Source organism: Frigoribacterium sp. PhB116, assembly GCF_004364285.1.
In the GTDB taxonomy this organism is placed as follows: domain Bacteria; phylum Actinomycetota; class Actinomycetes; order Actinomycetales; family Microbacteriaceae; genus Frigoribacterium.
The window spans coordinates 735029-792331 of the sequence record NZ_SOBE01000002.1 but is presented as its reverse complement, the minus strand read 5'-3'; the positions used below and the strand labels follow the sequence as shown (position 1 = coordinate 792331).

Sequence of the window (57303 nt, the reverse complement as noted above, 5' to 3'; positions counted from 1 at the left end):
GAGGCCCTGCGCCCAGACCCGCCAGGCGAGCTCGATGCCCTCGTGGGCGTAGAAGTAAGGCTCGCCCCAGCCCCCGCAGGCGTCGAAGACCCGGCGAGGCATCACCGTGGCGCCCTCCCAGACCGAGAAGACGTCGCTCGGCTCCGCAGGGTCGCCCTTGCGCAGCCGCGGGATCCAGCGGCGGGGCGAGGTGGCCCCGGAGGCGTCGACGACCCGGGGCTGGACGAGCCCCACGTCGCCCTCGCGCCGCATCAGCTCGATCGCGTCGGCGAGGAACGTCGGGGAGGGGATGCTCGCGTCGTCGTCGAGGAAGAACACCCACTCGCCCGACACGCGCTCGGCGCCGCGGTTGCGACCTGCGGGGATGCCGACGTTCTCGGGGAGCGTCAGGACCGACACGCCCTCGGGCACGGGGCCGGGGCCCCCGCCGTTCCCGACGCACACGACGTCGACCTCGACGCCGACCTGCGCGAGGACGCTCTCGAGGCCGCGGCGCAGGTCGTCAGGCCGGCGGCCCTGGGTCAGGCTGACGACCCCGACCCGAGGTGTCGACCGAGCCGCCTCGCCGCTCAGGAGCGGACCCTCTTCGACGCCATGATGGCCACGAAGTGGCCCACGAGGGCGACCACGGACAACGGCAGCAACAGCGACACGAGCACGCGGTCCGCCAGGGGCTCGCCGACGACCAGCCCCACGAGGGCGGCGACGAAGGCGAGCATCGTCAGCTCGACGGAGTGGTAGAGCCGGTGGAACGGGACGAAGCGGGCGGCGGAGCGGAGCCGTGACAGGAGGCGCCCGCTGGGGACGGTCGCGCCGCCGCGCTTGTCCTCGAGGCGCGTCAGGCCGGCGTTGGCCCGGGCCACGTGCACCATGTCGTTGAGGGCCTTGTTGAGGACGATGACGAGCGCGAGCGCCGTGCCGAGCGTCGTCCAGAGCCAGTCGGCGGGCACGTCGAACGGCCAGCCGGCCGCCCGGACCCCGAGCGCCAGGGGGATGAGGGCCTCGGTCGAGTAGTGCCCGACCTTGTCGAGGAACACCCCGGCCGGCGAGCTCGTCCCCCGCCACCGGGCGACCTCGCCGTCGCAGCAGTCGACCAGCATCTGCAGCTGGCCGAGGACGAGGGCGAGCATCGCGCCGCCGATCCCGGGCACGAGCAGCGCTGCGGCGGTGGCCCACCCCGTGAGGATCATGAGCCCGGTGACGCCGTTCGCGGTGACGCTCGTCTTGAGCAGCCACCACGTGAGGTAGGGCGAGACGTCGCGCAGGTAGAGCGAGGCCGTCCAGTGCTCGGCGTTGGCACGGCTGCGGACCTCGGGCGGCTGAGCCACCCGTCGCAGCTCGGCGATGGACGTGGGACGCGTGGGCAGCGCGGTCATGGCGTGAGGCTATCTTCCCGTGTGCGCGGTGATGTTCCCCGTCAGGTCGAGGAACCCCGCCACGAAGCCGAGCCCCCAGCCGAAGTGGATGGAAGGCAAGACTACGAGAAACCACAGCCGCGTGCGGAGACCGTCGCCCCGGGCCACGAGGACGGCGGCCAGCACCACGAAGGCGGCGTAGAGACCCGGCACGACGAGCCCGAGCAGTGCCCAGGCCGCCGCCGTCCCCGTCAGCGCGCCGACGAGGCCCACCAGCCCGGCCAGCACGCCCAGGGCGACGCCCACCACCATCGCGGGCGGCACGAGGTAGCGGAGCGTGTTGGCCTTGGGGAACCGCCGCGCGAGCTCGCCCCGCCACAGCCCCGTGGCGACGAACTGCCGGGCGAGCTTGCGGAGGCTGGGTCGCGGACGGTACGTCACCACGAGCTCGGGCGTGAACCAGACGGTGCCCCCGGTGGCGCGGAGGCGGCGGTTGAGCTCCCAGTCCTGGCCGCGCTTGACGCCTTCGTCGAACAGCCCGACCTCGAGGAGGCGGTGGCGCAGGAACACGCCCAGGTAGGCCGTCTCGGTCGGCCCCTCCGCACCTCCGACGTGGTGGGGGGTGCCGCCGAGCCCGACCCGGCTGCCGTACGCGCGGGCCACGGCCTTCTCGAAGGGGGTGCGCCCCTCGGCCAGCATGATGCCGCCGACGTTGTCGGCGCCGCTGCGGCGCAGCGCGTCGACGGCCAGCCGCGTGTAGTCGCGCGGGAGCACCGAGTGCGCGTCGACCCGCACCGTGATCGGGTGGACGCTGGCGCGGATGGCCACGTTCAGGCCCGCCGGCGTGGAGCCGACCGGGTTGGGCAGCGTGCGGATGCGGGGGTCGGCGGCCGACATCGCCGCGACGACCTCGTTGGTGCCGTCGACGCTCGGACCGAGGGCCAGGAGGACCTCGAACGGCCCCTCGTAGTCCTGGTCGACGAGGCTCTCGACCGCGGCGCGGATCTCGCGCTCCTCGTTGAGCACGGGCATGACGTAGGACACGCCGGGCGCCGAGCTGTCGGGGAAGGTCATGGAGGGGCCTCGGGATGCGGCGCTGACGCGCTGGCGGACGAGACCGGAGCCCCGCGGAGATCCCGCCGAGCCTACCAAGGCCGCAGGGCGGGCCGGGGCAACAGGTGCCCCGGTCCGCCCTGAGGAGGAGCCGTGTCGTCCCCGAGGTCAGCTCGTGAGCGTGTCCAGGGTCACCTGGGCGGTGGCCTCCGCGCCGTCCCGCACGTACGTCAGCTCGGCCGTGGCGCCCCCGGCGAGGAACCGGACCTGGGCGGTCAGGTCGGTGCGGCTCGTGACCGCGATGCCGTTGAACTCGGTGACCACGTCGCCGGCCCGCAGGCCCGCCTCCTGGGCCGCGCCTCCCTGGCTGATCTCGACGATGAGCGCTCCGACACGGTCGGCGCCCTGCGCCGTGGCCGCGTCGTCGACGCTTGCGCCGAGGAGGCCGTGGGTGGCGCTGCCGTTCGCGATGATCTCCTTCGAGACCCGCTGCACGAGGGCGGAGGGGATGGAGAAGCCCACGCCGATGCTGCCCGAGGACGAGCCGGAGCTGGCGATCGCCACGTTGAGGCCGATCAGGTCGCCCTCGGCGTCGAGCAGCGCGCCGCCCGAGTTGCCGGGGTTGATCGACGCGTCGGTCTGGATGACCGGCAGCGAGATCACGCTGCTCGCCTGGTTCTGGGTGCTCCCGTCGCCGTTGTTGAACGAGAACGGCCCCTGGCCGTTGTTGTCGCCCTGGTCGCCCTGGTCGCTGCCGTCGCTCGGCGCGGCCGAGGACTGGACGGTGATGCTGCGGTTCAGGGTCGACACGATGCCGTCGGTCACGGTGTTCGAGAGGCCCAGGGGCGCACCGATGGCCACGGCGGTGTCGCCCACGTTGAGCTTGGACGAGTCGGCGAAGGTGATGGGCTTGAGGCCCGTGGCGTCGACCTTGAGGACGGCGAGGTCGACGGTGGGGTCGAGGCCGACGACCTCTGCGGGCAGGATGTTGCCGTCGCTGAGGGTGACGGTCACCGTGCCCGAGGCACTCGCGCCGTCGAGGGTGACGACGTGCGTGTTGGTGACGATGTAGCCGTCGTCGGACACGATGACGCCGGACCCTGTGCCGCCCGACGATCCGCTCGCGACGTTGATGGTGACGACGGACGGCGTGGCCTTGGCCGCGACGGCCGTGATGGCCGTGGCGTCGTCGTAGTCGTTGACCGTGAGCTCACGGGACGGGCCGCTCGAGGCGGTCGTGCCGCCGCGTCCGTCGGCGACCACTCCTCCCACGACCCCGCCGAGCGCGCCGCCCGCGATCAGGCCGACGGCGAGGGCGGCCGCGAGGACGCCCTTGCCGCGGCGCTTCGTCGTCGTCGAGGAGGGAGGCGCCCAGGAGGCGGCACCCTGGGGAGCTCCGCCCGTGGCGGGCCGCCCGAAGGCGTCCGTCTGCTGCGACGACGCCTGCGCGTACTGCGACCCCTGCGGCGCCTGCTGGTACGACGAGGGCTGCTGGTACGAGGCGGGTTGCTGGTAGGAACCAGGCTGCTGGTACGACGCAGGCTGCTGGTGGGCCGCGGGCTGCTGGTACGAGGCGGGCTGCTGGTAGGACGCGGGCTGCTGGTACGACGCCGGCTGCTGCTGGGCTGCAGGCTGCTGGTACGACGCCGGCTGCTGGTGGGCTGCAGGCTGCTGGTACGACGCCGGCTGTTGGTAGGACCCAGGCTGCTGCGGCGCGGCAGGGCGCCCGTCGGCCGAACCGGCGCGCGCGGCCGCCTCGTCAGCGAGGGATCCCGGCGTGCTGCCCGGCAGGGGCGGTGCGCCGAACGTCACCGGGGGCTCCTGCCCGCGCGGGGCGGTGGCGGCCGTCTCGGGAAGGCCTGCGGTGTCCGGTCGGTCGGCCCGCGCCTCCTCGGCGGGGCCCCCGGTCGTCGGCGCCTCGTTCGTCGCGTCGGCGTCGTGGTCGTGGTGGGGACCGACGTGGTCGTCCGCGCCTCGGGGGGTCTCGTTCATGAGGGTGTGCTCCTTCCAAGCCCTGACAGCCTGGTCGCGCAAGCTGTGCAGCGCATAAGACCCGCCTGGGAGCGGGCTGCGGTCAGCTTATGCGTCCGCCGGTGAGGGTCGGCCTGCCCCCGCTGAGGCGCCCGGTCGTGCGGGTACCGTGACAGCACCATGACTGCACCTGCCCCCTGGGAACGCGCCGCGCGCGGCGCGATGCTGCTCGACGGTGCCGGCCGCGCCGCGCCCACCGTCTTCGCCGAGATGTCCGCGCTGGCGGCCCGCACCGGGGCGATCAACCTCGGCCAGGGGTTCCCCGACGAGGACGGCCCTCGGGTCGTGCTCGACGCCGCCCACGCCGCCCTCGACGCCGGCCTGAACCAGTACCCGCCCGGTCGCGGCAGGCCCGAGCTGCTCGAGGCCGTCGCCGAGCACCAGCGGCGTTTCTACGGCATCGAGCTCGACCCGGGACGCGAGGTGCTCGTCACGGCCGGCGCCACCGAGGCACTGGCCGCGACGGTCCTCGCCCTCGTCGACGACGGTGACGAGGTCGTCACCCTCGAGCCGTTCTACGACGCCTACGGAGCCGTGATCGGCCTCGCCGGCGGGGTGCACCGCACCGTCCCGATGCGCGGGGCCGAGTTCTCGGTGGACCACGCCGAGCTGCGCGCGGCGTTCTCCGACCGCACGGCCCTCGTGATCGTGAACGACCCGCACAACCCGACGGGGACGGTGCTCGACGCGGCGACGAGGCAGCTCGTGGTCGACCTGGCGCGCCGCCACGACGCCGTCCTCGTCACCGACGAGGTCTACGAGCACCTGCTCTTCGACGGTGCCGCACACGTGCCGCTCTCGATCCTGCCGGGCGCCGCGGAGCGCACCCTGAGCATCTCCAGCGGCGGGAAGACCTTCAGCACGACGGGCTGGAAGATCGGCTGGCTCACCGGCCCCGAGCACCTCGTGTCGAAGGTGGTGACGGTGAAGCAGTACCTCACGTTCGTGAACGGCTCGGTCTTCCAGCCCGCGATCGCCGTGGGGCTGGGCCTGCCGGACGAGTGGTTCGCAGGGCTCGCCGCCGGCCTGCAGCGCAAGAGGGACGTGCTCGCCGACGGCCTCGCCGCAGCCGGCTTCTCGGTCGCGCCGTCCCGCGGCGGCTACTTCGTCGTCGCCGACGCCGCCCCGCTCGGCTTCCCGGACGCCGCCGACCTCTGCCGGCGACTGCCCGAGCTCGCCGGCGTCGTCGGCGTCCCCGTCAGCGCCTTCTGCCACGAGGAGGCGGCGGTCGAGCACGCGTCGCGCATCCGGTTCGCGTTCTGCAAGCGCACGGAGGTGCTCGAGCAGGCGGCCCGTCAGCTGGCGGCCCTGCGCGTCTGAGGGGCGGGCAGGGCGCCTCCTCGACTCACGGGGTCTCGCCGGCCGCACCGGCCGCGTGGCGCGCGCCGGCCGTGTCGCTGCGTGCCGTGGCGCGCTCGGCCAGCACGGCGCCGGCCTCCGCGAGCCACCGCTGCGGCTCCGCCCGCGAGGCGGCGGCTCCCCCGGCCAGGACGGACGTGTCGACGACGTCCACGAACCCGGCCGGGTCCGCTGCCACCTGGCCGGCCACCAGGGCGACCGGCACGTCGAGGGCACGAGCCGAGGAGGCGACCCACGAGACGAGCTTGCCGCCCGCCGTCTGCTCGTCGAACCGCCCCTCCCCGGTGACGACGAGGTCGGCCTCGGCGACCAGGCGGTCGAGCCCCACGGCCTCGGCCACGGCCTCGGCGCCGGAGACGACGGTCGCGCCCCAGACGAGGAGCCCGAAGCCCGCCCCGCCCGCGGCCCCGGCGCCCGGCGTCGACGGATCGGCGTCGACCAGCACGGCGAAGCCCTCGAGCGCGCGCTCGAGGGCCAGGACGTCGTCGGGCCCGGCGCCCTTCTGTGGACCGAACACGGCAGCAGCGCCGCACGGCCCCAGCAACGGCGCCGTCACGTCGGACCAGATCTCGACCCCGCCCGCGGGCAGGGGCCGGAGACCGGACAGGTCGACCCGCACGGTCGCGGCCAGCCCGTGCGACCCGTCGACGACGGGCTCGCCCAGGGAGTCGAGGAGGCGCGCGCCGAGCTCCGTGAGGAGCCCGGCTCCCCCGTCGGTCGACGCGCTGCCGCCCAGCCCGACGACGAGGCGCCGCGCACCTGCGTCGAGCGCGTCGGCGAGCACCCGGCCGAGGCCGCGCGTGTGGGCGTCGTGGGGCGCGGGCGCCGACATGAGCCCGAGGCCGCTCGACGACGCGAGCTCGGCCACGGCCGTGCCGTCGGGGAGCATCAGCCAGGACGCGGTGACAGCCCGCCCGTCGGGGCCGGGCACGACGACCTCGTGACGCGTGCAGGTCGGGAGCGCGGACTCGAGGGCATCGAGGGTGCCCTCCCCGCCGTCGGCCAGGGGCAGCTCGGTCACGTGGTCACCCGACCGCACGGAGCGCCACCCCTCGGCGACGGAGGCGGCCACGGCGGCGGCGCCCGCGGTCCCCTTGAAGGAGTCGGGCGCGACGACGACGGCGAGGCCTGGCACAGGGACATGCTGGCACACCGGGCGCCAGGCACGGGAGAGTCGGACGTCGGGAACGACAGAAGCCCTGATCGAGTGATCAGGGCTTCTGTCGTGATGCTGCGTTGGTTGCGGGGGCAGGATTTGAACCTACGACCTCTGGGTTATGAGCCCAGCGAGCTACCGAACTGCTCCACCCCGCGGCACGAGAAGAAACTTATCACGGCATCTGACGCTCCACAAATCGAGGCCGCGCGAGGTGCTGTCGGGCGAGCCTGGTCATCCGCAGAGCGCCTGCGAAGACGGCGACGGCCGCCCCTCGACGAGTCGAGGGGCGGCCGTCGCCGTCAGGTCAGGACGTCACTGGCCGCTGGCGGCCACCGCGTCCTCGAGGGCCGTCTGGAGGCGCTGGTCGGCCTCCGCCGCCGCCACCAGGTCGTTCGACGCGTACGCCGCCGCACGGTCGTCCAGCGCGGACTGAGCGTCGGCCAGGGCCGCGTCCAGCGCCGAGTTGCCCGTGTCGGTGCCCGCGTCCGGAGCCGGCGTCGCCGTGCCCGGGTCGGTGGTCCCCGAGTCGGTGCCCGTGTCGCCGCCGGTGTCCGTCGACGTGCCGTCGTCCGTCTCGGGCACGGCGTCGTCTCCGGCCACCGCCCCGGAGTTGCCGCCGAACAGCGAGTCGAGCGCGCCGTTCAGGGTGTCCTCGAAGGCGATCTTCTCGCCGAACGAGACCAGCACCTTCTGCAGCACCGGGTACGACGTCTCGGAGTTCGACTTCACGTAGATCGGCTGGACGTAGAGCAGGCCCCCGCCGACGGGGAGCGTGAGCAGGTTGCCCCGCACGACGCTCGTGTCGCCTCGGGTGAGGAGCGCCAGCTGGTTCGCGACCGCCGTGTCGGTGTTGAAGTTGTTCTGCACCTGTCCGGGGCCGGGCACCGTGTCGGTCTTCGGCAAGGTCAGCAGCGAGAGCTTCCCGTAGTTCTCCGAGATCTCCCCCGGCGTCGAGCCGGCGTCCGCGTTGGCCGCCAGGTACCCGGTCAGCACGTTCCTCGCGTTCTCGCCCGACTGCTGCGGGATGTACGTCGAGTAGATGGAGAAGGCCGGGTCCTGGTCGGGCAGCTGGAGCGTCAGGTAGTACGGCGGCTGCAGCGGCGGGCTGGCCGCGTTGCTCGTCGGCTCGTTGGGCGTGACCCACGCGTCGTCGCTCGAGTAGAACGAGTCCGCGTCGGTGACGTGGTACGTGCCGAGGATGGCGCGCTGCACCTTGAACATGTCCTGCGGGTAGCGGACGTGCTGCATGAGCTCGACGCTCATGTCGCTGAGCGGGCTGACCGTCGACGGGAAGATCTTCTCCCAGGTCTTGAGGATCGGGTCCTCGGTGTCCCAGGCGTAGAGGTCGACCGATCCGTCGTAGGCGTCGACCGTCGCCTTGACCGAGTTGCGGATGTAGTTGATCTCGTTCGACGCGTAGACGGGACGCTCGGTGTAGGTGTCGGCGATCGCGTCGGACAGGGCCTGCGGCTTCGAGTACGGGTACTCGCGCGTCGTCGTGTAGGCGTCGACGATCCACTTCACCTTGCCGTCGACCACGGCCGGGTAGGGCGCGCTGTCGATGGTCAGGTACGGAGCCACCTTCTGCACCCGCTGCGCCGGGTCGCGGTCGTAGAGGATCTGCGAGCCGTCGTTGACGGCGTCGGACAGGAAGACCTGCTCGGACTGGAACTTGATGGCGTAGATGAGCTTCTTGAAGGCGCTGTCGAGCTTGGGCCCGCCGTCGCCGCTGAAGGTCGTCGTCTGGTTCGTGCCGTTGTCGTTGCTGCCCGAGGGGTAGTCGAGCTCGATGTCGTCGCCTCCCTCGCCGCCGACGATCGAGTAGGCGGGCGACTCCTGGCCGAAGTAGATCCGCGGCTCGTACTCGTCCGCGTCGCCGAGCGCGCCGTTGACGGGGATGCCCGACTCGAGGAACACGGGCTGGCCGTCGGCCGAGCGCTGGTTGCCGTAGGCCGCGACGACGCCGTAGCCGTGGGTGTAGACGAACGTCGTGTTGTAGGGCGTGGCCGAGCTGCCGAGCTGGTCGGTGTTGAGCTCGCGCACGGCGATCACCGTGTCCTGCGTCGCTCCGTCGATCGTGTAGCGGTCGACGGAGAGCTGCTCGGGGAAGCTGTAGTACTGGCGGTACTGCTGCAGCTGGGCGAAGGCGTCGGTCACGAGGGCCGGGTCGATGATGCGGATGTTCGCGGTCGTGACCGCGTCGCCGGCCAGGGCGCCCGCCTCGGCGTCGGACACGGCGTCGTACGGCTGCTCCTCGACGTCGGAGACGCCGTACGCGTCCCGGGTGGCCTGGATGTTGCGGTCGATGTACGTCGACTCGACGGTGCGCTCGCTGGGCTCGACCTGGAAGCGCTGGACGATCCACGGGTAGATGCCGCCGACGATGATGCTGATGATGATCAACGCGGCGGTGCCGATGACCGAGAGGCGCCAGCGGCCGATGATCGCGGTCACGATGAACAGCACGGCGACGACCGCCGCGGCGAGCGCGAGGATCTGCTTGCCGGGGATGCCGGCCGCGACGTCGGTGTAGGTGGCACCCGTGATGAGCTTGTTGGTGCCGTCGGAGAGCGTGGCGTACTGGTCGAGCCACAGGCTGACGCCCTGGAGCAGCAGGTAGACGGCGGCGGTCACGGCCAGCTGGATCCGCGCGACCCGCGAGATGCGGACGTCGCGGCCCGAGAAGCGGAGCGCTCCGTACAGGTAGCTCGTGGCGACCGCGGCGATGCCGCTGATCAACACGACCGCCGACGCGAAGCCGACGACGCCCTGGTAGAAGGGCAGCTCGAACACGTAGAAGCCCACGTCGAGGCCGAACTGCGGGTCGGTCTGGCCGAAGGGCGTGCGGTTGAGCCACTGGAGGGTCGTCTGCCAGTTGGTGGACGTGGCGATGCCGGCGAACAGGCCGAGGACCACGGGGACGCCGAAGACGACGACACGGCGCAGCGGCTCGATGACCTGCTGGTAGCGGTCGAGCTGCGAGTTGAGCTTGGCGTAGACGGGCCGGAACCGGAACGCGACCTCGATGCTCACCCACACCGGCACGGCCATGGCCACGAAGCCGACGAAGAACATCGCCGCCCCGGCCAGCCACTGGGTCGTCAGCACGTTGGCGAAGCCCAGCTGGTCGTACCAGAGGTAGTCCGTCAGCAGCGACGAGAAGATGAAGAAGGCGATGACCAGGGCGGCGAGGACCGCCACCGTCACCAGGACGGGCAATCGGGGCGAGCGTCGTACGGGTCGCGACGATGCAGGTGACGTCAAGTGGTTGCTCCTGGATCAGGGGACGTGGACGGCCATCCTACGGGGGCCGCTCCTGAACAGGCTGCGAGCCCGCCCATCGTCCTCGACGCGTCCATGAGGGAGCTGGACGCGCCCCTCGCGCCTACTGCGCCGAGCAGGTGGGCAGGGCCCCGGTGTCGCCCCCGTCGGCCACGGTCTCGAGCGCCGTGACGGCGTCGTCGAGGGTGGCGACCGAGTAGACGTCGAGCCCGTCGGGCACGTGGCCGACGACCTCGTCGCAGTTCGAGCTCGGCGCGAGGAACACGGTGGCGCCGGCGTCGCGCGCGCCGTAGAGCTTCTGGCGGATGCCGCCGATCGGGCCGACCGTGCCGGACGCGGTGATCGTGCCCGTGCCCGCGACCCGCTCGCCGCCGTTGAGCTCGCCGGGCGTCGTCTTGTCGATGATGCCGAGGGCGAACATCATGCCGGCGCTGGGGCCGCCCACCTTGTCGAGGCGCAGGGTGACGTCGAAGGGGAACGTGTAGTCGACGCTGACGCCGACCCCCAGCAAGGAGGTGCCCTGCACCTCCTGGGGCGTGATCCGCTCGGTCTCGCGCTGGCCCGACCGCTCGACCACCACCTCCGCCGGGGACGTCGCCCCGTTGTCGGCCACGATCGAGCGCAGGGCGTCGACGTCGCCGTTCGTCGTCAGGTCCTGGCCGTTGACGCTCACGAGCACGTCGCCCTCCTCGAGCACGCCCTCGGACGGGCCGCCGGGCGAGACCTGGCTCACCGAGACCGTGCTGGGGACCTGGTACCCCTCGTGCACCAGGGCGGCCGCGACGGCGGACTTCTGGGAGTTCTGCATGTCGACGGCGTTCTGCTCGTCGACCTGCTCGTTCGAGACGCCGGAGGGGTAGATCGCCTCGACCGGCACGACGGCGCGGCTCGGGGAGAACCAGGAGCCGACGACCTCGATCCAGCTCGGGCGGACGGACTCGTTGCCCTGGACGCTCACGGTGAGGAGGTCGAGGGAACCCGCAGTGGGGTAGGTCTCCGCACCGTCGACGGTGATCAGCGGGGCGTCCTCGCCCTCGTACTCGGCGGTGCCCAGGGTGTCGAAGACGGGGCCGGGCTGCTCGATCAGGTACGGCGACGGGATGAAGGTGAGGGCGAGGCCGGAGACGAGGGCGACGCCGAGGAGGGACCAGCCGAGACGGCCGGAGCGGCGACCGGCCGTGGCGGCTCGGGTCGGGGGCGTGAACAAGGCCACGGGTGTTCCTCTCGCTGTTCGCCACGGGCGCAGCGAAGGACCCTGGGGCATCGGCCGGGATCCAGGCTGTTCCTGGGGCCACGAGCTAGCGTAGCCACCATGACCGATGATCCGCAGCGCGAGCCTGAGGACGAGTTCCGCGACATGCTCCGCCAGTTCCTGTCCGGCGACTCCGAGATCGATCCGTCGCAGCTCGCGGGTGCCGCGGGGCTGCCGAACGACCCGGCCTTCGTGGCCCAGCTGATGAGCCAACTGCAGTCCGCGGTGGCCCGCAGCGGCGACGGCATCGACTGGTCGGTCGCCACCGACCAGGCCGCCTCGGTGGGCACGCAGTCCGCCGTCGCGACCAGCCCGGCCGACGAGCGGGCCCTCGAGCAGGCGTTCCACGTCGCGGCCCTCTGGCTCGACGACGTCACCTTCGTCTCCGAGCTCACGGTCGCGCCTCGCCTCCTCACGCGCGCCGAGTGGGCACGGCTCTCGATGCCGGTGTGGACCCAGCTCGCCGAGCCGGTCGCCGAGTCCATCGCCGACTCCCTCACGAACGTCCTCCGCGAGCAGGCCCCGGAAGAGATGCAGCAGCTGCTCGCCGGTGCCAGCCAGGTGATGCGGAGCGTCGGCGGCACGCTGTTCGCGATGCAGCTCGGCCAGGTCGTGGGCCAGCTCTCGACCGAGGTCGTCTCCGGCGGCGACGTCGGCATCCCCCTCCTCGACGACCAGCAGGCCGCGCTCGTGCCGCAGAACGTCGCCGCCTTCGGCGAGGGCCTCGACATCGAGACCGACCAGGTGCAGCTCTACCTCGCTGTGCGGGAGCTCGCCCACGCCCGGCTGTTCCGGCACGCTCGGTGGCTCCGCCTGCACCTCATCTCGTCCATCCGCGAGTTCGCCCAGGGCATCCGCATCGACACGGCCCGGCTCGAGGAGCTGGCGGTCGACTTCGACCCCTCCGACCCGGGCGAGCTGCGCGACGCGCTGGCGAGCGGCGCGCTGATTCCGCCGAAGACCGACGAGCAGCTCGCCGCGCTCGGCCGGCTCGAGACGACCCTCGCCCTGATCGAGGGCTGGGTCGACGTGGTCACCGCCCAGGCCACCGCGCGCCTCCCCCGCTCCGCCGCCATCGCCGAGACGGTGCGCCGTCGCCGAGCCGCGGGCGGGCCGGCCGAGTCCGCGTTCTCCACGCTCGTGGGACTCGAGCTGCGGCCCCGCCGACTGCGAGAGGCCGCGGCCATGTGGTCGGCCGTCTCGGAGGCGGTGGGCGCCGAGCAGCGCGACGCTCTCTGGTCGCACCCCGACATCGTGCCCACCAGCGCGGACGTCGACGACCCGCAGGCGCTGATCGCCCGGCTCACGTCGAGCGAGCCGGCCTTCGACGACGTCGACCAGGCCATCGAGGACCTGCTGAACGACACGAGCGACGACCGTCCCCGCGAGGCGGAGGACGGCTCGGCCGACGAGCCCGGCTCCTCCCCCGCCCTCTGAGGACCACGGCAGCCCCAGAGCTCCTGTGGACAACCCCGCGGGGCCGGACGGCGTGGTCCAGTCTCGTCAGGTGCCCCGTTCCTCGCCGCTCCGCCTCCCTGCCCGTGCTCCCGTCGTCTGGCGTGATCCGTCGTCGCTCCAGATCGGGGTGGAGCACGTGCACGCTGTCGTCTACCGCGTCACGGCGGGGCAGGCGGAGTTCCTGGCCGCCGTCTCGGCCGGCCTCGGGGCCGGCGGCATCTCGGCGGTGGTGGTCCAGGTGGGCTGCGACAGGTCCGAGGCCCTCGACCTCGTGAGGCGGCTCGGGCCCGTCCTCCTCCCCGGCCCCTCGGCACAGCTCGCCCTCACGCCCCGCCCGGTCGTCCGGCTCGCGGGGCGCGGCGCGCTGGCCGACGAGGTGGGGCGCCTGCTCGAGTCCTGCGGCCTCGGCGTGCTCCTCGAGGACGGCGAGTCGGCCGCCTCGGCCGCCTCGACGCCGGGTCGGGGTCGGGTCGACGGGGCGCGGCAGCACGTCGGCGTCGTCGTCGGCGGCCTCGCCCTCGACCCCGTCGTCGTGTCCGAGTGGCTGCGCCGGGACGTGCCGCACGTCCTCGTGCGCGTCGGCGACCGCTCGGTCCGCGTCGGTCCGGTCGTGGTCCCCGGGGTCACGGCCTGTGCGCGGTGCCTGCACCTCCACGACGGCGACCGCGACCGTGCGTGGCCGGCCGTCGCGGGGCAGCTGGCCGCGCTCCCCGTCGCCGCGCCTCCCCTGCTCGTCCTGCGGGACGCCGCGGTCCGGACCGTCCGTCGCGTCCTCGCGGCGACGACGTCCCTGGCCGGAGGCGACGGCGGCGGCCGCGTCGGCGGTTCCGACCCGGCGGAGGTCGTCCGCATCGACCTCGACACCTACGAGGTCAGCTCGTCGGTCGTGCGGCCCCATCCCGACTGCGGGTGCGGAGCTCCTCCAGGAACCGGCTCGGTCGACGCTCGCCGCCCCGGCCCTGGCCGGTCGGCGCCCACGAGAGACGCAGTCGCTCCCGCGCCCGGGTGATGCCGACGTAGAGCAGGCGTCGTTCCTCGTCGATCGCCTCGAGTCCCTGGGCGTAGCTGATCGGCACCAGACCCTCGCTGAGGCCGATCAGGTAGACGCTCCGCCACTCGAGGCCCTTGGCCGAGTGCAGCGTGGCGAGGGTGACCGCGGCCATCGTCGGCTCGTGCTGCCCGGCCTGCCTCGCCAGCAGCTCCTCGACGAACTGCACCAGGGTCGTCCCCTCCGGCGAGGCCTCGGCGAGGCCCATCAGGGCGTTCAGCGACTCCCAGCGGTCGCGGAGGGCGCCTCGCTGCTCCGGCGCCTCCTGCGTCCAGCCGAGGGAGCGCAACACGTCGCTGACCGTCTTGAAGAGGGGCTCGCCGATGATGCTGACCGATGCTCCCTTGAGCATCATCACCGCCTCCTTGACCTCGCGGAGGTCGAAGAACCGAGTGGCCCCGTGGATCCGCGTCGAGACTCCCACGTCGGCCAGGGCGCGCTCGAGGGCCGCGGCCTGCACGTTGACCCGGTAGAGCACCGCGATCTCCTCCGGCGCGACCCCGCTGCGGATCTCGTCGGCGATCGTCTGCGCGACGCCGCGGGCCTCGGCCATGTCAGTCGGGTACTGGACGACGGGCGGCACCGGCCCCGTCGACTCGACCGCGGGGTGGAGGTGCAGCGCGCCGGGCCGGCCCCGCATCAGCTGGTTCGCCGTGTCGACGATCTGGCGCGACGACCGGTAGTTCTGCTCAAGCCGGACCACGGTCGCGTCGTCGTAGCGCGAGCCGAAGCCCAGGAGGTAGTCGGCCGACGCCCCGGCGAACGAGTAGATCGTCTGGCTCGCGTCGCCCACGACGCAGAGGTCGTTGCGGTCGCCGAGCCAGAGCTCGAGCAGCTCCTGCTGCAGCGGGGAGACGTCCTGGTACTCGTCGACGACGAAGAAGCGGTACTGCTCACGGACCTGCTGCGCGACGCGGGGCTCGAGCTGCATCATGCCAACGGTCGCCAGGAGGACGTCCTCGAAGTCGAGCTGCCGGCGCTCGTCCTTGATGTCCTCGTAGGCACGGTGCAGGTCGACGGCCTTCTCGACGGTGAGCGCCTGCGGCAGGTTCCGCGAGTGCGCCTTCACGGCGTACTGCTCCACCGTCAGCCGCGACACCTTGCGCCACTCGATCTCGCCCGCCGTGTCGCGCAGGGACGCCGTGTCCAGCTTCAGGCCCACGCGCTCGGCCGCATGGGCCAGGAGCTTCCCCTTGCTGTCGATCAGCCGCGGCATCTGCCCGCCCATCGTCTGGGGCCAGAAGTACGACAGCTGCGACAGGGCCGAGGCGTGGAATGTACGAGCCGAGACCCCGCCCGCCCCGAGCTGGCGGAGGCGCCCCCGGAGCTCGGCCGCGGCACGCGACGTGAACGTGAGGGCCATCACGCGCCCGGGCGCGTAGACGCCCGTGGCGACCCCGTAGGCGATGCGGTGGGTGATCGCCCTGGTCTTGCCCGTACCGGCCCCCGCCAGCAGGCAGACGGGGCCGAGCAGTCGCCTGGCCGCCTCGCGCTGCTGCTCGTCGAGGCCCGCGATCAGCGACGCGGCATCGCTCACTGGTCGAGCTCGGCGCCGAACCAGTCCTCGATGATGGCGCGTGCGATGGAGGTGCGGCCGGGCAGGAGGACCTCGCCGAGCGAGGCGGCCAGCTCGTCGCGGCTGAACCAGCGCAGGTCGAGGATCTCGGCGCCGTCGGGCTCGAGGGTGCCCGGGTCGTCGACGTCGACGCGCGCCGTGAAGCCGAGCATGAGGCTGGCGGGGAACGGCCAGGGCTGCGACCCCACGTACCGCGGGTCGACGACCTTGACGCCGCTCTCCTCGAAGATCTCGCGCTGGACCGCGTGCTCGAGGGACTCGCCCGGCTCGACGAAGCCCGCCAACAGCGACCAGCGGTTGGACTCCCACAGGGCGTTCGAACCGAGCAGGAGGCGGTCCTCGGCGTCCGTGACGCCCACGATGATCGCCGGGTCGGTCCGGGGGAAGACCTCGTGGCCGTCGTCGGCGTCGCGACCGACCCACCCGGCCTTGTCGCGGACGAGGGGACGGCCGGTGCGGGGCGAGAACCGGTGCGAGTCGTGCCAGTTCGCGAGCGCCACGGCCTCCACGGCCAGGCCGGCGTCCCGGTCGCTCAGCCGGGTGCCGAACATGCGGACGCTGCCCCAGTCGTCGTCGGTCGCCGACAGCCGGGCCGAGGCCTCGTCGCCGAGCAGGGCCGCGACCAGGGGCGTGCCCACGGGCTCGGCCGCGTCGGGGTCGAGCGACCGGCCGAGGTAGAGGTAACCGGCCGCCTCGGGGACCTCGCTCGGAGGCAGGAGGGCGAGACGGTCGCCGCCCGCCATCAGCAGGCGGGTGCCCCACACGGGGAGCACGCGCGTGCTCGACTCGGCGAGGAGCTCGGGGATCGCGTCGGGTCTCTCTCGCGTGAGGTAGTCACGGTCGACCTGGTGTCGGGCGAGGGGCAGCCGGGACGTGAGCGGCGAGGACATCGGACGACCAATCATCGCGAGTTGACAGCGTGGCGAACGGCGGAGCACCGGACACTGCGGCCTACCCTGAGGGCATGGCCAGATCTCACCTCACTCTAGCCGCGTTGGCCACGGCCGCCGTCGCCGACCTCGACGTGCGCACGACCTCCCCGCACGGCTCCTCGACCGGCGACGTCGACTCCGCGCTGCTCTCGACGGGGGCCGGTGACGAGCTCATCGTGCGCGTCCCCCGGTCGCAGCGTGCCGAGGCACAGCAGTCCGCCGACCTGGTCGCCCTCCGTGCCCTCAGCGCGGGCGTCCGCGGGCGTCTGCCCTTCGCCGTCCCGTCCTACCGGGGCCAGGCCCCCGTCGGCCGTACCCGCGGGATCGTCTACGACTTCATCGCGGGCACGCACCTCCGCACGGCCCAGGTGACCGGCGGCTCCGGCCTGCCCACGGCCCTCGGCCGAGGCGTGGCCGCGATCCACGCCCTGCCGACCAGCTTCGTCACCGACGCGGGGCTCACGAGCCACACGCCGTTCGAGGCGATGCGCTCCACGGCCTCGCTCGTCGACCGCGCCGCCTCCACCCGGCTGTTGCCCGCCGCACTGCTCGAGCGGTGGGAGGCGGCGATCCAGGACCACGTGCTGTGGCAGTTCCAGCCCACCGTCGTCAACGGCTCCCTCGACGCGGCGTCCTTCCTCGTCCTGGACGGCGCCGTCACCGGGGTGCTGGGATGGCACGACCTGCAGGTCGGCGACCCTGCCCGCGATCTCGCCTGGCTGCTCGGCGCTGGCCCCGAGGCCGTCGACTCCGCCTTCTCGGCCTACAACGACGCCCGGGGCACGAGCGACCACCAGCTCCGACGCCGCGCGACCCTCTACCGCGAGCTCGACACGGCGAAGTGGCTGCTGCACGGCACCGCCACGAAGAACACCGCCGTCGTCGACGACGCCGTCGGCATGATGGCCGCCCTGGTCGACCGGCTGCAGTCTCCCGACGGGGTGTCGATCTCGTCGGACTCGACGGCCGCGCTCGACCTCGACGGCGTCGAGGAGCTGCTCTCGACCACCGAGCGCCGGCACGGCTGAGGCCCGCTCGGGCTGACGGTCGGACCGGCGGAGACCCGGTCGGCCTGACCCTCGGCTCGACCGAGCTGCCCGTGGCGCCTGTGCCTGGGCCTGGGCCTCGGCCTGGGCCTGGGCCTGGGCGGCGGGCTACTCGACCTGGCCCCCTGCCTCCACCACGTCCCAGAGGGCCGTCAGCTCGTCCCTGTCCGCGATGTGCCGGGGCTCGACCACGACGTCGTCCGCCACGAAGTAGAAGGCCGCGTCGATGTCGTCCGCCGGCACGCCGCGGAACGCGGAGTACGCCTCGCGGTAGAGGGCGAGCTGCAGCTGCCGCAGCTCGAGGTCTGCGTCGTCCGTCGGGGCTCGACCGGTCTTCCAGTCGACCACCTGGAGGCGCCCCTCCCGCTCGAAGACGGCGTCGATCTTGCAGATGACCGTCCGCCGCCCGAGCGGCAGGTGGACCTCCAGCTCGACCTCGACCGGCTCGAGCCGTGCCCAGGGAGACCCCTCGAAGGTGGCCTGGAGCTCGACGAGACGGCGCGCGTCGTCGGGATCGACGAGTCCGTTCCCGCCTCGCTCCTCGTCGTCGTCGAGGTCGAGCTCGAGACCCCACGCGTCGAGCAGCTCGGCGCGGCCGGTCGGCCGGTAGCGCTGCTCGACCCACTCGTGGAACAGGGTGCCGAGGCGCGTCGCCCGGTAAGGGCGCTCCGGCAGCGGACGTCGCAGGGACGAGGCGACGCCGGAGGGGTCGCTCACGTAGTCCTTGAAGCGGGACGCCGGGATGCGCTGCGGCAGGTCGATGCTGCCGGCCCGCCGACGGACGGCCTCTCGCTCGAGCAGGAGCAGGTCGATGTCGTCGGCCCACGGCCCCACGTCCTCTCGCCGCCGGGCCGCCGCGTCGACCACCTCGCCGGTGCCGTCCTCCGTCGACTCGCGAGCTCGGAGGGTGCGCCCGACCCGCACGGCGGCGCGCTCGACCCGTGCGCGCCTCGGGCCCAGCGGGTCGACGGGCCAGACCAGCTCGCGCGACGACTGGGCGAGAGGGTCGGACTCGTCGTCGGGCTCGACCGGCACCGCCTCGGCCGGGACGAGGCCCGCCTCCACCAGCTCGGCCAGGTACCTGCTCGGCTGCCGCGGCTTCACGGTCGACGACCAGAACGACCCGCTGAGCAGCAGGGCCTCCTTCGCTCGGGTGAACGCGACGTACGCGAGGCGCCTCTCCTCGGAGAGGTGCCGACGCCGGAGGTCGTCCTTGAAGGCCGCGAGTCGCTGGTCGAACTCCTTCTGGTCGTCGACGGAGCGCCAGGCGAGGTCCGGCAGCTCGGCGGCGTCGCCGCGGAACTCGTAGGGCAGCTCGCCGAAGCCGAGCCAGCCGACGCCCTCGCGCGACGTGCCGGGCAGCTCGCCCTCGACGAGGCGGGGGACGGCGACGAGGTCCCACTCGAGGCCCTTGGAGCCGTGCACGGTGAGCAGTTGGACGGTGCCGGGCTCGCCGTCGTCCGACCTCGGCCCCATGTCGTCACGCCGCTCGGCCGCGGCCAGCCAGGAGAGGAAGCCGCCGAGGGCGGCGTTCTCGTCCGCCGCGACGTAGCCTGTCAGCTCGTCCTCGAAGGCCTGCAGCCACGCGCCACCGTGGCCCTGCCCCGTGGCGGCCGCGACCTCGACGTCGAGCAGCATCTCCTGCTGCACCAGCGTCACGAGGTCGACCAGGTCGAGGCCCGTGCGCCCGCGCAGGAACGCCAGCTGCGAGCCCAGCCGCCGCATCCGGGCGAGGCCCTCGTCGCTCAGCCCGCGCAGTTGTCCGTGCCCGTCGGGCGCCGTGGCCACGAAGTCGAGCGCGTCGACCAGGGAGCCGTGCTCGCCCACGGCGACGGACGCGCGGAACCCCGCGGCGACCTCGTCGCCCAGCACCTGCTGCGCGTGGTCGTGGGCGAACAGCCAGGAGGCGACGGACCGGAGCGCCGCGACGTCGTGCAGGCCGATCCGCCAGCGCGCACCCGTCATGAGCCGGATGAGCTCGGACCCGGCCGAGGGGTCGTGGAGCACCCGGAGGCAGGACACCAGGTCGACGACCTCGGGACGCTGCAGGAGCCCGCCGACGCCGAGGACCCGGTAGGGCACCCCGCGCTCGGCGAGCGCCTCGACGAAGGCGGGCATCGTCTTCTTTGACCGGAACAGCAGCGCCGCCGTGCGCGGCGACGGGACGCCGTCGACGACGGGCGGGTCGGCGAGCTCGCGGGCGAACCAGGCCGCGACCTGGTCCGCCTCGGCCGGCAGGGTCTGCTCGAAGAGCGTCTCGACCCGGCCGTCGGGGGCCGTGGGCCGGGCTCGCAGCTCGCCGACCGGCACCTCGGACGCCGCCGCCAGCTCGGCCACCACCACGTTGGCGGCGTCGAGCACGCCTCGGGAGTTGCGCCAGCTCGTCGACAGGCTGTAGACGGCGTCGGACTCGGCCCCGAAGTCGACGGGGAACCGGCCGAGGTTCGCCGCGGAGGCACCCCGGAAACCGTAGATGGACTGGTGCGGGTCGCCGACCGCCATCACGCCCGTGGTGGCGAACAGGCGCGACAGCAGGCGCGTCTGCACGACGCTCGTGTCCTGGTACTCGTCGAGGAGCACGACGCGGAAGCGCGCGCGCATCGCGTCGACGACCTCGGGGGCCGTGTCGCAGACGTCGAGGGCGAGCGCCACCTGGTCGGAGTACTCGACGAGGCCCCGACGCGCCTTCTCGTCGGCGAACTGCTCGGCGAGCGCCACGAGCGGCGGCAGCGCCGACACCGCGGCGACCGCGTCGGTGACCGACCTGTAGGCCGACCCCTTGGTCGAGGGCAGGCCCGCGAGATCGAGGAACCGGTCGCTGAGACGGAGCACGTCGTCGCCGTCGGCCACGTTCTCGCTGAGGGCGTGGCTCAGCCGGAGCACCGCCTCGGTCAAGGAGTCGACGCTGCGTCCGAGCCCGGCGAGGCGCTCGTCGCGGCTCGCGACGACCAGCGACCGGGCCAGCTGCCAGGCCGAGGCCTCGCCGAGCACCTGCGACTCGGGCTCGCGCCCCACGCGGAGCGCGTCGTCGCGGAACACCCCGTTGGCGAAGGCGTTGTACGTCGACACGGTGGGGACGTCGAACGGGTCGGGGTCGTCGCCCAGCAGCCCCGCCTCGCCGAGCTGGCGGATGCGCTTCTCGATGCGTTCGCCCAGCTCGCCGGCGGCCTTGCGCGTGAAGGTCAGGCCGAGCACCTGCGAGACCTCGACGTGGCCGTTGGCGAGCAGCCAGACGACCCTGTTGGCCATGGTCTCGGTCTTGCCGCTGCCGGCGCCCGCGACCACGAGGGCGGGCACGAGCGGCGCCTCGATGACGGCCTGCTGCTCGGGCGTCGGCTCGGGCAGGCCGAGGCGCACCGCGACGTCGACCGCCGACAGGCTCACGAGCTGACCTCGCCGACGACGTGGATGCGGCAGGAGCCGCCGGTCCGGCCTTCGCAGTGCTCGTCGAGGCGGGCCAGGAAGACCTGCCCCGCCATCCCCTCGGCCGCGGTCTCGACGCGGCCGCGGAACTCCTGGAGCATCTCGGCGTCGAAGGCGGCCTGGGCGGGTTCCCGGTAGAGCTTGCCCCGCACGCCGGACGACACGACGACGAGCTTCGCTCCGCCCGGCGGCGTCCCCTCCGGCACGCTCTCGACCGCGCCGTCGGCGAGGGCGAGCTGGTAGCTGCCGAGCTGCGGGTGGGCGGCGATGGCCGCCGACGACGTCGGCGCGGCCCGCCCGGTCTTGAGGTCGACGATGACAGCGGCGCCGTCGCGGGTGCGCTCGACCCGGTCGATCGAGCCACGGAGGCGCGCAGGACCGGTGTCGAGGGTGAAGGTCGACTCCGCGCCGATCAGCTCGCCGCCCGACTGCGCGAAGTCACGCAGGTAGGAGGCGAGGCTCTCGGTCATCTGCCGGGCTCGGCGCTTCTCGGCCTCGGCGATCCAGGGCGACTCGAAGTCGAGCTCGTCCCAGCGCTCCTCGACCGCGTTCCACAGTGCCTCGACGTCGGTGTCGAGCGCGTGCTCCATGACCGAGTGGAGGACCGTGCCGATGCCCATCGAGGCGTTCGGCGCCGATCCGCCGAACCGGTCGACGAACCAGTGCAGCGGGCACTCCTCGAACGAGCCGAGCTGCGAGGGCGAGACCGCGACGTGGGCCTCGGGCTCGGAGAGGTCGACCAGGGGAACAGACGTGCTCGGCTCGGCGAGGCCGTACCACTCGCCCGGGTGCGCCCCGGCGACGCCGGCCGCGGCGAGACGGGCGAGGCCCGCCGTCGCCGACTCCGCGCGGCCCTGGTGGGTCGACTCGACCACCACGTGACGGAGATGCCCCACGAGGCCGCGGAGCGAGAGCGGGTGCCCTCCGGACGGCGACGGCGCGTCGGTCGGCAGCAGCCGGAAGAAGACCGACGGCCCCTCGTCGTCGTCGGAGGTGCAGGAGAGGACGACCTGGCGACGCGCTCGCGAGACCGTGAGCGCGAACATGCGCAGCTCGTCGCTGAGCACCGCGGCACGGGCGTCGACCGGGGTCGGCCCCTGGTCGGGCCCCTCGCCCGCCTGCGCCGCGTCGACCAGGTCGTCGGGGCCGAGCAGGGCACCGCGCACCCGGAGGTTCGGCCACACGCCGTCCTGCAGGCGGGCTGCGACGACGACGTCGACCTCGAGGCCCACCGCGGCGGACGGGGTGCAGACGAGCACCGACTCGGCGGACGCCTGCGGCGAGAGGGTGTCCTCGGGGACCTCGGCGCCGAGCAGGGCGTCGAGGAACCCGACGGCGGGGGCCTCCGGGGTGCGCTCGACGAACCGCTTCGCGGCCGTGAACAACGCGACCACCCCGTCGAGGTGCCGGTCGGCCTCGGCCGCCACGATCCCCCGGCCCGCGGCGCGGGCGCTCCACTCGCGCGCGAGGCCGCTGCGGTCCCAGAGCCCCCAGAGGACTTCCTCGATGCTGGCGCCGGCCGCGGCCTCGCGACGGGCGCCGTCGAGGCTGGCCGCGAAGCGGCCCGCCCGGGCCGCCGGCCTCGAGTCGATCGTCGCGAAGCGTCCCGGCCCGGCGAGCGCCTCGACGAGCAGGGCGTCGGCGGAGCGCGTGCCTCCCCCCGCGAGCTCGTCCGCCCGCAGGGCGAGCCGGAGGCGGCGGAGGGACAGCGCGTCGAAGCCCGCGAGCGGGCCGAGCAGGAGCTCGGCCGCCAGGTCGGCCGTGAGCTCGTCCCGCCCGACGGCCACCGAGGCGGCCAGCAGGAGGTGGCGCGCCCCGTGCTCGTCGCGGACCGCGCGGCCCGCCGCCGAGGTGCGCGTGGGGACGTCGGCGAGCTGGAGGCCGCGGGCGACGCCGGGCACCTGGCCGCCGCTGCGCACGACGACCATCATGCTCGACCACGGGACGCCCGAGACGAGGTGGTGCTCGCGCAGCACCCGCGCCACGGTCGAGAGCTCGTGGGCGGGGCTGTCGGCCTGGACGGAGAGCACCGGAGGGACGTCACGGCGAGGCTGCCCGTCCGGACGAGGGCCCGGCGCGCCGGGAGCGCCCGGCGCTCCCGCCGCGGGCCGCCCCGGCTCGGCGGCGTGCTGGCGCCCGGCGCCGGCCGTGCCGATGCGCGCCGTCACCCGCTGCACGAGCTCGCGGAGCGGCGGGTCGTGCCGGTGCGCGGTCGAGAGCCACAGCGTCCGCGCGTCGGGCAGGCCGAGCCGCTGGCCGAGCCGGCCGAGCACGTCGGGACTGCCGCCGCGGAACGCGCTCGTGGCGAGGTCGGGATCGCCGAGCGCGATCACGGCGACCCCGCGGCGCGCGAGAGCTCGCAGCAGGGCGACGGTGGACTCGGTGGCCTCCTGGGCGTCGTCGACGAGCACGGCACGGAGGCCGTCGACGACCGGTGCGGTCTCGCCGCGGTCGAGCGCCGCCACGGCCCAGTCGACGAGCTCTGCCGAGTCGAGTCGGCGGCCCGGCATGGCGTCGACGACGCCGTGGTACTCGTCGACGAAGTCGGCGACGGCGGCCCACTCGGGCCGGTCGCGCGCCGCGGAGAGCCGACGCAGGTCGTCGGGCGAGAGGCCCTGCTCGGTCGCGCGCATCATCACCTCGCGCAGCTCGGTGCGGAACCCCCGCAGCACGCGGACGCGGGGGCCGAGGACGTCGGGCCACCGAGGGCCCGTGCCGTCGGCCTCGTGGCCCTCGAGCATCGAGCGCACGACCGAGTCGTGGTCCCCGCCGGTCAGGAGCGCGGGCGGCTCGGCGCCGGCGAGACGGGCGGCGTGGCCGACCACGTCGAAGGCGAGGGACGAGACGGTGCGCGCGAGGGGGCCGGGGGTGGGCACGTCGAGCCGGGCGGCCAGGACGTCGCGGAGGCGCGTGGCCGTCGTGCGGGACGGCGTCAGCGCCGTCACGGAGCCGGGCGCCCAGCCGCGGGTCTCGAGCCGGTCGGCGACGAACTCGACGAGGGCGGTCGTCTTGCCGGTGCCCGGGGCCCCGATCACCGCGGCGGAGACGCCGTCGGGCAGGTCGAGCACCGCCCGCTGGGACGCGTCGAGCTCGACCGCCGACCGCGTGTCGGTGCCCGAGACCGGGCGGAAGGAGGTCGTCACCATGCGCTCGACGCTAGCGGCTGCCGCCGACACCGAAGAGCGACGCGGGCTGCTGCCGCGACGCCGCTTGCGCTCTCGGTGAACGCGTCAGGCCGCACCGGGCCCGGTCGGATATCGTGACGTCGTGGACATTCGCATCGGCATCACCAACAGCCCCCGTGAGATCAGCTTCGAGACGTCGCAGACCGCGGCCGAGGTCGAGGCGATCGTCGCCGACGCCCTCGACGGCAGCAAGACGTACGTCACCCTCGCCGGCTCGAAGGGCAAGACCTATCTCGTGCCGACCGCCTCCCTCGCCTACGTCGAGGTCGGCTCCGACGAGAACCGCCGCGTCGGCTTCGTCAGCTGACATGGAGCTCCTCTTCGTCGTGCTCGGCGGCGCTCTGCTGGGCTTCGTCGCCCACTTCGCGCTGCCGGCCGCCGACACCCGCGGGGTGCTCCTGGCGCCCGCGGCCGCGGCGTCCGTCGCGGCCGTCGCCTGGCAGGTCCTCCTCCTGGCGGGCCTGACGGCCGACGGCGGCTGGATCTGGGTCGTCTCGCTCGTGCTGTCGGGCGTCGTCGCGATCGGGGTCTGCCGCGTCGCGGCGACGTCCAGGAGGCGCCGCGACGGCGACCTGCTCGCCCGCCTCATGCGGGGCTGACGCCGCGCGCTGCCCCGCAGCGGGGTGCCGTCAGGCCGTGAGACCGAGGGCGTCCATACGGCGTGTGTGCGCCGCCACGAGCTCGGTGAAGACCGGCTCGAGCCGCTCGTCGTCGGCCGACTCGTGCGACGCGGAGATCGCCGCGCGGGCCACGAGCAGCGTGTCGCCGACGAGTCGGCGGCCCCACAGGGCCAGGCGCGAGGCGAGCTGCGGGTCGTCCTCGATGGCCGCCGAGAGCTCCGCCACGATGGCGGACTCGTCGTCGCCCGCCTCCAGCACCCGCACGATGCGCTCGCGGTGATCGGCGGTCAGGCCCGCCGCCAGTCGGACGAACACGTCGTTCAGCAGACCCGCGGCGACGTAGGAGGCGAGGATCGCCTCGTGCCAGTCGGCACCCTCGGTGCGTCGTCGGAACTCGTCCACGGCGTGGCGGTGAGGCTCCATCGAGACCGTCGGGTCGCCTCCCGTGCGCTCGATCTCGGCGAGCAGGCCCCGGTGCCGGTCGAGTGTGCTGCCGGCCACGCGGGCGGTCATCCGCTGCGCGCGCACGTGCGGGGCGGACTCCGCGGCACGGCCGAGGCCCTCGAAGAGCGACAGCTCGAGGTAGGCGGCCTGACCGAGGTAGACGTCGAGGTCGGGGGTGAAGTCGCCGAGCTCGACCCGGTTCACGGGCACGGCCTTGGAGGCGGGCCGCGGCCACTGGATGGACGGGACGCCGCGCTGAGACCTCCGGCCCTTCCATGACACCACGCCGCAAGCTTACGGGGTCCGGGGGGTCGCGGCCGCACGACGGGCTAAACTGTCCGCGATCCGCCTACACATGAGACAGGGCAACTACGTGACTTTCACCGATCTTCAGATCGACCAGGACATGGTCGACGCACTGGCTGCGAAGGGGATCCTCGAACCGTTCCCCATCCAGACCCAGACCATCCCGCTCGCGCTCTCCGGCCAGGACATCATCGGCCAGGCCAAGACGGGCACCGGCAAGACCCTCGGCTTCGGCCTCCCCATCGTCCAGCGCATCGGCCTCTCGCCCGAGCCCGGCGTCAAGGTGCTGGTCGTCGTCCCGACCCGCGAGCTCTGCGTCCAGGTCGCCGAGGACCTCGAGGTGGCCACGTCGAACCGCGACACCAAGGTCGTCAGCATCTACGGCGGCAAGGCCTACGAGGGCCAGGTCGAGCAGCTCAAGGCCGGCGCGCAGATCGTGGTGGGCACACCCGGGCGCCTCCTCGACCTGGCCGGCCAGCGCCTCCTCGACCTCAAGGGCGTGAAGGAGGTCGTGCTCGACGAGGCCGACAAGATGCTCGACCTGGGCTTCCTCAGCGACATCGAGAAGATCTTCCAGCAGGTGCCGGCGACGCGCCACACCATGTTGTTCTCCGCGACGATGCCCGGCCCGATCGTGGCGCTGGCCCGCCGCTTCATGACGAAGCCGATCCACATCCGCGCCACCGACCCCGACGAGGGCCTGACGCAGGCGAACATCAAGCACGTCGTCTACCGCGCCCACTCGCTCGACAAGGACGAGGTCATCGCGCGCATCCTGCAGGCTGAGGGCCGTGGCAAGACCGTCGTCTTCACCCGCACCAAGCGCGCCGCCGCGAAGCTGGTCGAAGAGCTCAACGACCGCGGCTTCAACGCAGCCGCCGTGCACGGCGACCTGAACCAGGAGCAGCGCGAGCGCGCGATGGCGGCCTTCAAGGCCGGCAAGAAGGACATCCTGATCGCGACCGACGTCGCGGCACGCGGCATCGACGTCAACGACGTGACGCACGTGATCAACCACACGGTCCCCGACGACCACGACACGTACCTGCACCGCGCCGGCCGGACGGGCCGCGCGGGCAAGACCGGCATCGCGGTCACGTTCGTCGACTGGGACGACCTACACAAGTGGGCCCTCATCGACCGTGCCCTCGACATGGGCCAGCCCGAGCCCGTCGAGACGTACTCGTCGAGCCCCCACCTCTTCGAGGACCTCGACATCCCCGTCGGCACGAAAGGCCGCCTCAAGTCGGCTCCGAAGGCCGCCGTCGAGGGCGGCGCCGCCACGGCCCGCGAGCGCAACCCCGGCTCGCGCAGCCGGTCGCGCAGTGCCGAGGGCGAGTCCGGTCGTCGCGGAGGCGAGGGCGACTCCGGTCGCCGTGGAGGCGAGCAGTCGTCGCGACGCGAGCAGGCGCCCCGCCGCGACCAGGCGCCCGCCGAGGCCCCGACGGCAGCGCCCGCCGGCGACGGCGAGGCCCCTCGCCGACGCAGCCGCACGCGTCGTCGGCGCCCGGCCGGCGACGCCCCCGCGTCGTAGACCGAGCCCGGTCGACCCGAGAGGCCTCGTACCGTCACGGTGCGGGGCCTCCGTCGTCGCCCGCCCCGCTCGTCGGCCGGGCCGACCGCGCCCACCGGCGCACCTCGGGACGATCAGCCCTCGACGGGCCGCCAACCGGTCGCGGCGTCGACGATGCGCGCCAGCTGCTCGGGGTCGGTGCTGTTCTCGCCCAGCCGGTTGGGCTTGCCCGTCCCGTGGTAGTCGCTCGAGCCGGTCGTGATGAGGTCGTGCCGGGACGCGAGCTCGCGCAGGCGCTCGGCGCCCGCCTCCGTGTTCTCGCGGTGCCGCACCTCGACGCCCAGCAGGCCCGCCTCGACGAGCTGCTCGAACGACCGCGCCGAGATGTTCGTGTCGCGTCCGCGCGTCGCCGGGTGGGCGATCACGGGGACGCCGCCGGCTGCACGGATGAGCCGGATCGCGTCGATCGGGCTCGGCGCCTCGTGCGGCTCGTAGTAGCCGGAGCGCCAGTGCAGGATGCCGGCGAACGCCGCGCTGCGGTCGGGCGCGAGGCCCTTGGCGACGAGTGCGTCCGCGATGTGGGGCCGTCCCAGGGTCGCGCCCGGCGTCGACTGGGCCAGGACGTCGGCCCAGCTCACGTCGTAGTCCGCCGCGATCCGCTCGACGATGCGCTCGGCGCGGTGCAGCCGGCTGTCGCGCAGGCGTGCCGTCTCGGCGACGAGGGCGGCGTCCTCGGGGTCGAACAGGTAGGCCAGCATGTGCACGCTGTTCATGCCGAGCCTCGTGCTCATCTCCATGCCCGGGACGAGCGTCAGGCCGCTGCCCGCGACGGCCCGGGTGGCCTCGGACCAGCCGGCCGTCGAGTCGTGGTCCGTGAGGGCCACGACGGCGAGGTCCGCGGAGACGGCCGCGGCCACGAGCTCGGCGGGGGTCTCCGTGCCGTCCGAGACGCTGCTGTGGGTGTGCAGGTCGATCGGACGGTGGGGCATCCTCTCATCGTAGGCCGACCCCGCTCCGGCCCGCCCGAGCGTCCTCCCTGCACAGGACGGGCGGTCGCCTATGCTCGGTCCCGCCATGATCCGTCGTCTCGTCGCCTTCGTCATCGTCCTCGCGGTCGCCGCCGCCCTGTTCGTCCTGCTCTGGCCGCAGCAGCTCGACCTCCAGCGGACGTGGCCCGTCGCCCAGCTGGTCTCGTTCCGCGGGGCAGCGGCGGCCGTCGCCGGTGCGCTGGCCGTGGTCCTCTTCGTCGTCGGGATCGCCGCCCGTCCGCTCCGGTCGATCGCCGCCTCCCTCGGGGTGCTGCTGCTCGTCTTCGGGGCCGTGTCCATCGGCGTGGCCGCCGCCAGGGGCCTCGGCCGCGACGACTTCGTCGAGGCGCTGCCGACCGACCTGACGGTCGTCGTCTGGAACACCGAGGGAGGCGCGCCCGGCGCCGAGGCGATCGCCGCGTTGGCCGTCGAGGAGGGCGCGGAGATCGTCAGCCTCCCCGAGACGAGCGCCGAGACCGCGACCGCAGTGGCCGACGCCATGGCGGTGGCCGGGTTGCCGATGACCGTCAAGACCGTCGAGTACCCCGCCCAGGGCGGCTCGGAGCCGACGTCGTTGCTCATCGCGGCGGCCCTCGGCGAGTACACGGTCGCCCTGGCCGAGGACGGCACCGCCGTCGAGACGACGCCGCTCATGCCCTCGGTCGTCGCCACCCCGGTCTCGGGGACGGGGCCGACCATCGTCGCCGCCCACCCCGTCGCACCGACGACCGCGCAGATGGACCCGTGGGAGGCGGGCCTCCGGTACCTCGCGGACGCCTGCACGGACGGGAACGTCATCATGGCGGGCGACTTCAACGCGACCCTCGACCACATGGCCGGCCTCGGGACCGCGGGCGGCGCCCTCGGCCGGTGCCGGGACGTCGGGGTGACGACCGCGAACGCCGGCCTGGGCACCTGGCCCACCGATCTCCCGCCGCTGCTCGGCACCCCCATCGACCACGTCCTCGCGACGCGTTCCTGGATGCCGACCGGCTACAAGGTCGTCACCGACCAGGACGAGGCCGGCAGCGACCACCGCCCCGTCGTCGCCCAGCTCACCATGACGGGCGCCTGACGCCGTACCGGGTTGGCCGGCCCGCGACTTCGCGGGAGAATGGCGGCATGGACGCACAGAAGGCACCCCGTGCCACCACGAACCGATCGACCACCCCCCGCTCGGACTCGTTCAAGGACTACATCTCGTCCCAGTGGGCCGATCGCGACGAGGTGATGCCCGCGGCCCGCGAGGAAGCCGCGTTCGCCGCCGCGCGGCGGGCTCGCCTCTCGGAGCTGCACCGGGGCGAGCGCCTCGTCGTCCCGGCCGGGCGCGCGAAGGTCCGCTCGAACGACTGCGACTACCCGTTCCGGGCGCACTCCGCCTTCGCGCACCTGACCGGCTGGGGCTCCGCCACCGTGCCCGGCTCGGTGCTCGTCCTGGAGCCCGCCGGCGACGGACACGACGCCACGTTGTACTTCCGCGCCAGTGCCGGTCGCGAATCGGACGAGTTCTACGCCGACCCCGAGATCGGGGAATTCTGGACGGGACCTCGCCCCTCGCTCGCGCAGGTCGGCGCCGACCTCGACCTCGCCACCCGTGAGCTCGCCGAGCTGGACGCCGTCGTCGCCTCGTCGACCGGCACCACCCTGGTGCTCCGCGAGGCCGACCCCGAGCTGACCGCGCGCGTTGACGCCGTCGTCGCGGCCGCCGTCGACTCCGCCGGCCCGGACGAGACGGGCGTCGACGAGACGGGCACGGACGAGACGGGCGCGGACGCGACCGACGCCGACCCGACGTCCGCCGCGGCCGTCGACGTCCTGGCCCGCGACGCGAGCGAGCTGCGCCTCGTCAAGGACGCGTGGGAGGTGGCGCAGATGCGGCAGGCGGTCGCCGTCACCGGCCGCGGCTTCTCGGACGTCATCGCGGACTTCGACGACATCGTCGCCCACCCCCGTGGCGAGCGCCTCGTCGAGGGCACCTTCAACCGTCGCGCCCGGGCCGACGGCAACACGGTGGGCTACGACACCATCGCGGCCTCCGGCGACCACGCCTGCGTGCTGCACTGGACCCGCAACGACGGCCCGGTCGCCGACGGCGACCTGATCCTGATCGACGCCGGCATCGAGCTCGACAGCCTCTACACCGCCGACATCACCCGGACGCTGCCGGTGTCGGGCCACTTCAGCGACGTGCAGCGACTCGTCTACGAGGCCGTGCTCGAGGCCGCCGACGCGGCGTTCGCCATCGTGCGCCCCGGCATCGCGTTCCGCGAGATCCACGCCGCCGCGATGCAGGTCATCGCCGAGCGCACCGCCGAGTGGGGCTTCCTGCCCGTCAGCGCCGCGGAGAGCCTCGAGCCCGACCACCAGTACCACCGCCGCTACATGGTGCACGGCACGAGCCACCACCTCGGCATGGACGTGCACGACTGCGCAGCCGCGCGTCGCGACCTCTACCTCGACGGCGTCCTCGAGCCCGGCATGGTGTTCACCATCGAGCCCGGGCTGTACTTCCAGCCCGACGACCTCACCGTGCCCGAGGAGTTCCGCGGCGTCGGCGTCCGGATCGAGGACGACATCCTGGTGACGGCCGACGGTGCCGAGAACCTCTCGGTCGGCGTCCCGCGCACGGTCGCGGACGTCGAGGCCTGGATCGCTCGCCCGTAGCACCGTGTCCGCGGGGAGAGCCCCGGCCCCCACGGGAAGAGCCCCGGTCCCCTCAGGGGGCCGGGGCTCTCGTGTGCCCGGAGCACGGGCCCCGCAGGAGGCGCGTGCCGGGCAGCTGCGTCAGTCGCGTCCGGCGCCGGGCCCCGACTCCGTGCCGTCCACGCCGTCCACGCCGTCAGCGCGTCCTGCGCCGTCCACCCCGTCCGTCCGGTCCACCTCGCCCGCGGGACCGGCGACGTCGTCGCCGCGTCGCCGGCTCGTCACGAGCACGACGACCACGGCCACGAGGGCCAGCACGACGATGCCGATCCCGATGCCCACGACGAGGCCGAGGTTCGACTCGTCCGGGTCGGCGCTCTGGACGAGGGCCTCGCCGGTGGCGGCGTCGGTCGGGTCGGCCGAGGCCGACGAGACGACTGCGCCCGTCGACTCCGCGCCTCCCGGCTCCTCCGAGGCAGTGGGCTGCCCCGCACCGTCCCCGCCCGCGCCCTCGTCCGAGGTGTCGCAGGCGGGCCGGGTGGCGGCTCCCTCGGCGACGCTCGCCCCCGCGGGCGGCGCCCAGGTGAAGGGCAGCGACGCCGACACGGTGTGGCCGTCGGCCGAGACGGCTTGGTACGTCATCGTGTAGTCGCCCGCCGCGCCGAGCGCGACCCCGGTGCTGAGGGTGGCCCCGCTGGTGGCCGAGCAGCCGTCCTCGAAGTGCCGCCCGGAGGCGTCGGTCACCTCGAGCACGTTCGACGAGCCGGTTCCCGACAGGTCGAGGATCACGTCGTTGAAGGTGATCGACGCCTCGGTCAGCTCGGCGGACTGCGTGCTGCCCTCGGCGGGTGCGCTGCTCACGACGTAGTCGTGCGCCGAGGCGGACGAGACCGGTGCGAGCGCGAGCAGGCCCGCCGCCCCGACGCCCACGACACCGGCGACGAGAGCGGCACGGGACGGTCGCCGGCCGGCCGGCGCGCGACCGGGCAGGGTCGAGGAGGCGCGGATCACCGGCGCTCCCCCGCCGCGTCCGTGCCGGGTCGGGTCGCACCCGCGGCGCGAGGCCGTCGGGTCAGCGCCACGACGCTCACGACGAGCGCGACGGCGCCGAGCGCGAGACCGCCGATGCCGAGGCCCACGGCGACCGAGTCCGAGGCGGAGCCGGCGTCGCCGGACGACGAGTCGTCGCCCGCCGCGACGGCCGCGCCGTCCGCCTCGTCCGACATGTCGTGGCCGCCGTGCTCGTCGGCGGGCGGGGCGTCCTCGACGTACAGCACCGGGGCCGGGAACTCCGGCTCCTCGCCCGAGGCGGGAGTCTCGTCCGCCCAGTCGACGACCGAGCCGTCCGAGTAGGTCTGGTGAGCGGGCAGCGTGATCGAGCCGGTCTCCGGCACCGCGCCCGCGGAGATGACGAACTGCTGGAACTCCCCCGGGCCGACCTGCGTGCCGGGGTCGGCCGTCCAGGTGACCTCGGTGGGCGCCTCCGTCACGGTCGCGCCGTCGAGCTCGACGGGCTCGGGGAGGGTGCTCGTGGTGACGACCGTCGTCCAGCCGGGCAGCGGCTGGTAGGTGACCGACGTGAAGGGCGTGTCGGTCGGCAGGTCGACGGTGAGGCCGACGGTCCCGGCCGTGGCCGACTCGGTCGGCACCTTGAACGTGAGGGTGGCGTACGAGCCGGGGTCGACCTGGGCCGGGTTCACGCGTACGTGCGCCGACGCCGCCAGGGGGGCGGCGAGCGTGAGAAGTGCCGCCGCGCCGAGGGCTGCGGCGACGCGCGCGGCTGCGGCCGGACGCGAGGAGGAGCGGGTGGTGGTCATGGTGGTGGTCCTGTCTGGCCGCGCGGCGGCGGCCGGTGTCGTCTGGTCTCGGGCCTCGTCGTCGAGCGGACGGCGGGCCGGGCACCGGCGTCGGGAGTCGACGCCGGTGCGGTGGTCAGACGGGCAGGGGCGGACCGCGGAGGGGCCTCGCGCTGATCGCCCGGAGGGGCGGCGCGCGCCGACCGGGCAGGGCGAGGACGGGACGGAGCCGCGGGCCCGTGCTCACGGGCGGCACGGCCCCGGAGAGCGCGCGGCGCACGCGGGCGAGACCGTGGGCGGCCACGACGGCCAGGCGCTCGAGGCAGTGGGCGCCCCAGCGCAGCCCGACCACGGTGACGAGCGCGGCGGCCGCGTGGGCGGCCCACATCAGCCCGCCGGCCATGGCCATGTGGTGCCCGCCGGGCGCGGCGAGCACGTCGGACGTACCGACCGTGACGACCAGTGGCGAGTGGTGCCCGCCCGCCGACGACGCGCCGGAGCCGGCGGCGCCGCCCAGCGAGAACAGCAGGTGGAACGCCAGCTGGCTGGCGGCGACCGAGACGGCGAGCCGGAGCAGCGAGGCCCGACGGCCGGTCAAGGCGATGCAGAGGGGCACCGAGAAGGCGAGCGCGAGCACCACCCCGAGGGCGCCGGGCTCGGCCCCGCCGCCCGCGACGTGCGAGAAGGCGGCGACGACGACGGAGAAGCCGGCGGTCAGCCAGCCGCGGACGAACCGCGTCCATCTCGGGGCCATGGCGCTCTCTCGGGTCGGGGACGGTCATGCCAGTTTACTGGGGGCCGGGGTCGCCGACGGGCCGGGGCGGGACAGGTCCGTCGACGCCGAGCGACCTCTCCTGCCGGTCGCCGCGGGGAGGCAGGCGAGGGCGGCACCTGCGGCTGCCGTTGCCGTTGCCGTTGCCGTTGCCGTTGCCATTGCCGCTGCCGCTGCGGGACAGCGGGGTCACGGGACGGCAACGATCCCGCACGACAGGTCGGGCGCCTCCTACGCTCGGCCCATGGGGCGGCTGAGCACGACCACGACGACCGGGGCGGTGCTCGCCGTGCTGCTGGCCACGGCGGGCTGCGCCTTCGACACCACGGCCCCGCCGAGGCCCGTGGCCGAGGTCGTCGACGGGGCGCCCGACTGTGCGCTGAGCACCGACGCGTGGATCGTGCCCGAGCCGGGCACCGCGCCGTCGGCCCCTCCGCCTCCCCGGGCCGGGTCGGTGCCGGAGGGCTTCACGCCGGTCTCCGCCGTGCGGTGCGCGGGGACGACGGACAGCGTCGACGACGCGGACGGGCGCTGGTCCGCCCGGCTCGAGACGACCTGGACGGACGACCTCGACCGGCTGCTGGCTGCCCTCGCCGTGCCCGACGAGACCGGCGGGTCGGGCATGTGCACCGCCGACATGGAGATCGTGCCCGACCTCTGGCTGACCTCCGCCGACGGGCGGTCGATGCGTGCGGCGTGGCCGGTGACCGCGTGCGGCAAGACGCTGCCCGGCACGCACGACGTCCTCGACGCGCTCCCCGTCGAGGAGGAGCGGCTCGTCCGCGTCTCGCTGGTCCAGAGCCGGGCTGCGCTGGACGCCGGCTGCAGCATGCAGGCCTCACTGCCGTGGATGCTCGGCGGCTCGGGGATCGCGACCGAGCTGCTCGACCCTTCCGACCTCGATCGCGCGTGCGTGTACGCGGTCGCCCCGCCGCTCCCGGACCCGACCGTGCCTGCCGACAGCCCGTTCGGCGCCGGTTCCGGTTCAGCCGCCGCGCCGGGGATGCCCACGAAGTCGGTCACGAGCGGGACGTTCACGCGGGTCGTGCCGCTCGCTGACGGCGTCGGGCCGCGGCTGGTGCTCGCCGCCGGGCAGCCGTCGACGCCCGGACTCGAGCGGTGCGACGCGACCGCGACGTCGTTCGTGACGTTCCCCGACCACGCGCCGGGCAGCTCCCTGCCGACGGATCCGCGGCTCACCGCGGAGCTGGACGGGTGCGGGCGGCTGCTGACGAGCGACGGAGGCGCCAGGTCCCTCCCCGAGGACCTCGCGGGCCTCCTGCGCGGCTGACCGGGCCCGCCGACCGCCTGGTCGCCTCAGCGCCCGGTCTGCGGCCCGGCCAGGATCTGCTGCGCGCGGTGGGTGAGCTCCGGGTCGACGACGATCTGGTAGCTGCGGGCGAGCACCTGGTGGGTCGAGGTGAAGTCGCGGCGGCGCCGGCTGATCGCGAAGCTGGCGAGGCCGTAGAGCATGCCGAAGCCGGCGCCGATCAACGACGCCGCGAGGATCGTCGTGACGGAGGCGGTGTCGGGCGAGAAGAGGAGCATGACGGCCCCGAAGAAGACGCCGATCCAGAGGCCCGTGACGGCGCCGGCCAGCGCCGCACGGCCGTAGGTCAGCCGGCCGGTGACCCGCTCGACCGTGGTGAGCTCGTTCCCGATGATCGCGAGCTGCTTGATGGGGAAGTCGGCGTGCGAGAGGCGCTCGACGACGGCCTGGGCCTCGGGGTAGCTCGCGTAGGTCCCGAGGACGTCGCCGCGCGGCAGGGTCGGGATGCTCGGCGCTCGGCGGCCCCACGGGCTCGGGTTCGTCATGAGAGCAGTGAAACACGTCGGCATGGACGGCAGCACGCGGCGCGGTCGGGCTGAGCGACTAACTTGGAGGCGTGAGCGCCACCAGAGTCTTCGTCGCCCGTCTCGCCGGGTGCTCCGTCTTCGACCCCGCCGGCGACAAGGTCGGCAAGGTGAGGGACGTCCTCGTCGTCTACCGCCGTGAGGACCCGCCGCGGGTCGTCGGCCTGATCGTCGAGGTGCCCGGCAAGCGCCGCGTCTTCGTCAGCATCGGCCGCGTCACGAGCATCGGCTCGGGGCAGATCATCACGAGCGGCACGATCACCCTGCGTCGCTTCGAGCAGCGCGGCGGCGAGACCCGCGTCATCGCCGAGATGCTCGGCCGACGGGTCTCCCTGCGCCGTGACGGCGGCCGCGCCGTGGTCGAGGACGTCGCGATCGACGAGGTCAGCGAGGGCGACTGGGAGATCGGCCAGCTGTTCCTGCGCCGTCCGAAGACCACGCCGTCGCCCTTCGGCAAAGGCCCCACCGCGTTCGCCACGTGGGACGAGGTCGTCGAGGAGAACGAGCCCGGCGAGGCCCAGAGCGCCGAGCACCTCATCGCCGCCTACTCCGACCTCGTTCCCGCCGACCTCGCGAACACGCTGCTCGACCTGACCCCGGAGCGCCGCCTCGAGGTGGCCTCCGAGCTGTCCGACGACCGCCTGGCCGACGTGCTCGAGGAGCTGCCGGAGGACGAGCAGGTCGAGATCTTCTCCCAGCTCGACGACCAGCGCGCCGCGGGCGTGCTCGACCAGATGCAGCCCGACGACGCCGCCGACCTCATGTCCCAGCTCGGGGACGAGCGCAAGGAGCAGCTGCTCCAGCTGATGGAGCCGGAGGAGGCGGACGACGTCCGCATGCTGCTCAGCTACGACGCCGACACCGCCGGCGGCCTGATGACCACCGAGCCGGTGATCGTCTCGGCCGACGCGACGGTGGCCGAGGGCCTCGCCCTGATCCGTCGCCACGAGCTCGCGCCGGCGCTCGGCGCCGCGGTCTGCGTCACGCTGCCGCCGTACGAGCCGCCGACCGGCCGGTTCCTCGGCATGGTGCACTTCCAGCGGATGCTCCGCTACCCGCCCAACGAGCGCCTCGGCACGCTGCTCGACCAGCAGCTCGAACCGGTCCGCGTCGACGCGACGGCCCTCGAGGTGACGCGGGTCATGGCGACGTACAACCTCGTGAGCGTGCCCGTCGTCGACGCCGCTCACCGCCTCGTCGGGGTGGTGACCATCGACGACGTCCTGGACCACGTGCTGCCCGACGACTGGCGCAGCAACGACCAGGACAGACCGCTCAGCCGCTCCCGGGCGCGTGCCCGCCGCGCCCCCCTGACCACGACCCCGACGACGACCCCGAGGAGGACCACCGGTGGCACGCGATAACCGGAGCACCGTCCGACTCGACTCGCCCAAGGGCCTCCGCACCCGGGTGCTGCCGGGGCGGCGCCGTGCCGGGCGCGACCGCTTCGGCCGTGCCACGGAGGCGATCGCCCGCGCCATGGGCACGCCGCAGTTCCTGATCGCCCTGACGGCGTTCTGCGTGCTGTGGATGGTCTACAACACGACGGCGCCCGACTCGATCCGCTTCGACAGCGCCGCGATCGGCTTCACGGCGCTGACGCTGATCCTCTCGCTGCAGGCCTCCTACGCCGCGCCCCTGATCCTCCTCGCACAGAACCGCCAGGACGACCGCGACCGCGTCCAGTTCGAGCAGGACCGCCAGCGGGCCGAGCGCAACCTCGCCGACACCGAGTACCTCGCCCGCGAGGTCGTGGCCCTGCGGATCGCGATCCGCGACATGGCCAGCAAGGACTTCATCCGGGCCGAGCTGAGGGGGCTGCTCGACGAGATGGACCGTCGGGACGAGGAGGCGGCTGCGGCGGCCACGACGGACGACGCGTCCCGTGGCTGACACCGCTGACGCAGGCACCCCCGCCGGACGCGTGCGGACGGCGCTGGGATCGGTGCTCGACCCCGAGATCCGCCGACCGGTCACCGAGCTGGACATGATCGGCGACGTGTCGGTCGACGCGGCGGGCGCGGCGACGGTCTCGGTGAAGCTGACCATCGTGGGCTGCCCCGCGGCCGACACGATCGAGCGCGACGTGCGGGCCGCGACGGCCTCGGTCGACGGCGTCACGGACGTGACGGTCGCCGTCACCGTCATGACGAAGGAGGAGCGGCACGCACTCACCGAGAAGCTCCGAGCCGGCCGGGGCGCCCGTGTGCAGCAGTTCGGGCCGGACTCGCTCACCCGCGTCATCGCGGTCACGAGCGGCAAGGGAGGGGTGGGCAAGTCGACCGTGACCGCCAACCTCGCCGTCTCGCTCGCGGCCCGCGGCCTCTCGGTCGGCATCGTCGACGCCGACGTCTACGGCTTCAGCATCCCGGGCCTGCTCGGCCTGGTCGGCCCGGACGGCGCCGCCGTCAAGCCCACGCAGGTCGACGACATGATCCTGCCCCCCGTGGCCCACGGGGTGAAGGTGATCTCGATCGGCATGTTCGTCGACGACTCGTCCGTCGCGGTGGCCTGGCGCGGCCCGATGCTGCACCGCACCATCCAGCAGTTCCTCACGGACGTGTTCTTCGGCGACCTCGACGTGCTGCTGCTCGACCTGCCACCCGGCACGGGCGACGTCGCGATCTCGGTCGGGCAGCTGCTGCCCCACGCCGAGGTGCTGGTCGTGACGACACCCCAGCCCGCGGCGGCCGACGTCGCCGAACGCAGCGGCGTCGTGGCCCGCCAGACCGGCCAGCGCCTCCTCGGCGTGGTCGAGAACATGGCCGGGCTGGCTCAGCCCGACGGCTCCGTGCTCGAGCTGTTCGGCACGGGCGGCGGCGCCGAGACGGCACGCCGGCTCTCGGCCGGACAGGAGGCGGACGTGCCGCTGCTCGCCAGCGTGCCGCTGAGCCTCGGGCTGCGCGAGGGCGGCGACCAGGGCGCGCCCGTCGTCGTCGCGGCGCCCGACGACCCCGCGGCGCGGGTCATCGACGCGCTCGCGGGCACGCTCGCGGTGCGCCCGCGGAGCCTCGTCGGTCGCCGGCTGGGCCTCAGCGTCAGCTGACGGCGTCGGCGGACGGCATCCGGGTGCACGAGAGGCCCCCGTGCAGGTGCACGGGGGCCTCTCGGGTGTCTCGATCGCTCGCCTCTCGCGGGCTGGCGCGCTCAGGAGGAGACGCGGCCTGCCCGCCGGCTCGTCATCGGTTCCAGCACGGACCGACGGCGAGGGGAGGCGGCGACGAGCCGACTAGGACCAGCGGGTGAAGGTGCGGGTCGGGATGGCGCGGTAGCCGTCGCGGGCGACCGCGACGACGGATCCGACGATGCCGATGCTCGCAGCGACGGCCAGGACGATGATTCCGGTGAACATGTTCTTCTCTTTGTCTGCGCTGTCGCGCGGTGTGGGCAGGACGATCGACCGCATCCTGGACCAGGTCGTGCTGGGCACGACGACGGGTCTCGTAGGCGGTCGGTCAGCCTCGTTGCGGATGCTCGGGACCAGGTCGACCGAGCGGAGAGGGCATGGGGTCCCTCTGATGACAAGGTCAAGTCTGCGCCCTCACAAAGGGAAGTACAACCATGCTTTTCTACCGTGACACCGTAGAATCACTACATGGACGTCAAGAGGCTGGAACTGCTCCGGGAACTCGCCGAGCGGGGCAGCATCGCCGCGGTCGCCAAGGCGACGCACCGTACCCCCTCGGCCGTCTCGCAGCAGCTGAAGGTCCTCGAGAAGGAGGCCGGGGTCGCCCTGACCGAGCGGGTGGGCCGCGGCGTCGTCCTGACGGGCTCGGGCCGCGTCCTCGCCCAGACCGCCACCGACGTGGCCGTGGCCCTCGAGCGCGCCCAGGCCGTCTGGGCCGACTTCGTCGCGACGCCCCAGGGCGAGGTCACCCTCGCGACCTTCCCCACCGGCGGGCAGATGCTGCTGCCTGGCCTGCTCCGGACCATCGCCGAGACGCCGGGCCTCACGGTCGTGGCGACCGACCACGACCCGTCCATCCTCGAGTTCGCCGACCTCGCCGCCGACCACGACGTCGTCGTCGCGCACTCCCCCGATGGGCGCGCCTGGCGCGGGCGCGGACTCGTGACGGTCCCGCTGCTCACGGAGCCCCTCGACGTGGCGCTGCCGGCCGACCACCGACTCGCGGGACGAGCCTCGCTCTCGCCGGGCGACCTCGAGGGCGAGACGTGGATCGGGGTCCCGACCGACTTCCCGTTCGAGTGGGTCTACCGCGAGATCGAGCGCGTCACGGGCAGCCCCGTGCGCGTCGCCCAGCGCTTCAGCGACACCAAGGTGACCGAGTCGCTCGTGGGGGCCGGCCTCGGCATCGCGGTGCTGCCCCGGTTCACCGCGAAGGAGGCGCGGGACGACATGGTCCTGCTGCCCCTCGAGAGCATCCGAGCCGTCCGCTACGTCTCGGTGCTGATGCGTCGCGACCGGGCGGAGCGGCCGTCCGTCCGCCGCGTCGTCGACGCCCTGCGCGCGGAGGCCTCGCGGGTCGCCGCGCTGCACGGCGGGGTCTGACGCGGTGCTGCAGGGCCGGAGCTGCGCGACCGGCGGCGGGGCAGGGCTAGGTCGCCTCGGCGTCCCACGGGGGCACCTCGCCGACCGCGAGCGGCTCGGGCGCCGGCCGTGGGCCGCCGCCGGGGAGCCCGACCGACACGGCAGCCGCCGTCGCCGGGGCCATGGCGCCCGACACGGGCTTGGTGGCGGCCTCGGGGGCGTCGAGGAGGGCGTCGCGGATGATGCGCCGCGGGTCGTACTGCCGCGGGTCGAGCTTCTGCCACTCGACCTCGTCGAACTCGGGCCCCATCTCGTCGCGCATGCGGGCCTTCGCGCCGTTCGCCATGTCGCGCAGGCTGCGGACGAGCTGGGCCAGCTTCGAGGCGTAGCCGGGCAGGCGCTCGGGGCCGAGGAGGAAGACGGCGAGCACGCCGATCACCAGCAGCTTGTCGAACGTCAGACCGAACAGGGACACGCATGCAGACTAACGTCTGCCCCCGACAGCCAGCCCCTAGGCTTGGGCACCGAGGAGTGAGTGTGTCGCAGATCGAATCGAGCTGGAAGTTCGCGGAAGAACTCGTGACGGAGAGCGGACCGCTGGCCGAGGCTCGGCAGCACTCGCTCGAGGTCGGGGTCGAGGCCGTCTCCCCCGCCGTCGGCGCGCAGCTGGCCGTCGCCACCGCCTCGTCGCGGGCCCGCAGCATCATCGAGATCGGCACCGGGGTCGGCGTCAGCGGCCTCTGGCTGCTCGCCGGTGCGCCCGACGCGACCCTCACCTCCATCGACCGTGAGATCGAGCACCAGCAGGCGGCGCGCGACGCCTACCTGCGCGGCGGCGTGCCTGCCGCCCGGGTGCGCTTGATCACCGGCCGGGCCGCCGAGGTGCTGCCGCGGATGAACGAGAACAGCTACGACGTCGTCTTCGTCGACGCCGACCCCGGCTCCGTCATCGAGTACGTCGAGCACGGGCTCCGGATGGCCCGCCCCGGCGGCCTCGTGCTCGTCGCGCACGCGCTGTGGCACGGTGCGGTCGCCAACCCGGCGAGGCGCGACGCGACGACGACGGGGTTCCGCACCCTGCTCACCGAGGTCTCGACCTCGCCCGCCGTGATCAGCTCGCTGTCGACGGCCGGCGACGGCCTCCTCCAGCTCGTCAAGCGCTGACGGCCCCGAGCCCGTCGCTGGGCGCACGGCGTCCGCACGCACGCCGACGCCGTCCGCACGCCGACGCCCCGCCGGCCTGGGGCCGACGGGGCGTCGAGGGTGATGCGGGAGGTCGTGCCTAGTCGCCGACGACGTTCGCCAGCGCGTCGTGGAGCTCTCGTGCTTCGTCGTCGTTGACCGACACCACGAGGCGGCCGCCACCTTCGAGCGGAACGCGCACGATGATGAGACGGCCCTCCTTCACGGCCTCCATAGGCCCGTCGCCGGTCCTCGGCTTCATGGCTGCCATCAGATAGTCCCCTTTCGCGAAGATTCAGATCCCATTATCCGTGATTCTGCGGCTGACACCTAAACAGGAGGAGGCGTCACCCGGCTCACGGGGGCGTCCAGTCGTACCCGTCCACCCACCAGCACCAGTCGATCCAGAGCCACTGGCCCGCCACGGCGAGCAGCACGATCACGACTCGCCAGACCCTCGAGCGCGGCAGCGCGAGCACGCCGAGCAGCGGGAACAGCGGCATCAGCAGGCGCCAGGTGCTCGACTGCGGGAAGAAAACGGCGAGCAGGTAGAGCGCGTAGGCGAGGCTCCAGAGCCGCAGGTCGACACCGAGTCGGCGTCCCCACGGACTGAGCAGGAGCACTCCGAGGGCGATCACCGAGATCACCAGCAGAGCCACCCCCAGACCACCCGGGAACCACCAGTTCGCACCCTCGATCCAGGGCGTGAACGGCACCAGCGGGCCGTAGCCGATGTACGCCGAGCGCCAGGCGAGCTCCGTCTCGGTGTACGCGTCGAGCCTGCCGGTGACGAGTCCGGCGACGAGCAGCCAGCCGACCCCGAAGACCGCCGTCGCCACCGTCGCCGTCCCTGCGGCGAGCATCTCGCGGCCGGGGAACGGGTCGTCGCGTCGGCGCCACCAGCGCCAGATCGTGTGCAGGCCGAGCGCGAGGGCCAGCGGCAGGGCGCCCGGCCGCGTGAACGACATGACCAGCACCACCGGCAGCATCGCCACGTATCGCCGCTGCAGGAGCAGCAGCAGGGCCGCACAGAGCAGGAACAGGAACATCGACTCGGCGTACGCGACCTGCAGCAGCGGCGACAGCGGCGAGGCGCAGAACAGCACCACGCCGAAGAGCGCGGTGCCCTCGGGCAGCACCCGTCGGAGGAGCTTGTGGAAGAGCAGCGCCGTGCCGCCCGCGAAGACGGTCGACACGACGACGGCGAGGGTCGCGAAGGAGGCGCCGGTCAGCTCCATCAGACCGCGCACGAGGAACGGGTAGGCCGGCATGAACGCCCACGCGTTCTCGGCGACGTGGCCCGTCTCGGTGAGCGGCAGGGCCGACGGGTACCCCACGGCCGCGATGATGTAGTACCAGTGGCCGTCCCAGATGCTGGCGAAGCTCGCGTAGTCCGGGCTCGCGAGCGTCCAGGCGTTGGCGCCTTGCCGCTGCGCGAAGCTGACCAGCAGCGCCGTGCTGACGACGCGCGACAGCACGAACACGCCGAGCACGCGGGCCCACCACGGCAGCAGCCGCCAGCGGACGGTCAGCCAGCGGCGCGCGTCGGAGGCACGCGACGCCGGACGGCCCGACGACGCCGGACGGGTCGACGACGCCGGGGACGGCCGCGTGGTCAGGCCGTCAGCCACGCCCGCAGTCCGCGCTCGTTGTCGAGGATCTGCTGCACGGGCACGCGCTCGTCGTCGTGGTGGGCCAGCAGCGGGTCGCCGGGGCCGTAGTTGACCGCGGGCACGCCGAGGGCGGAGAAGCGGGCGACGTCGGTCCAGCCGTACTTCGGCTTCGCCTCGCCGCCGACGGCCTCGAGGAACTGCCGGGCCAGCGGGGCGTCGAGGCCGGGGCGGGCGCCCGGGGCGAGGTCGACGATCGTCACGTCGAAGTCGGCGAAGAGCTCGCGGACGCGCGCGACGGCCTCGTCCGCGCTGCGGCTCGGCGCGAAGCGGTAGTTGACGTGCACCATGCACTCGTCGGGGATGACGTTGCCGGCCACGCCGCCCGTGATCCCGACGGCGTTCAGCCCCTCGCGGTAGACGAGGCCGTCGACCTCGACCTCGCGCGCCTCGTACGCGGCCAGGCGGTCGAGGATCGGGGCGGCCGCGTGGATGGCGTTCGAGCCCACCCACGAGCGCGCGCTGTGCGACCGGGCACCGAAGGTGCGGATCTCTGCCCGCAGGTTGCCGTTGCAGCCGCCCTCGACCTCGCTGCGGGTCGGCTCGCCGAGGATGGCGAAGTCGGCCTCGAGGAGGTGCGGGTGCAGCCGTGCGAGCCGCCCCAGCCCGTTGAGGGCGTCCGACACCTCTTCGTGGTCGTACCAGACCCACGTGACGTCGACCACGGGCTCCGTGAGCTCGACCGCGAGGCGGAGGTGGACGGCGCTGCCCGCCTTCATGTCGACGGTGCCGCGGCCCCACAGGTACTCGACCCCGTCGTCGTCGGTCTCGAACCGGGTGGGCAGGTTGTCGTTCAGCGGCACGGTGTCGATGTGCCCGGCGATGACCACGCGACTGTCGCGGCCGAACTCCGTCCGGGCGACGATCGCGTCGCCGTCGCGGAACAGCGTGAGGTGCTCGTGCCCCTCGAGGGTCTGCCAGATCGAGTCGGCCACCGCCTGCTCGTTCCCGGAGACGGACTCGACGTCGCAGAGCTGGCGGGTGACGTCGACGGCGGACACGCTCAGGTCGAAGGGCGGCATGGACCCGAGTGTAGGGCCGGTGCCCGGCAGGTCGCCGGGCGGCGCCTCCCCGCCGCCCTACGATCGAGGGCATGACCACGGACACCCCCGCCGCCACCCACGCCCACGGGTACGGGCTCGCCACCGTCGCCAGCGACGGCAGCACGCTCGACACCTGGTTCCCCGCGCCGTCGCTCGGCCGGCTGCCCGCCGACCGCGACCCGGCCCTCGTGCCCGCCGAGATCGCAGACGCCGCCGGCACCGACGCCCGTCGAGGCGTCGACCTCGTCCCGGTGACCGTCGAGATCGAGCTCGCCACGCCTCCTGCGTCGACCCCCGACGCCTACCTGCGGCTGCACCTCCTGAGCCACCTGCTCGTCGCGCCGAACACCATCGACCTCGACGGCGTCTTCGGCCACCTGCCCATCGTCGTCTGGACCAACGCCGGACCGGTGCACCCCGACGACTTCACCCGCCTCCGCCCGTCGCTGCAGCGCGCCGGCATCGCGACGACGGGCATCGACAAGTTCCCGCGGATGCTCGACTACGTCACCCCCGACCGCGTGCGCATCGCCGACGCGTCGCGGGTGCGCCTCGGCGCCCACCTCTCACCCGGCACCACCGTGATGCACGAGGGCTTCGTCAACTTCAACGCGGGCACGCTCGGCGCGTCGATGGTCGAGGGCCGCATCTCGCAGGGGGTCGTCGTCGGCGACGGGTCGGACATCGGAGGCGGCGCCTCCATCATGGGGACCCTGTCGGGAGGCGGCACCCAGCGCATCACCATCGGCGAGCGCGCGCTGCTCGGCGCCAACGCCGGCATCGGCATCGCGATCGGCGACGACACCGTCGTCGAGGCCGGCCTCTACGTCACGGCGGGCACCAAGGTCGTCGTCGTGGGCGGCACGCCGACGAACGACGGCAAGCAGCAGACGGTCAAGGCCGTCGAGCTCTCGGGCCGCCCGGGGCTGCTGTTCCGCCGCAACTCGGTGACCGGCGCCGTCGAGGTGCTGCCGCGCAAGGGCCACGGCATCACGCTCAACTCGCAGCTGCACGCGTAGCGGCGAGGACAGGACGGGCGGGTCCGTCGTCCCCGGGTCGTCGTCGACGCCCGGTCACGACGGACCCGCCCGTCTGCGCTGCTGGTGCCGCTGCTAGCGCTGCGGCCAGTCGCGCTGGGTCTCGCCCAGGTACAGCTGCTGCGGGCGGCCGATCTTGGTCGCGGGATCCTGGTTCATCTCGCGCCAGTGGGCGATCCAGCCCGGCAGGCGGCCGATGGCGAACAGCACCGTGAACATGCGCGGAGGGAAGCCCATCGCCTTGTAGATCACGCCGGTGTAGAAGTCGACGTTGGGGTAGAGCTTGCGCTCGACGAAGTAGTCGTCGGCGAGGGCGATGTCCTCGAGCTCCATGGCGATGTCGAGCAGGTCGTCCTTGACGCCGAGCGCGGCGAGCACCTCGGTTGCGCTCTCCTTCACGAGTCGGGCACGGGGGTCGAAGTTCTTGTACACCCGGTGGCCGAAGCCCATGAGCTTGACGCCGTCTTCCTTGTTCTTGACCCGCTCGACGAAGCGCTCGACGCCCTGGCCGCTGTCGCGGATCTCGGCGAGCATCGTGAGCACGGCCTCGTTCGCGCCGCCGTGAAGCGGGCCGTAGAGCGCGCTGATGCCGGCCGAGATGGACGAGAACATGTTCGCCTGCGTCGAGCCCACGAGGCGGACGGTCGACGTCGACGCGTTCTGCTCGTGGTCCTCGTGCAGGATGAGGAGGCGCTCCAGCGCCTTCGAGAGGACGGGGTTGACCTCGTACGGCTCGGCCATCGTGCCGAAGTTCAGCTTGAGGAAGTTGTCGACGAAGCTCAGCGAGTTGTCGGGGTAGAGGAACGCCTGGCCGAGGCTCTTCTTGTGCGCGTACGCGGCGATGACCGGCAGCTTCGCGAGCAGGCGGATGGTCTGCAGCTCGACCTGGGCAGGGTCGCTGACGCTCATCGACCCCTCGTAGAAGGTGCCGAGCGCGCCCACGGCGCTCGAGAGCACCGACATGGGGTGCGCGTTGTGCGGCAGCGCGTCGAAGAAGCGGCGGAGGTCTTCGTGCAGCAGGGTGTGGCGGCGGATGCGGGCGTCGAAGTCGGCGAGCTCGTCGGCGGTGGGCAGCTCGCCGTAGATGAGCAGCCACGCGGTCTCGAGGTAGGTCGAGTTCTCGGCCACCTGCTCGATCGGGTAGCCGCGATAGCGCAGGATCCCCTCGTCACCGTCGATGTAGGTGATCTTCGAGCGGGTCGCGGACGTGTTCACGAACCCCGTGTCGAGGGTCGTGTAGCCGGTCTGCTTGGTGAAGCTCGAGATGTCGATCGACGAGGCACCCTGGGTGCTCGGCACGATCGGGAACTCGGCCGTCCCCCCCGGGAACTGCAGCGTGGCCTTCTGGGCGTCGTTGGCAGGATCAGTCACCCTGTCACCCTAGCGGTCAGCCCTGGAGGCGCTCCACGGCCGCGGCGATCCGCTCGTCCGTCGTCGTGAGGGCGACCCGCACGTGGCGCCCGCCGTCGACGCCGTAGAAGCTGCCGGGCGCGACGAGAACGCCGCGCTCGGCGAACCAGTCGACGCTCGTCCAGCAAACCTCGTCTCGGGTCGCCCAGAGGTAGAGCCCGGCCTCGCTGTGGTCGATGCGGAAGCCCGCGGCCTCGAGCGCCGGTGCCAGGGCCGCGCGACGGGCCCGGTAGCGCTCCTTCTGCTCACGCACGTGCGCCTCGTCGCCGAGGGCTGCACGCATGGCCTCCTGCACCGGGGCGGGCGGCATGAGGCCGGCGTGCTTGCGCACGGCCAGGAGCTGGCCGATCACGTGGTCGCAGCCGGCCACGAAGCCGGCCCGGTAGCCCGCGAGGTTCGACTGCTTGCTGAGTGAATAGACGCTGACGACGCCGTGCAGGTCGTCGCCGACGACCCTCGGGTCGAGGATGCAGGGCGTCGGGCTGTCGGCCCACTCGCCCTCCCAGCCGAGCTCCGCGTAGCACTCGTCGCCGGCGACGACGGCGCCGAGCTCGCGGCCGCGCGCCACGACGGCACGCAGGTGCTCGTGGTCGAGGACGGCTCCGTCGGGGTTGCCGGGACTGTTCACCCAGATCAGCCGGGTCGACCCAGGCCACTCGGCGGGGTCGTCGCTGGCCAGCACGTCGGCGCCGACGAGCGCAGCGCCGAGCGCGTAGGTCGGGTAGGCGGCGACGGGGTGCACGACGGTGTCGCCGGGGCCTAGGCCGAGCCAGAGGGCCATGCCCGCGATGAGCTCCTTGGAGCCGATCGTGGGCAGGACGTTCGCGTCCTGCAGGCCGGACACGCCCCTCCTGCGCTCGTACCACTCGGCGACGGCCGCCCGCAGCGCGGGGGTGCCGGCGACCTGGGGGTAGGCGTGGGCGTCGGTCGCGGCCGAGAGGGCCCTGGCGACGACCTCGGGGGTCGGGTCGACGGGCGAGCCGACCGAGAGGTCGACGATGCCGCCCTCGTGCCGACGGGCGACGGCGGCCGCCGCCGCGAGCGAGTCCCAGGGGAAGTCGGGCAGCGACAGCGCCACGATCGACCGGGGCCTAGGCCTGCGCGCCCTGCGGGGGCAGGGCGGAGATCACGGGGTGGTCGCCCGCGATGACGCCGACCTTCGCCGCACCGCCGGGCGAGCCGATCTCGTCGAAGAACTCGACGTTGGCCTTGTAGTACTCGGCCCACTTGTCGGGCAGGTCGTCCTCGTAGTAGATCGCCTCGACGGGGCACACGGGCTCGCAGGCGCCGCAGTCGACGCATTCGTCGGGGTGGATGTAGAGCGAGCGTTCGCCCTCGTAGATGCAGTCGACGGGGCACTCGTCGATGCAGGCACGGTCTTTGACATCCACACAGGGCAGTGCGATCACATACGTCACGTTCGGGGGGTTCCCTTCACCTCGGGCAGAGGGTCCAGCCTAGCGCGCCGTCGGCTGGGTGCCGGCGGAGGAGGCGGTGGGCGCGGAGTCGGACGCGGTCGACGACGCGGCGGTCGACCCGGCGTCGGGCCCGGCGCCCCGCTGCGGCAGGGTCGGCCAGGCGATCACGACCATCGCGATGAGCAGGGGGCAGAAGGTCCACGCGTAGCCGGGGCCGTTCGCCGGCACGAGCGCCGAGCCGCCCGCACCCGGCTGGGACAGCAGCGCGGCGGCGCCGAGCAGGCCGAGCGCGACCGCGACCGCGACGACGCGGGAGCCGAAGAGGAGGCGCATGCCGGCCAGCAGCGCCGCGGCCATCACCAGCGACAGGACGAGGCCGGACCAGATCGGCGCGCCGGCGACGGTGACGGTGCCCTGGTGGGCGACCGTGCCGAGGGCCCCGAAGACGACCCCCGCCGCGAGGGCGAGCACCGTGGTCGCCACGCGGCCGCCGGTGCTCATGTCGGCGAACTCGGAGGCGCCGGCGGGGCCGGACGCCCGGGAATCGGGCTCCGGCACGAAACGGAACGACTCGCTCGTGCCCACGGGCTGGACCGCGCCGTGGGGGAAGAGGATCCCCGCCGCGCCCCGGGGCAGGTCGACGACCTCGACCTGCGTCCGGTAGCGGCGCAGGGCGGCCAGACGACGCGCGGTCGAGGCGCGGACGTCGACCGTGCGGACCGAGTCGTCGGCGGCGAGCGCCTCGGCCTCGGCCCCCGTGGCCTGTTCGGCGCCGGCGACGACGGCGAAGAAGGGCACCTCGGCCAGGCGCGCGACGCGCACGGCGGCCCGGTTGGCCCGGACGTGGTCGGGGTGGTGGTAGCCGCCGTCCTCGTCGTAGCTGACGATCGCCGTCGGCCGCACGGACTCGACCACGGCCTGCAGGTCGGACACGATCTCGCCGAACTCGGCCGCGCAGAAGGCGGCGCCGTGCAGGTCGGGGGTAGGGCCGGCCACGCCGTCCGACCGCCAGACCATGCCGCTGTCGCGGTAGACCCTCGCCGGCAGCCCGTGGGTGCGCGCCTCGGGGTCGCCGAGGAACCGGTGGTCGCGGACGCCGAGGTCGCGCATCGCCTCCGCGATCTCGCCCTCGCGGTGCGCGGCGAGGGCGGCTTCGTCACCGCGGAGCCGGGCCAGGTCGTCGGGCATGACCTCGCCGAGCTCGCCGCGGGTGCAGGTGACGATCGTCACCTCGGCGCCGGCGTCGACGAGGGCGGCGATCGTGCCGCCCGTCGCGATCGTCTCGTCGTCCGGGTGCGCGTGCACGAAGAGGACCCGCTCGGCCCGCAGGGCGGAGGGCTGGCCGGGGCGGGCATCGCCCTGGCGGGCATCGGAGGCGGAGCCGAAGTACGTCATCACTGGACAGGATATGCCGCCCCGCACTATGGTCGGTCCGGCCCGGGAAGCTGGTGAGGTTAGCCTAACCAAACTATCCGGACCGGTCGCGGTCACCCCACCGCCGCACGCCCTCCTCTCGAAAGCCGTCGCCCGTGCTCGCCAACTACCTCATCGGACTCCGCGAGGGCCTCGAGGCCGCCCTCGTCGTGGGCATCCTCATCGCCGCCGTCGTCGTGCTCGGCCGCCGGGACGTCCTCCCCCGCCTCTGGCTGGGCGTGGCCGCCGCCGTCGTCCTCTCGCTCGGCCTCGGGGCCGTGCTCACCTTCGGCGCGTACGGCCTGACGTTCCAGGCCCAGGAGATCATCGGCGGCGGCCTCTCGGTCGTCGCCGTCGGGTTCGTCACCTGGATGGTCTTCTGGATGGCCCGGACGGCGCGCAGCATGCGCGGCGAGCTCGAGTCGAGCCTCGACCGCGCGATCGCCGGCGGAGCCTGGGCGGTCGTCGCGCTCGCCTTCCTGTCGGTCGGGCGCGAGGGCATCGAGACGGCCCTGTTCGTCTGGGCGACGGTGCAGTCGACCGGAGGCGGCGAGGCACCGGTCGTGGGCGCCCTGCTCGGCATCCTCACGGCCGTCGCGATCGAGGTCGCGATCTACCGCGGGGTCGTCCGCCTCGACCTCCGTCGGTTCTTCACGGTCACCGGGTACCTGCTCGTGCTCGTCGCGGCCGGGGTGCTCGCCTACGGGGTGGGAGACCTGCAGGAGGCGGGCGTGCTGCCGGGCCGCACCTCCCTCGCCTTCGACGTCAGCGCCGCCGTGCCCCCGACGAGCTGGTGGGGCACCCTGCTGCAGGGCCTCGTCAACTTCACCCCGACGCCGAGCTGGCTGCAGGCCGGCGTCTGGCTCGCCTACCTCGCCGTCGTCGTCCCGCTCTTCGCGCGCGCCACCCGTGGCCGCGCGCCCCGCCCGGCGGAGACGACCCCCGCCTCGCCGAGCGGCTCCCCCACCGACCGTCCCACCGCCCGCACGACCGCAGGAGCACCACGATGACCCCTCGCCCCCTCGCCCTCGTCTCCGGCGCGGCGCTCGTCGCGCTCGCCCTGACCGGCTGCGTCGCGAACTCCCCCGGCGGCGCCGCCACGGCCGGCGCGACCGTCGTCACGGTCGACGGGAACGCCGACGCGTGCGCGCTCTCGGCCACGACGGCGCCGAGCGGCCCTGTCACGTTCACCGTGACGAACACGGGCGACGACAACACCGAGTTCGAGCTGCTCGCCTCCGACGGCCTGCGCATCATCAGCGAGAAGGAGAACATCGGGCCGGGCACCAGCGCCTCGATGACCGTCGCCGTGCAGCCCGGCGACTACGTCACGGCGTGCATCCCCGGCCTCGTCGGCGAGGGCGTCCGCGCCCCGTTCACGGTGACCGACTCGGGCGCCGACGTGACCCCCGTGGGGACCGAGAAGGAGCAGGTCGACGACGCGGCCGCCGCGTACCTCGGCTACGTGAAGGACCAGGTCGGCCAGCTCGGCCCCGCGACCCAGGCCTTCCTCGACGCGTACACGACCGGCGACGATGACCTCGCGCGGAGCCTCTACCCCACCGCCCGCGCGTACTACGAGCGCATCGAGCCCGTCGCCGAGTCGTTCGGCGACCTCGACCCGAAGATCGACTTCCGCGAGGCCGACGTCGAGCCCGGCACGGAGTGGACCGGCTGGCACCGGATCGAGAAGGACCTCTGGCAGCCGACCGCCGACGAGAACGGCGGTGAGGCGTACACGCCCCTGACCCCGGACGAGCGCACCCGCTTCGCCGGCCTGCTCACGTCGGACACGGCCGAGCTGCAGTCGGCCGTCACGGCCAGCGGTTTCTCGATCAGCATCGACACGATCAGCAACGGCGCCGTCGGCCTGATGGACGAGGTCGCCACCGGCAAGATCACCGGCGAGGAGGAGATCTGGTCGCACACCGACCTCTGGGACTTCCAGGGCAACCTCGAGGGCGCCCGCGTCGCCTACGAGGGCGTGCGCGACATCGTCGCCGACAAGGACCCGGAGCTCGTGGACCGCATCGACTCGCGCCTCACGGCCCTCGAGGACCTGCTCTCGTCGTACGGCATCCTCGAGGCCGGCTACCCCTCGTACACGGAGCTGACCGACGCCGACAAGAAGGCGCTCAGCGACGCCGTCAACGCCCTGAGCGAGCCCCTCAGCGAGCTCACCTCGACCCTGGTCGGCTGACGGGTGCGCGAGGGCGGACGATGACGGACGAGGAGGCGCGGGGAGCGACGAGCGAGGGGGCTGCGGCCGGCGAGGCCGCCGGCGGAGGCGCCCCGGCACGCGGGCTCTCGCGCCGCGGCCTGCTGGGCCTGATCGGCACCGGCGTCGGCGCGGGCGCCCTGGGCGTCGGGGTCGGGGTCGGCAGCGACCGGGCCCTGCAGGCGCACGCGCAGGGCACCTCGGGCGCCGCGGCACGCTACCCCTTCGCCGGCCGCCACCAGTCGGGCATCACGACCGCGGCCCAGGACCGGCTGCACTTCGCCTCGTTCGACATGGCCGCAGGCACCACCCGGCGCGACCTCGTCGAGTTGCTGCAGGACTGGAGCGCGGCCGCCGCCCGCCTCGCCCAGGGCCTCGACGTCAGCGAGGCGGGGGCGACCGGAGGATCGCCCCTCGCGCCGCCCGACGACACCGGGGAGGCGACGGGACTGCCGGCCGCCGGGCTCACGATCACGATCGGGTTCGGCCCGACCCTGTTCACGGACGCGACCGGCACCGACCGCTACGGCATCGCCTCGCAGCGGCCCGCCGCCCTCGTCGACCTGCCGCACTTCTCGGGCGACCAGCTCGAGGAGGCGCTGACCGGCGGGGACCTGTGCGTCCAGGCCTGCAGCGACGACCCCCAGGTCGCCGTGCACGCCGTCCGGAACCTGTCGCGCATCGCCTTCGGCCGGGCCTCCCTGCGCTGGTCGCAGCTCGGCTTCGGCCGCACCTCGTCGACGACCCGCGGCCAGTCCACGCCGCGCAACCTGTTCGGGTTCAAGGACGGCACGGCGAACCTGCGCGCCGAGGACGGCGCCGCCGTCGAGCAGGGCGTCTGGGCTGCCGGCAGCGACGGCGCCGACTGGATGGACGGCGGCTCCTACCTCGTCGCGCGCAAGATCCGCATGACCATCGAGACCTGGGACCACGCCTCGCTCGCCGAGCAGCAGACGGTCGTCGGCCGCGACAAGGGCGAGGGCGCGCCGCTGTCGGGCGGCTCGGAGTTCACGGCCCCCGACTTCGCGGCCGTGTCCGCCGACGGCTCGGGACCGGCCATCGCCGTGGACTCGCACGTGGCGCTCGCCCACCCCGACCAGAACGGCGGGGCGACCCTGCTGCGCCGCGGCTACAACTTCGTCGACGGCAACGACTCGCTCGGGCGGCTCGACGCCGGGCTCTTCTTCATCGCGTTCCAGCGGGATCCTCGACGCCAGTTCGTGCCGATCCAGACGGCGCTCGCGCGGAACGACCGGATGAACGAGTACCTCAAGCACGTCGGCTCGGGCATCTTCGCCGTGCCGCCGGGGGCGAGCCAGGGCGGCTGGGTCGGCGAGACCCTGCTGGGCTGAGGCGCGCCTCCTGCGGGAGGGCTCGGAGGGGCGCTTCGCAGGGCCTGGTCGACGCCTCGACCCGACATGCGCGACGGGCTAGACGGGCGTGACGACGTAGGTCGCGACGACCGCGCTGTCGGAGGCCTGCGTCGTGAGCGTCAACAGCACGCGGTACGTGGCTCCCGTGAAGGTGCCGAGCGCGGTGTCGCCGTCGACGTTCACCCCGCTGGCCGTGTAGCCGGCGCCCTCGAGCTGGGTCTGAGCCGTGGCGAAGTCGTCGAGGCTGCCGACGGTGAGCTGGGCGACCCAGCCGGTGCCCTCGGGGCCCGCTCCCCCGCCGCGGACCGTGCCGTCGAGCAGGGGCACGTCGGCCGGGAACGACTCGGGCAGGGTGCCGTCGGTCGACACGCTCGCGCCGCCGAGCACGTCGCCCACCGCGTCCTCGACGGTGCCGCGCACGCTCTCGACGCCCTGGTCGACGGCGCTGCCCACGATGTTGTCGACCATCGAGCCGTCGCCGCAGGCGGCCAGGCCGACGACGACCCCGCCGGCCAGGAGCAGGGCGGAGGCGGAGCGGACGAGGCGGGTGCGGGGAGTGCGGGTCAGCGTGGTCACGGCGACGACCGTAGCGCCCGCCGCTGTGCGGAGCCGTGGAACGTGCGGCCCCTGCAGCCGCCTCCGTTCATGTCGGGGGCGGGTCAACTGCGCCGAGGGCGGGTCGCCGGCTACCCGCCCCCGGTGACGATGACCCGCCCCCGACGTACTCGTCGCTCCGTGCAAGGCGGGGCGGGCGATCGTGCTGCGTGGGCAGACAGCGAAGGAGGCGCCCCGCACTGCTGCGGGGCGCCTCCTTCGTGACCTGGCCGGGTCGGCCCGATCGGGTGCTGGTTACGCGTTCTGCTTCTTGAGGCGAGCCGTGCTGCGCTGGCGGGCGCTGGCGTCGAGCTCGACCTTGCGGATGCGGATGGCGTCGGGGGTGACCTCGACGCACTCGTCGTCACCGGCGAACTCGAGCGCCTCCTCGAGCGACAGCACCTTGGAGGGGGTCATCGACTCGAAGTTGTCGGCAGTCGACTGACGCATGTTGGTCAGCTTCTTCTCCTTGGTGATGTTGACGTCCATGTCGTCGGCGCGCGAGTTCTCGCCCACGACCATGCCCTCGTAGACCTCTTCGGTCGGCTGCACGAAGAACGTCATGCGCTCCTGCAGGTTGATGATCGCGAAGGGCGTGACGACGCCGGAGCGGTCGGCGATGATCGAGCCGTTGGTGCGGGTCGAGATCTCGCCGGCCCAGGGGCCGTAGCCGTGGCTGATGCCGTTGGCGATGCCCGTGCCGCGGGTGTCGGTGAGGAACTGCGTGCGGAAGCCGATCAGGCCGCGCGACGGGACGATGAACTCCATGCGGACCCAGCCCGAGCCGTGGTTCGCCATGTTCTCCATGCGGCCCTTGCGGGCGGCCATCAGCTGCGTGATCGCGCCGAGCCACTCGTCGGGCACGTCGATCGTCATGTGCTCGAACGGCTCCTGGAGCTTGCCGTTCTCGTCACGACGGGTGACGACCTGGGGCTTGCCGACGGTGAGCTCGAAGCCCTCGCGACGCATCTGCTCGACGAGGATGGCCAGCGCGAGCTCGCCGCGGCCCTGGACCTCCCACGCGTCGGGGCGTCCGATGTCGACGACCTTGAGCGAGACGTTGCCGATCAGCTCGCGGTCGAGGCGGTCCTTGACCATGCGCGCGGTCAGCTTGTGCCCCTTGACCTTGCCGATGATGGGCGACGTGTTGGTGCCGATCGTCATCGAGATGGCGGGGTCGTCGACCGTGATGGTCGGCAGCGGCCGCACGTCGTCGGGGTCGGAGAGGGTCTCGCCGATGGTGATCGTGTCGAAGCCGGCGACCGCGACGATGTCGCCGGGGCCCGCGCTCTCGGCCGGGTAGCGACTGAGGGCCTTCGTGATGAGCAGCTCGGTGATGCGGGCGTTCGCGACGGTGCCGTCGGCCTTGACCCAGGCGACGGTCTGGCCCTTCTTCAGGGTGCCGTGGAAGACGCGGAGGAGCGCGAGGCGACCGAGGAACGGCGAGGCGTCGAGGTTGGTGACGTGCGCCTGCAGCGGGTGCTCGTCGTCGTAGGTCGGCGCAGGCACGTGCGTGAGGATCGCGTCGAACAGCGGCTCGAGGTCGTCGTTGTCGGGCAGCGAGCCGTCGGCGGGCTTGTTGACGGACGCGGCGCCGTTGCGGCCGGACGCGTAGACGACGGGCACGTTGAGGATGGCGTCGAGGTCGAGGTCGTCGACCTCTTCGCTCAGGTCGCTGGCGAGGCCGAGGAGCAGGTCCTGGCTCTCGGCGACGACCTCGTCGATGCGCGCGTCGGGACGGTCGGTCTTGTTGACCAGCAGGATGACGGGGAGCTTGGCCGCGAGGGCCTTGCGGAGCACGAAGCGCGTCTGGGGCAGGGGGCCCTCGGACGCGTCGACCAGCAGGACGACGCCGTCGACCATGGACAGGCCGCGCTCGACCTCGCCGCCGAAGTCGGCGTGGCCGGGGGTGTCGATCACGTTGATGGTGATCGGGCCGTCGGTCGCGTGGGCACCGTTGTAGAGCACCGCGGTGTTCTTCGCGAGGATCGTGATGCCCTTCTCGCGCTCGAGCTCGTTCGAGTCCATCATGCGGTCTTCGGTGTCGAAGTGCGCGTCGAACGAGTTCGTCTGCTTGAGCATGGCGTCGACGAGGGTCGTCTTGCCGTGGTCGACGTGGGCCACGATCGCCACGTTGCGCAGGTCGCTGCGGATGGCAGTCGCCATGGATGAATTCCTTACGAGAAGAGTCAGGGGGAAGTGGTCGGGACGAAGCCCGGCGGGAACAGTCTACGGCACGTGGTAAAGGGGCCCTCCCCCGTGCTCTCGGCACGGTCGGAAGGCCCCTCCACAGGCGGGCTGATCGATGCGTCAGCCGCTCAGGGCGTCAGCCGCTCAGCGGCCGAACTCGAACTGCGCACCCGGGATGGCCTCGAGCAGCTCGCGGGTGTACTGCTGCGACGGGTTCGCGAAGATCTCGTCGGTGGTGCCCGACTCGACGATGCGGCCCTTCTGCATGACGCAGACGTTGTCGGCGATGAGCCGGACGACCGCGAGGTCGTGCGTGATGAAGAGGTACGTCAGGCCCAGCTCGGTCTGCAGGTCGGTGAGCAGGTCGAGCACCTGCCCCTGCACGAGCACGTCGAGGGCCGAGACGGCCTCGTCGAGCACGATCACGTCGGGCTTGAGCGCGAGCGCGCGCGCCACCGCGATGCGCTGACGCTGACCGCCCGAGAGCTCGCCCGGGTAGCGGTTGATCATCGACACCGGCAGCGAGACCTGGTTCAGCAGCTCGTGCACCCGGGCCTGGCGGCTCTTGTGGTCGCCGATGCCGTGCGTGACGAGCGGCTCGGCGATCGTGTTGCCGACGCTGTACATCGGGTCGAGCGAGCCGTACGGGTCCTGGAAGACCGGCTGCACGCGGCGACGGAACCCGAAGAGCTCCGAGCCCTTCAGCGCCCCCACGCTCTGGCCGTCGATCGCCACGGTGCCCGAGGTGATGCCCTCGAGCTGCAGCACCAGCTTGGCCACGGTCGACTTGCCCGAGCCCGACTCGCCGACGAGAGCCGTCGTCGTGCCGCGCGGGATCGAGAACGAGACGTCGTCGACGGCCCGCAGCTCGGTGGTCTTGAAGCCGCCCTGGCGGATCGCGTAGACCTTCGAGAGGTTCTCGACCTTGATGAACTCGGCGTTCGTGCGGCCGAGCTCCTCGCGCTGACGGGCACGGGCGATCAGGTCCGCGTCGTCGGCGCCCTCGTCGCTGACCTCGCCCGCGTGGCTGTGGGTGGGCTCGATCGTCGACTGGATCCGACGGCTGGCGAGGCTCGGCGCCGCCGCCACGAGGCGCTTCGTGTAGGGGTGCTGGGGGTTGGCCAGGATCTCCTTCGAGGGACCGGACTCGACCACGCGGCCCTTGTACATGACCACGAGCTTCTCGGCACGCTCGGCCGCGAGGCCGAGGTCGTGCGTGATGAAGAGCACCGAGGTGCCGTAGTCGCGCGTCAGCGTCTCGAGGTGGTCGAGGATGCGCCGCTGCACGGTCACGTCGAGGGCCGAGGTCGGCTCGTCGGCGATGAGCAGCTTCGGGTGCGACGAGAGGCCGATCCCGATCAGCACGCGCTGGCGCATGCCGCCCGAGAACTGGTGGGGGAACTGCTTGAGGCGCTGGTCGGCGTCGCCGAGCCCTGCCTCCTGCAGCACCTCGATCGCTCGCTGCCGCACCGCCTGCTTGCCGGTGGCGACGCCGTTCGCACGGATCGCCTCCTCGACCTGGAAGCCGATGCTCCACACGGGGTTGAGGTTCGACATCGGGTCCTGCGGGACGTAGCCGATGTCGCGCCCGCGGATCGCCTGCATCTCGGCGGCGGAGGCCTTCGTGAGGTCCTTGCCCTCGAAGAGGATCTGACCGCCCGTGACCTCTCCGGTGCCGGGCAGCAGGTCGATGATCGAGGTCGCGGTGGTCGACTTGCCCGAGCCGGACTCGCCCACGATGGCGAGGCGCTCGCCCGGCATCATGGTGAAGTCCACGCCGCGGACGGCGTCGACGTAGCCCGACTGGGTGCGGAACCCGATCTTCAGGCCCTTGATCTCGAGCAGGGGGGTCGCGCCGGAGGCGGTGGCCGCCTGCGCGGGTCTAGTGGAGGTGTCGCTCATCGACGGGCCCTCGCCTTCGGGTCGAGGGCGTCGCGCACGACGTCGCCCATCATCAGGAACGACAACACGGTCAGGCTCAGCGCGGCGGCCGGCCAGATCAGCGGCATGGGCGCGACGCGCAGGGACGACCGGGCGGCGTTGATGTCGTTGCCCCAGGACATGACGCCACGAGGCAGGCCGATGCCGAGGAACGACAGCGTCGCCTCCGCCACGATGAACGTGCCGAGCG

Annotated in this window: 48 protein-coding genes, 1 tRNA gene and 1 pseudogene (2 of these 50 only partly in view); 19 read left to right on the top strand and 31 right to left on the bottom strand. The window is 73.2% G+C overall.

Going from position 1 to position 57303, the window contains the following annotated elements:
- The 4 genes from EDF20_RS10130 to EDF20_RS10115 all read right to left on the bottom strand — a co-directional run.
- Positions 1 to 573, bottom strand: partial view of a glycosyltransferase gene (locus EDF20_RS10130; RefSeq protein WP_123548347.1) — the 5' portion only. 315 nt of this gene lie to the left of the window's left edge; the window shows 573 of its 888 coding nt (coding positions 1-573); the start codon lies at positions 571 to 573; its stop codon lies off the left edge, out of view.
- Entirely contained in the window at positions 570 to 1376 is an 807-nt protein-coding gene (locus tag EDF20_RS10125; RefSeq protein ID WP_133738558.1) for a CDP-alcohol phosphatidyltransferase family protein, read from the bottom strand. The genes EDF20_RS10130 and EDF20_RS10125 overlap by 4 nt, the downstream gene beginning before the upstream one ends.
- Positions 1377 to 1385: 9 nt before the next feature.
- Positions 1386 to 2429, bottom strand: coding sequence for a glycosyltransferase family 2 protein (locus tag EDF20_RS10120; protein ID WP_123548157.1), 1044 nt, complete (start codon positions 2427 to 2429; stop codon positions 1386 to 1388).
- Positions 2430 to 2576: 147 nt separating this feature from the next.
- Complete coding sequence (locus EDF20_RS10115) at positions 2577 to 4400, bottom strand: trypsin-like peptidase domain-containing protein (protein ID WP_133738557.1); 1824 nt, start codon at positions 4398 to 4400, stop codon at positions 2577 to 2579.
- Positions 4401 to 4559: 159 nt separating this feature from the next.
- Here EDF20_RS10115 and EDF20_RS10110 point away from each other — a divergent pair, with 159 nt between their 5' ends.
- Complete coding sequence (locus tag EDF20_RS10110; RefSeq protein ID WP_133738556.1) at positions 4560 to 5759, top strand: aminotransferase class I/II-fold pyridoxal phosphate-dependent enzyme; 1200 nt, start codon at positions 4560 to 4562, stop codon at positions 5757 to 5759.
- A gap of 25 nt (positions 5760 to 5784) precedes the next feature.
- Here EDF20_RS10110 and EDF20_RS10105 read toward each other — a convergent pair whose 3' ends face one another.
- From EDF20_RS10105 to EDF20_RS10090, 4 genes are all read right to left on the bottom strand, one after another.
- Positions 5785 to 6933, bottom strand: a complete 1149-nt coding sequence (locus tag EDF20_RS10105) for a glycerate kinase (RefSeq protein WP_133738555.1) — start codon at positions 6931 to 6933, stop codon at positions 5785 to 5787.
- Between the two features lie 102 nt (positions 6934 to 7035).
- Positions 7036 to 7112 (bottom strand) — tRNA-Met (locus EDF20_RS10100).
- Positions 7113 to 7269: 157 nt separating this feature from the next.
- Positions 7270 to 10221 (bottom strand): UPF0182 family protein, encoded by a 2952-nt coding sequence (locus EDF20_RS10095; RefSeq protein ID WP_133738554.1) that lies wholly within the window; start codon positions 10219 to 10221, stop codon positions 7270 to 7272.
- 121 nt (positions 10222 to 10342) lie between these two features.
- Entirely contained in the window at positions 10343 to 11452 is a 1110-nt protein-coding gene (locus EDF20_RS10090) for a S16 family serine protease (protein ID WP_233569130.1), read from the bottom strand.
- Between the two features lie 99 nt (positions 11453 to 11551).
- Between EDF20_RS10090 and EDF20_RS10085 the strand changes: the two genes are divergently transcribed.
- On the top strand, positions 11552 to 12928 hold the full coding sequence (locus EDF20_RS10085) for a zinc-dependent metalloprotease (protein ID WP_133738553.1): 1377 nt from the start codon (positions 11552 to 11554) through the stop codon (positions 12926 to 12928).
- A 25-nt stretch (positions 12929 to 12953) separates the two neighbouring features.
- Positions 12954 to 13823, top strand: a pseudogene (locus EDF20_RS16190) (hypothetical protein); the annotation flags it as partial.
- Here the strand turns inward: EDF20_RS16190 and EDF20_RS10075 are convergent.
- On the bottom strand, positions 13822 to 15534 hold the full coding sequence (locus EDF20_RS10075) for an ATP-dependent helicase (RefSeq protein WP_123548149.1): 1713 nt from the start codon (positions 15532 to 15534) through the stop codon (positions 13822 to 13824). The pseudogene EDF20_RS16190 and the gene EDF20_RS10075 sit on opposite strands and share 2 nt — an antisense overlap.
- Positions 15531 to 16463 carry an NAD(+) diphosphatase gene (gene nudC / locus EDF20_RS10070; protein ID WP_123548148.1) on the bottom strand — a complete coding sequence of 311 codons (933 nt, stop codon included), beginning with the start codon at positions 16461 to 16463 and terminating at the stop codon, positions 15531 to 15533. Before nudC ends, EDF20_RS10075 begins: the two co-directional genes overlap by 4 nt.
- Positions 16464 to 16537: 74 nt before the next feature.
- On the opposite strand from nudC, the gene EDF20_RS10065 reads away from it, so the two are divergent.
- Positions 16538 to 17533, top strand: a complete 996-nt coding sequence (locus EDF20_RS10065) for a phosphotransferase (RefSeq protein WP_123548346.1) — start codon at positions 16538 to 16540, stop codon at positions 17531 to 17533.
- A gap of 126 nt (positions 17534 to 17659) precedes the next feature.
- On the opposite strand, the gene EDF20_RS10060 is transcribed toward EDF20_RS10065, so the two are convergent.
- Both EDF20_RS10060 and EDF20_RS10055 read right to left on the bottom strand, forming a co-directional pair.
- On the bottom strand, positions 17660 to 20935 hold the full coding sequence (locus tag EDF20_RS10060) for an ATP-dependent DNA helicase (RefSeq protein ID WP_243833437.1): 3276 nt from the start codon (positions 20933 to 20935) through the stop codon (positions 17660 to 17662).
- On the bottom strand, positions 20932 to 24120 hold the full coding sequence (locus EDF20_RS10055) for an ATP-dependent DNA helicase (protein WP_133738550.1): 3189 nt from the start codon (positions 24118 to 24120) through the stop codon (positions 20932 to 20934). The genes EDF20_RS10060 and EDF20_RS10055 overlap by 4 nt, the downstream gene beginning before the upstream one ends.
- Positions 24121 to 24241: 121 nt before the next feature.
- Here EDF20_RS10055 and EDF20_RS10050 point away from each other — a divergent pair, with 121 nt between their 5' ends.
- Complete coding sequence (locus tag EDF20_RS10050; RefSeq protein WP_123548145.1) at positions 24242 to 24466, top strand: DUF3107 domain-containing protein; 225 nt, start codon at positions 24242 to 24244, stop codon at positions 24464 to 24466.
- A 1-nt stretch (position 24467) separates the two neighbouring features.
- On the top strand, positions 24468 to 24758 hold the full coding sequence (locus EDF20_RS10045) for a hypothetical protein (RefSeq protein ID WP_133738549.1): 291 nt from the start codon (positions 24468 to 24470) through the stop codon (positions 24756 to 24758).
- A gap of 30 nt (positions 24759 to 24788) precedes the next feature.
- On the opposite strand, the gene EDF20_RS10040 is transcribed toward EDF20_RS10045, so the two are convergent.
- Positions 24789 to 25508: a ferritin-like fold-containing protein gene (locus tag EDF20_RS10040; RefSeq protein WP_233569128.1), complete on the bottom strand. Its 720-nt coding sequence runs from the start codon at positions 25506 to 25508 to the stop codon at positions 24789 to 24791.
- A gap of 88 nt (positions 25509 to 25596) precedes the next feature.
- On the opposite strand from EDF20_RS10040, the gene EDF20_RS10035 reads away from it, so the two are divergent.
- The gene (locus tag EDF20_RS10035; RefSeq protein ID WP_133738548.1) at positions 25597 to 27063 is read left to right on the top strand and encodes a DEAD/DEAH box helicase; all 1467 of its coding nucleotides are present in this window, start codon (positions 25597 to 25599) and stop codon (positions 27061 to 27063) included.
- A 113-nt stretch (positions 27064 to 27176) separates the two neighbouring features.
- Here EDF20_RS10035 and EDF20_RS10030 read toward each other — a convergent pair whose 3' ends face one another.
- The gene (locus tag EDF20_RS10030) at positions 27177 to 28031 is read right to left on the bottom strand and encodes a PHP domain-containing protein (protein WP_123548143.1); all 855 of its coding nucleotides are present in this window, start codon (positions 28029 to 28031) and stop codon (positions 27177 to 27179) included.
- A gap of 85 nt (positions 28032 to 28116) precedes the next feature.
- Here EDF20_RS10030 and EDF20_RS10025 point away from each other — a divergent pair, with 85 nt between their 5' ends.
- A complete protein-coding gene (locus EDF20_RS10025) occupies positions 28117 to 29145 on the top strand; it encodes an endonuclease/exonuclease/phosphatase family protein (RefSeq protein WP_166644797.1) in 1029 nt (342 codons plus the stop codon).
- A gap of 47 nt (positions 29146 to 29192) precedes the next feature.
- The gene (locus EDF20_RS10020; RefSeq protein WP_133738546.1) at positions 29193 to 30734 is read left to right on the top strand and encodes an aminopeptidase P family protein; all 1542 of its coding nucleotides are present in this window, start codon (positions 29193 to 29195) and stop codon (positions 30732 to 30734) included.
- Positions 30735 to 30854: 120 nt separating this feature from the next.
- Here the strand turns inward: EDF20_RS10020 and EDF20_RS10015 are convergent, their stop codons facing one another.
- The 3 genes from EDF20_RS10015 to EDF20_RS10005 all read right to left on the bottom strand — a co-directional run bounded on the left by EDF20_RS10015 (position 30855) and on the right by EDF20_RS10005 (position 33263).
- The gene (locus tag EDF20_RS10015; RefSeq protein WP_243833436.1) at positions 30855 to 31724 is read right to left on the bottom strand and encodes a copper resistance CopC family protein; all 870 of its coding nucleotides are present in this window, start codon (positions 31722 to 31724) and stop codon (positions 30855 to 30857) included.
- Positions 31721 to 32530 carry a YcnI family protein gene (locus tag EDF20_RS10010; protein ID WP_133738545.1) on the bottom strand — a complete coding sequence of 270 codons (810 nt, stop codon included), beginning with the start codon at positions 32528 to 32530 and terminating at the stop codon, positions 31721 to 31723. Before EDF20_RS10010 ends, EDF20_RS10015 begins: the two co-directional genes overlap by 4 nt.
- Before the next feature lie 115 nt (positions 32531 to 32645).
- Positions 32646 to 33263 (bottom strand): hypothetical protein, encoded by a 618-nt coding sequence (locus EDF20_RS10005; RefSeq protein ID WP_133738544.1) that lies wholly within the window; start codon positions 33261 to 33263, stop codon positions 32646 to 32648.
- Positions 33264 to 33525: 262 nt separating this feature from the next.
- Between EDF20_RS10005 and EDF20_RS10000 the strand changes: the two genes are divergently transcribed.
- Positions 33526 to 34572: a hypothetical protein gene (locus EDF20_RS10000; RefSeq protein WP_133738543.1), complete on the top strand. Its 1047-nt coding sequence runs from the start codon at positions 33526 to 33528 to the stop codon at positions 34570 to 34572.
- Positions 34573 to 34598: 26 nt separating this feature from the next.
- Here EDF20_RS10000 and EDF20_RS09995 read toward each other — a convergent pair whose 3' ends face one another.
- Positions 34599 to 35096 carry a general stress protein gene (locus EDF20_RS09995; protein WP_123548137.1) on the bottom strand — a complete coding sequence of 166 codons (498 nt, stop codon included), beginning with the start codon at positions 35094 to 35096 and terminating at the stop codon, positions 34599 to 34601.
- 71 nt (positions 35097 to 35167) lie between these two features.
- Between EDF20_RS09995 and EDF20_RS09990 the strand changes: the two genes are divergently transcribed.
- The 3 genes from EDF20_RS09990 to EDF20_RS09980 are packed head-to-tail and all read left to right on the top strand — an operon-like array spanning position 35168 to position 38181.
- Positions 35168 to 36499: a CBS domain-containing protein gene (locus EDF20_RS09990; protein ID WP_133738542.1), complete on the top strand. Its 1332-nt coding sequence runs from the start codon at positions 35168 to 35170 to the stop codon at positions 36497 to 36499.
- Positions 36486 to 37028 (top strand): DUF1003 domain-containing protein, encoded by a 543-nt coding sequence (locus EDF20_RS09985; RefSeq protein ID WP_133738541.1) that lies wholly within the window; start codon positions 36486 to 36488, stop codon positions 37026 to 37028. The genes EDF20_RS09990 and EDF20_RS09985 overlap by 14 nt, the downstream gene beginning before the upstream one ends.
- Entirely contained in the window at positions 37021 to 38181 is a 1161-nt protein-coding gene (locus tag EDF20_RS09980) for a P-loop NTPase (protein WP_243833435.1), read from the top strand. Before EDF20_RS09985 ends, EDF20_RS09980 begins: the two co-directional genes overlap by 8 nt.
- A 183-nt stretch (positions 38182 to 38364) precedes the next feature.
- Here EDF20_RS09980 and EDF20_RS09975 read toward each other — a convergent pair whose 3' ends face one another.
- Positions 38365 to 38565 (bottom strand): hypothetical protein, encoded by a 201-nt coding sequence (locus EDF20_RS09975; RefSeq protein ID WP_133738540.1) that lies wholly within the window; start codon positions 38563 to 38565, stop codon positions 38365 to 38367.
- Positions 38566 to 38730: 165 nt separating this feature from the next.
- Between EDF20_RS09975 and EDF20_RS09970 the strand changes: the two genes are divergently transcribed.
- A complete protein-coding gene (locus EDF20_RS09970; protein ID WP_123548134.1) occupies positions 38731 to 39645 on the top strand; it encodes a LysR family transcriptional regulator in 915 nt (304 codons plus the stop codon).
- 46 nt (positions 39646 to 39691) lie between these two features.
- Here EDF20_RS09970 and EDF20_RS09965 read toward each other — a convergent pair whose 3' ends face one another.
- Entirely contained in the window at positions 39692 to 40093 is a 402-nt protein-coding gene (locus EDF20_RS09965; RefSeq protein ID WP_123548342.1) for a Sec-independent protein translocase TatB, read from the bottom strand.
- Positions 40094 to 40161: 68 nt separating this feature from the next.
- Here EDF20_RS09965 and EDF20_RS09960 point away from each other — a divergent pair, with 68 nt between their 5' ends.
- Entirely contained in the window at positions 40162 to 40788 is a 627-nt protein-coding gene (locus EDF20_RS09960) for an O-methyltransferase (protein ID WP_166644796.1), read from the top strand.
- Between the two features lie 118 nt (positions 40789 to 40906).
- On the opposite strand, the gene EDF20_RS09955 is transcribed toward EDF20_RS09960, so the two are convergent.
- From EDF20_RS09955 to dapE, 3 genes are all read right to left on the bottom strand, one after another.
- Positions 40907 to 41077: a DUF3117 domain-containing protein gene (locus tag EDF20_RS09955; RefSeq protein ID WP_123548132.1), complete on the bottom strand. Its 171-nt coding sequence runs from the start codon at positions 41075 to 41077 to the stop codon at positions 40907 to 40909.
- Between the two features lie 85 nt (positions 41078 to 41162).
- On the bottom strand, positions 41163 to 42437 hold the full coding sequence (locus EDF20_RS09950; RefSeq protein WP_243833434.1) for a hypothetical protein: 1275 nt from the start codon (positions 42435 to 42437) through the stop codon (positions 41163 to 41165).
- Positions 42422 to 43498 carry a succinyl-diaminopimelate desuccinylase gene (dapE, locus tag EDF20_RS09945; RefSeq protein WP_133738539.1) on the bottom strand — a complete coding sequence of 359 codons (1077 nt, stop codon included), beginning with the start codon at positions 43496 to 43498 and terminating at the stop codon, positions 42422 to 42424. The genes EDF20_RS09950 and dapE overlap by 16 nt, the downstream gene beginning before the upstream one ends.
- A gap of 71 nt (positions 43499 to 43569) precedes the next feature.
- Here dapE and dapD point away from each other — a divergent pair, with 71 nt between their 5' ends.
- On the top strand, positions 43570 to 44538 hold the full coding sequence (gene dapD, locus EDF20_RS09940) for a 2,3,4,5-tetrahydropyridine-2,6-dicarboxylate N-succinyltransferase (protein ID WP_133738538.1): 969 nt from the start codon (positions 43570 to 43572) through the stop codon (positions 44536 to 44538).
- A gap of 93 nt (positions 44539 to 44631) precedes the next feature.
- Here dapD and EDF20_RS09935 read toward each other — a convergent pair whose 3' ends face one another.
- From EDF20_RS09935 to EDF20_RS09920, 4 genes are read right to left on the bottom strand one after another with little or no spacing between them, the layout of a single operon-like run.
- Positions 44632 to 45927, bottom strand: coding sequence for a citrate synthase (locus EDF20_RS09935; protein WP_123548129.1), 1296 nt, complete (start codon positions 45925 to 45927; stop codon positions 44632 to 44634).
- A 16-nt stretch (positions 45928 to 45943) separates the two neighbouring features.
- Positions 45944 to 47044: a succinyldiaminopimelate transaminase gene (dapC, locus tag EDF20_RS09930; protein ID WP_133738537.1), complete on the bottom strand. Its 1101-nt coding sequence runs from the start codon at positions 47042 to 47044 to the stop codon at positions 45944 to 45946.
- Positions 47045 to 47057: 13 nt separating this feature from the next.
- On the bottom strand, positions 47058 to 47384 hold the full coding sequence (fdxA, locus tag EDF20_RS09925; RefSeq protein ID WP_123548127.1) for a ferredoxin: 327 nt from the start codon (positions 47382 to 47384) through the stop codon (positions 47058 to 47060).
- A gap of 39 nt (positions 47385 to 47423) precedes the next feature.
- Positions 47424 to 48779, bottom strand: coding sequence for a PIG-L family deacetylase (locus EDF20_RS09920; protein ID WP_133738536.1), 1356 nt, complete (start codon positions 48777 to 48779; stop codon positions 47424 to 47426).
- Positions 48780 to 48913: 134 nt separating this feature from the next.
- On the opposite strand from EDF20_RS09920, the gene efeU reads away from it, so the two are divergent.
- The 3 genes from efeU to efeB are packed head-to-tail and all read left to right on the top strand — an operon-like array spanning position 48914 to position 52367.
- Complete coding sequence (efeU, locus tag EDF20_RS09915; protein WP_133738535.1) at positions 48914 to 49807, top strand: iron uptake transporter permease EfeU; 894 nt, start codon at positions 48914 to 48916, stop codon at positions 49805 to 49807.
- Positions 49804 to 50997: an iron uptake system protein EfeO gene (efeO, locus tag EDF20_RS09910; RefSeq protein WP_133738534.1), complete on the top strand. Its 1194-nt coding sequence runs from the start codon at positions 49804 to 49806 to the stop codon at positions 50995 to 50997. The genes efeU and efeO overlap by 4 nt, the downstream gene beginning before the upstream one ends.
- 20 nt (positions 50998 to 51017) lie before the next feature.
- The gene (efeB, locus tag EDF20_RS09905) at positions 51018 to 52367 is read left to right on the top strand and encodes an iron uptake transporter deferrochelatase/peroxidase subunit (protein WP_133738533.1); all 1350 of its coding nucleotides are present in this window, start codon (positions 51018 to 51020) and stop codon (positions 52365 to 52367) included.
- A 78-nt stretch (positions 52368 to 52445) separates the two neighbouring features.
- On the opposite strand, the gene EDF20_RS09900 is transcribed toward efeB, so the two are convergent.
- From EDF20_RS09900 to EDF20_RS09885, 4 genes are all read right to left on the bottom strand, one after another.
- Complete coding sequence (locus EDF20_RS09900; RefSeq protein ID WP_123548122.1) at positions 52446 to 52964, bottom strand: hypothetical protein; 519 nt, start codon at positions 52962 to 52964, stop codon at positions 52446 to 52448.
- 273 nt (positions 52965 to 53237) lie between these two features.
- Entirely contained in the window at positions 53238 to 55148 is a 1911-nt protein-coding gene (gene typA, locus EDF20_RS09895; RefSeq protein ID WP_123548121.1) for a translational GTPase TypA, read from the bottom strand.
- A 168-nt stretch (positions 55149 to 55316) separates the two neighbouring features.
- Positions 55317 to 57074 (bottom strand): ABC transporter ATP-binding protein, encoded by a 1758-nt coding sequence (locus EDF20_RS09890; protein ID WP_123548120.1) that lies wholly within the window; start codon positions 57072 to 57074, stop codon positions 55317 to 55319.
- Positions 57071 to 57303 carry the final stretch of an ABC transporter permease gene (locus tag EDF20_RS09885; RefSeq protein WP_123548119.1) on the bottom strand. Its footprint extends 724 nt past the window's final position, so the window shows 233 of its 957 coding nt (coding positions 725-957); its start codon lies off the right edge, out of view; it ends in the stop codon at positions 57071 to 57073. Before EDF20_RS09885 ends, EDF20_RS09890 begins: the two co-directional genes overlap by 4 nt.

Bases quoted from the DNA above. Each gene is read 5' to 3' on its own strand.
- EDF20_RS10045 (WP_133738549.1), top strand. From the start codon at position 24,468: ATGGAGCTCCTCTTCGTCGTGCTCGGCGGCGCTCTGCTGGGCTTCGTC.
- EDF20_RS10110 (WP_133738556.1), top strand. From the start codon at position 4,560: ATGACTGCACCTGCCCCCTGGGAACGCGCCGCGCGCGGCGCGATGCTG.
- typA (WP_123548121.1), bottom strand. From the start codon at position 55,148: ATGGCGACTGCCATCCGCAGCGACCTGCGCAACGTGGCGATCGTGGCC.
- EDF20_RS09995 (WP_123548137.1), bottom strand. From the start codon at position 35,096: ATGACGAACCCGAGCCCGTGGGGCCGCCGAGCGCCGAGCATCCCGACC.
- EDF20_RS09970 (WP_123548134.1), top strand. From the start codon at position 38,731: ATGGACGTCAAGAGGCTGGAACTGCTCCGGGAACTCGCCGAGCGGGGC.
- EDF20_RS09920 (WP_133738536.1), bottom strand. From the start codon at position 48,779: ATGACGTACTTCGGCTCCGCCTCCGATGCCCGCCAGGGCGATGCCCGC.
- EDF20_RS10055 (WP_133738550.1), bottom strand. From the start codon at position 24,120: ATGGTGACGACCTCCTTCCGCCCGGTCTCGGGCACCGACACGCGGTCG.
- EDF20_RS10120 (WP_123548157.1), bottom strand. From the start codon at position 2,429: ATGACCTTCCCCGACAGCTCGGCGCCCGGCGTGTCCTACGTCATGCCC.
- EDF20_RS10065 (WP_123548346.1), top strand. From the start codon at position 16,538: ATGGCCAGATCTCACCTCACTCTAGCCGCGTTGGCCACGGCCGCCGTC.
- dapE (WP_133738539.1), bottom strand. From the start codon at position 43,498: ATGCCGCCCTTCGACCTGAGCGTGTCCGCCGTCGACGTCACCCGCCAG.
- efeO (WP_133738534.1), top strand. From the start codon at position 49,804: ATGACCCCTCGCCCCCTCGCCCTCGTCTCCGGCGCGGCGCTCGTCGCG.
- EDF20_RS10030 (WP_123548143.1), bottom strand. From the start codon at position 28,031: ATGCCCCACCGTCCGATCGACCTGCACACCCACAGCAGCGTCTCGGAC.
- efeB (WP_133738533.1), top strand. From the start codon at position 51,018: ATGACGGACGAGGAGGCGCGGGGAGCGACGAGCGAGGGGGCTGCGGCC.
- nudC (WP_123548148.1), bottom strand. From the start codon at position 16,463: ATGTCCTCGCCGCTCACGTCCCGGCTGCCCCTCGCCCGACACCAGGTC.
- EDF20_RS09955 (WP_123548132.1), bottom strand. From the start codon at position 41,077: ATGGCAGCCATGAAGCCGAGGACCGGCGACGGGCCTATGGAGGCCGTG.
- EDF20_RS10085 (WP_133738553.1), top strand. From the start codon at position 11,552: ATGACCGATGATCCGCAGCGCGAGCCTGAGGACGAGTTCCGCGACATG.
- EDF20_RS10000 (WP_133738543.1), top strand. From the start codon at position 33,526: ATGGGGCGGCTGAGCACGACCACGACGACCGGGGCGGTGCTCGCCGTG.
- EDF20_RS10010 (WP_133738545.1), bottom strand. From the start codon at position 32,530: ATGACCACCACCCGCTCCTCCTCGCGTCCGGCCGCAGCCGCGCGCGTC.
- EDF20_RS10020 (WP_133738546.1), top strand. From the start codon at position 29,193: ATGGACGCACAGAAGGCACCCCGTGCCACCACGAACCGATCGACCACC.
- dapD (WP_133738538.1), top strand. From the start codon at position 43,570: ATGACCACGGACACCCCCGCCGCCACCCACGCCCACGGGTACGGGCTC.
- EDF20_RS10025 (WP_166644797.1), top strand. From the start codon at position 28,117: ATGATCCGTCGTCTCGTCGCCTTCGTCATCGTCCTCGCGGTCGCCGCC.
- EDF20_RS10115 (WP_133738557.1), bottom strand. From the start codon at position 4,400: ATGAACGAGACCCCCCGAGGCGCGGACGACCACGTCGGTCCCCACCAC.
- EDF20_RS10005 (WP_133738544.1), bottom strand. From the start codon at position 33,263: ATGGCCCCGAGATGGACGCGGTTCGTCCGCGGCTGGCTGACCGCCGGC.
- EDF20_RS09890 (WP_123548120.1), bottom strand. From the start codon at position 57,074: ATGAGCGACACCTCCACTAGACCCGCGCAGGCGGCCACCGCCTCCGGC.
- EDF20_RS10125 (WP_133738558.1), bottom strand. From the start codon at position 1,376: ATGACCGCGCTGCCCACGCGTCCCACGTCCATCGCCGAGCTGCGACGG.